Source organism: Agrobacterium larrymoorei, assembly GCF_037722385.1.
Classification (GTDB): Bacteria; Pseudomonadota; Alphaproteobacteria; order Rhizobiales; family Rhizobiaceae; genus Agrobacterium; species Agrobacterium larrymoorei_C.
In genome coordinates this window covers 497,403-552,984 of the sequence record NZ_JBBKAQ010000003.1, presented here as the reverse complement: position 1 = coordinate 552,984, position 55,582 = coordinate 497,403, and the positions used below count along the sequence as shown (strand labels likewise).

Genomic DNA, 55,582 nt, shown 5'->3' with positions numbered 1-55,582 from the left:
CTCGAAGCTTCCGGTCAAAATGCATGCGGTGAACGATCGCTTGCTGAAACAGCGCTAGTCCGCTTTGGCTAAAGAGGCCAATGTTGCTCCAGCGCAGTCCGCCGACGACGGCGCTACCTAGTGGGACGTTGATCTTACGGCACAGGATCGCAAACGCGTTCTCGAGCAGGCGGGTGTCAAGCGCTCCGAGAAGCTGACATGGGCCGGTATGACGCCCGGCATCCAGAAGAAGCTAACCGACGTGCGGGATGCGCAGCGCGCAGCGGCGGAAGACGTTGAGACGCTGGCAGGGCAGGGCGACGTTTCTGCCAAAATGCAGGCAATCGCAGATGAAATCGGTCAGGATGATGGAGCTGTCTATCCCGATCATGCAGAAGCGATGCAGGCTGACGCGGCGGCCAACATGGCGGCGACATCGCCGACCAACGATCGTCCCGAACCGATGGAAGCGTAAAAGGAAGCCGGAAACTATAAGGTCGGGCGCCTGAAGCTGGGCGGCCTCGATATCTCGATCGAGAACCCCGCTGGATCGATGCGGAAGGGTGTCTCCTCGTCGGGCAAGGGGTGGGCCGTCGAGATGAAGAGCCATTACGGCTACATCTGCGGAACCGTTGGTCTCGACAAGGACCATATCGACGTCTTCGTTCGTCCTGGTACCGAAGCACTCAACGATTTCTCGCCGATCTTTGTCGTTGATCAGAAAGACCCCGCGCGCGGTCGATTCGACGAGCATAAGGTGATGGCCGGCTTCGACAATGAAGCGCAAGCACGTGCCGCATATCTAGAAAACTATACGGCTGACTGGAAGGGGCTGGGCGATTTCAAGATGTGGCTGAAGTCCGGCAAGACGTCAGAGCCTTTTGCGCCGAAGTGGTTTGCGTCGCAGGAGAAGGCCGACGGTTACGTCGCCAAAAACAAGATGGGCGATACCCACGAGGTCGTGCAGTGAGGCAAGCGCTTCGGAAGCAGTCCAGGAGGGCGCTGGTTCACTTCTTGGCTCTGGCACAGCTGCTTGGGCGATGGGCCTGCCGTGGGGCTGGATTGCTGCCATCGTGACAATCATCGTGCTGGGCACTCTCATATACCGGAAGCGCGATGTCATTGGACGCCGCGTCAACACCCTGCTTGGCCGCGAGGTCTCGGTTTGACCTCTCGGCTGACGTTCTACCTCCTTGCAGCACTGGCCGTGGCGTCGTTCGTCGCCACGGGCATCATCGTCATCAGCCGCAACGCAACAGAGCGGGCTGAAATCAAAACAGAAAGACAGAACAATGCTGCAGGTGACGAAGCGGATGGCGCTCGTGGTCGTTTGACGGCTGCGCTGGCGGGGTGTGGGACTTCGGGTCCGGCGAGTGTCGCCAGGCTGCGCCGGGTGGTTGGAACTGACTGGATTGGCGCACGTGGCGCCACGCCAGCAGATCAGAGGCGCATCGACAGAACCGTTGTCGGGATCTGCGCCGGCAAGGTCTGGACACAGCGTGAATGTGCGAGACATGGAGACGTCTCTCGCGCTACCTCGAGCGCGGGAGCGGAATGATGTCATTCTGGGATTGGCTTAGCACCAGCGAGGGCAAGGTGGCTTTGGCTGGCATCGCAGGGTCTGCCGCCTCGGTAGCTATGGAGTGGATCGGAGCGGTATCGAGCATGCGCAAGCTGTTCGTCGGTGCCGTGACTGCCTATTACCTAAGCCCGATCGGAACCACGCTCTTTCAGTGGGCGTTCGGAACATTGAGCGTACCGGAAGAGCAATCTGCAAGCGTGGGCGGCTTCATTGTCGGAATCGGCGGTATTATCATCGTCGAGATCATCTTGAAGGCATTTCGCCTCCGCCACGCGGAGATCGGGAGAAGCCGACATGACCAGGCCTAGGGCGAGACACATCAGAGAAGCAGCCAAGCCGCAAGGCAGAGTGGTCGCCGTTGCGGCTATACTTCTTGTGGTCTGGCTCTCTGCATGCACGTTTAGGCGGCGGACCGCCCGCGCGCCATCTTTGGCACACCTTGGCCGGTCTCGATTTTTCTCAGGACCTTGATCGGTCCCATCAGCAGCTGGCTCGCAGTTGGCGCGCCTTTCAAAATCCAGTCGGCGTAGATCTGATATAGCTCACGCCTTCTGCGCATGTGCTCCGCTCGATCGTAAGCCGCCTTCACGGCATCCTTTGGCTTATGGGCGAGCATCAGCTCGATGATTTTATCGTCATGCGGGAACGCTTCGTTCATGATTGATGAAAAAGATGAGCGGAAGCCGTGCGGCACATGCCTCGAATGGTAGCCAGCTCTGTTGAGCAGATAGCCCATAGTGTTCTCTGACATAGGCTTCTGCGGCTTCCTGAGATTGGAAAATGCGAACTCAAACCGGCCCGTCACCCTCTTGAGCGCACTGATTACCTCGACCGCCTGTTCCGAGAGTGGGACGTGATGATCGTACGCTTCCGCGGTTTTCAGATGCAGCTTCAGTTTCATGCGATGGGCAGAGATGACCCAGATCGGATTTGATGGATTGATCGCGTCCAGCTCGGTCCACGGCGTCTCTGCGAGAACTCCTGGTCGGACCGCCGTTAGCGCCAGAAGACGGATTGCGAGCTTGGTGTAGCCGCGGCTGGGAGTGGATGAGACGTCGGCGAGGATCTGCCTGACGCCGTCCAGGGTGATGATCGCAGGCTGACGACCCTTCTTCAATGGAGCGAGAGCGCCTTTGACGATCGATGCGGGGTCAGCATCGCCGCGGCCGGAAGAAATGGCGTAGACGAATACGCTCGATATCCGCGCCGTAGCCGCTTCGCTGTTTCGATCGCGCCGCCTTCTCGACAATCTTCAGCACACCGAGAACTGTCCGCGCATCAATGCTTCGGATTGGCATGTCACCGATGAGCGGGAAGACGTCTCGTCTTAAAGTGTCCAACACGTCATGCGCATGGCGATCGGTCCATGTCGGCTTGGTCAGTTCGTGCCACTCTTCGGCGATGACTTGGAAGGTCTCCTCGGCTTGCTTCCTACCTATAACCTTCTCGAGCTTCTTCATTGCCGAGGGGTCTTTGCCGCCCTTGATGAGCGTCCTGGCATCGTCTCGAAGACGTCGCGCTTGAAGAGTGTGACCTCTAGATATTGTCCGAGACCGAGTAGCTTCTCTTTGCCGCCGAAGTAGTAGCGGTACCGCCATATTTTCATGCCGGTGGTAGCGACGAATAAGTGAAGGCCGTTGCTATCGGTAAGCTTGTAGGATTTCTCGTGCGCTTTGGCTTTTGTGATCGCTGTGTCTGTCAGCACGCTTGTTCTCACGATACCCGCTTTTGAAAATCAAAGTACCCGCATTTGTACCGCATTTTCACGAGATTGTATCGGAACGCATGGGAACGGGGCAGGAACAAAGAAACCCAAGATGGACTGCTGTGTAAGACAAAAACGGAACATATAGGAACGTATGAGAAACATTCGTGGCGGATGGGGTGGGATTCGAACCCACGGTACGGTCTCCCGCACGCCGGTTTTCAAGACCGGTTCCTTAAACCACTCGGACACCCATCCTTGCCTGTCGCGGGTTTATAAACATTTGCGACAGCACGTCAATTGCTTCAAAAGCCTTATTTTCCAGTCACTCCCGTCAGCCTGATTTTAACCATTACTTAACCACGTTGATTACAATTTTAGCTTTCCGGACCATATCGTTCGCATTTTCGCCATGTTGCGGGCAAGATTAGGCATCCGTTAAGTGCTTCGATGTGATGGGCGTGATCATCGAGGTGTGAGAGGGGCCGTGCAGAGGTGCGGTCTGAAGCAGCACGGGGCAGAAATTTGAAGTCTACCGTTACGAAGATTGGCGTCAGCGTCAAATGGGTCGGCATTGCCGTTCTATGCGCCGCAACCGCATCATGTTCGACGACGTCGGAAACAAAGACCAAGCCGAAGCGCAGCAAGGAATATTTCGCCGAGTCGGAATATGGCGTGAAGGCAAGTCCGCGGATCGCAGAAGGTGCCAACGTTCCCAAGGGCGGTGGCCGGTTCCTCGTCGGCAACGCCTATACGGTCAAGGGCCGTCGGTACTTCCCCAAGGAAGATCCAGGCTACGACAAGAGCGGTCTCGCATCCTGGTACGGCTCAGCCTTTCATGGCCGCATGACGGCCAACGGGGAGGCTTACGACAAGGAACATCTGTCCGCTGCCCACCCAACATTCCCGCTTCCGAGCTACGCCCGCGTTACCAATCTTGAAAACGGCTCGTCGGTCGTTGTGCGTGTCAACGATCGCGGTCCCTTTCATGAGGGTCGCCTTATCGACGTGTCCAGCAAGACGGCCGATCTTCTCGATATGAAGGGAACGGGCACCGCGAAGGTTCGCGTCCAATATGTCGGCCGTGCGCCGCTTGATGGTCACGATATGCCATTCCTGATGGCCTCCTATATCCCAAAGGGCTCGCGCGCTCCTGGCGTCAATCCTGAAGGGCAGATCGCAAGCGGCGTGATGGTCGCTTCCGCCTCTCAGCGCAATATTCCTGTTCCATCCAATCCAGCCTATGGCGGCTCGGCACAGATGGCATTGGTCGGCACGAAAAAGAACAATGCGCTTCAGGCCATGCCGTTGGTTGAAGGTGCGGCACCTGCTTCCTTCGGCGGCCAGGGTAATGTTCAGTTCATCGCTCTTCCGGAAATCGGTCCGTTCATCAATGAGCGTCCTGAAGGCAACTTCCTGCGCGTTCCCGGTCCGTCACCGCGTTACGCCTCTGCCTATTCCGAAGCCGCGCCGGCATCCAAGGCTGCTCACGTTTTCGATGCTGTGCTTGTCGAGCGTGGCGAGTTAACGGAACAGTCCATTCTCAATTATGTAAAGAACAAGAAGAACAAGGCCCGTTGAGCTTTGCCTCGGCGGCCTTGTGGCCCATAATCGCTGTGTCTGAGGACGATTCCAATTTACGGATTGTCCGGCGGGCGTGACGCAGTAAAACACACGGCGGGCCGGCGTTTCATGGTGACTTTGATACCGAAAATCTTCCGGCGTCTCAGCCTCGTTGCGCTGGCGCTTGCCTGCAGCGTGGGCACTGCTTCTGCCCAATCCGGTGGTCTCGCCGTCAAGGCACAGCAGGCTTACATGATCGACGCCGAGACCGGCACGGTTCTGCTATCGCTTAACGAGAACACGCCGTTTCCACCTGCGTCTCTTGCCAAGCTGATGACGGTGGAAACCGTTCTCGATGCGCTGAAGAATGGGCGTGTCACGCCAGAGACGACATATCCCGTTTCGGAATATGCCTGGCGAACGGGTGGAGCGCCATCGCGAACCTCCACCATGTTCGCTGCACTGAAATCGTCCGTCAGCATCAATGATCTTCTGACGGGGATTGTAGTTCAAAATGCCAATGATGGCTGCATCATTCTGGCGGAAGGCATGACCGGTTCCGACGTGGCATTCGCGAAGAGCATGACCGAGCGGGCAAAAGCGCTTGGGTTGACGGGAAGCACCTTCTCCAATTCCACCGGCCTTCCGGACCCGGCCAACAAGACCACCGCCAAAGACATGGTGACGCTGGCAAAGCACATTCGCGACTCTTATCCTGATCGCTACAGCCTTTTCACCAAGCCGTATTTCGAGTGGAACCGCATCTTCCAACGCAACAAAAATACGCTTCTTGCGCCCGACCTCGGCATTGATGGCCTGGGCCTTGGCTTTGCCGAGGGCCATGGCTATTCCGCCGTCATTTCCGCCGAGCGGGATGGTCGCCGGATCTACCTAACGCTTGCGGGAATGGAAGACGACAAGACCCGGCAGGAAGAGGCCCGGCGCGTCGTCGATTGGGGCCTGACGGCCTTTCAGAAGCGCGAGTTGTTTCAGAAGGACGAAACGGTTGGCAGCGTCAGCGTTTACGGCGGCGCGGCTTCGGCAATCGATCTAGCGGTGCACGAGACTGTCAGCGTGTTGGTGCCACTTAACAACCCAGATCGGCTGTCTGGTCGTATCATCTATAAGTGGCCGCTCAATGCGCCGCTGGAGCCAGGTTTCAATGCTGCAACCCTTCGCATCTACTCCGGTGAGCGATTGCTGCGGGAAGTGCCTCTGTATACGACTGCCGGCGTCGCGCCCGGTACGCTGAGCCAGAACGCGGCTGGGGCGTTGAAAGAACTGCTGTTTTTCTGGCTTTGAGATAGGTCGCGGTTTCGCGCGCCATTGATATCGTCTAATAAGAAAGCCGTAGTCGAGACCATCAGGAAGAGACATTGCCCCAAAAAGGACTGTTCATTAGCTTTGAAGGCGGCGAGGGCGCTGGCAAATCCACGCAGGTTCATATTCTTGCGGAAACGCTGCGCGGCCGTGGCCTTGAGGTGGTCGTGACACGAGAGCCTGGCGGATCGCCGGGTGCTGAAGCCATTCGTCACGTGCTGCTTTCCGGCGCTGCGGAAGCGTTTGGCGTTCGCATGGAAGCCATGCTGTTTGCCGCAGCACGCAACGACCATGTCGAAGAGGTAATCCGGCCGGCCCTTGAGAATGGTGCCGTGGTTCTTTGCGATCGCTTTCTTGATTCGTCGCGCGTTTATCAAGGCACAACCGGCAATCTGGAGCCCGACTTCATTGAGACACTGCAGCGTATCGCTGTTGACGGGACCATGCCTGATCTTACGCTGATCTTCGATATTCCCGCTGTGGATGGTCTGGCGCGGGCACGAAAGCGCGCCGACGATGGTGCGGCTCCCGATCGCTTCGAGAAGGAAGAGCTGGAAACGCATGAAAAGCGCCGCGAAGCCTATCTCGACATTGCGCTGAACGAGCCCCGGCGTTGCCGCATCGTGGATGCCAAGCAGCCGCAGGAGAGGGTGACGGAAGACGTTCTGGCAATGGTCGAGCCACTGCTTGAGCGCTTTAAAAATCTTGCCGGTGTAGCACAATGAGCGAGACGCCCGGCGTTCTCGATGGTGCGATTGCGCCTCAGGACAATACGCGCCTTTTTGGCCATGAAGAGGCAGAGCAGTTTCTGGCGCAGTCCTATCGCTCGGGCAAAGGGCACCATGCCATCCTGATCGAAGGGCCGGAGGGGATCGGCAAGGCGACGCTTGCCTTCCGCTTCGCCAATCATGTTCTGACTCATCCCGATCCGGCGCAGGCCCCCCACCACATTGCCGATCCTGAGCCGTCGTCCTTCGTCAGCCGCCAGATTTCATCCGGCGCATCGCACAATCTTTTGCACCTGACGCGGCCGGTCGACGAAAAGACGGGAAAGATCAAATCCGCAATCACAGTCGATGAGGTAAGGCGGGCAGGGCACTTCTTCTCGCAGACGTCGGGCACCGGCAATTGGCGGATCGTCATCATCGACCCGGCGGATGACCTCAACCGCAATGCTGCCAACGCCATCTTGAAAATCCTGGAAGAGCCGCCGAAGCGGGCAATGTTCCTGGTCTTGTCGCATGCGCCGGGCAAGCTCCTGCCCACCATACGGTCACGCTGCATGCCGCTGCGCCTGCTGCCTTTGGACGACAGCGCGATGAGCAGTGCACTCGACAATCTCGGGCTGTCGATTGCAGGGGAGAAGAGGGCGACGCTTCTACAAGCTTCCAAGGGAAGCGTCGCGCAGGCGCTCAAGCTCGTCAATTATGGCGGCTCGGATATCGTTGATGTCTTCAACGCGGTGATGAACGCTGAAGGGCCTTCGGCACGCAAGCAGATGCACAAGCTGGCCGATGTCCTCTCACAGAAGGACGGCGATATTGTTCTGGGCTTCTTCATGGAGCACGCGACCGAGGAACTGATGCACCGCGCCAAGGCCGCTGCTATTGCGGGTGATCTGAAAGGCGCCGAACGCCAGGCCCGACTGTCCTCCTCGCTGTCCGAACGGATCACCATTGCGCAGGCCTACAATCTCGACAAGAAACAGATGGTGCTCTCCATTCTCGAGGACATTCGCTCGGTTTGATCCTGACAAAATCGACGGCTTTTGCTTTCGCTTGTGCGAACAATAGGGTAAAGCGGTCTATCTCAAAAATCAGACCGTAAAGCCGATCGAGCGTCATGACAGATAAGACTCCATTCTACATTACCACCGCGATTTCCTACCCCAATGGCAAGCCCCATATCGGCCATGCCTACGAGTTGATCGCGACGGATGCCATGGCGCGGTTTCAGCGTCTGGACGGGCTGGATGTGTTCTTTCTGACGGGTACCGACGAGCACGGCCAGAAGATGCAGCAGACGGCGCGCGCGGAAGGCATATCGCCCGAAGAACTGGCGCAGCGCAACTCAGACCAGTTCCGCGAGATGGGCAAGCTTCTGAATGCCTCGAATGACGATTTTATTCGGACAACGGAAGAGCGTCATCATGAGACATCGCGCAACATCTGGAACCTGATGTCGAATGCCGGTGACATTTACAAGGATAGCTATGCGGGGTGGTACTCCGTCCGTGACGAGGCATATTACGCTGAAGATGAGACCGAAGTGCGTGGCGATGGCGTTCGCTATGGACCACAGGGCACGCCTGTGGAGTGGGTTGAGGAGGAAAGCTACTTCTTCAAGCTCTCCGAATATCAGGACAAGCTTCTGAAGCATTATGAAGAGAATCCCGATTTTATTGGCCCGGCGGAACGCCGCAATGAAATCATCTCCTTCGTCAAATCGGGTCTCAAGGATCTTTCCGTTTCGCGCACGACTTTCGATTGGGGCATCAAGGTGCCGAACGATCCGAAGCATGTGATGTATGTGTGGGTGGATGCGCTGACCAACTACATAACCGCGACAGGCTATATTGAAGACAAGAATGGCCCGCGGGCAAAATACTGGCCGGCTGATGTGCATATCATCGGCAAGGACATCATTCGCTTCCACGCCGTTTATTGGCCTGCCTTCCTCATGAGCGCCGGGCTGCCGCTGCCTAAGCGGGTCTATGCGCATGGCTTCTTGCTCAACAAGGGCGAGAAGATGTCGAAGTCGCTGGGCAACGTGGTCGATCCGGTCAATCTGGTGAACCATTTCGGCCTCGATCAGGTGCGCTATTTCTTCCTGCGCGAAGTCTCCTTTGGCCAGGATGGCAGCTACAGCGAGGAGGGGATTGCGACCCGCATCAATGCCGACCTCGCTAACGGCATTGGCAACCTCGCCAGCCGCTCGCTTTCGATGATTGTCAAGAATTGCGACGGGCAGATCCCGACGCCCGGCGCCTTTACAGAGGAAGACAAGGCCATGCTGGAAGCTGCGGACGCACTTCTGGCGACTTGCCGCGACGAGATGAACAAGCAGATGATCCACAAGGCGCTGGCCTCGATCATTGCCGTTGTTTCCGAGACGGATCGCTACTTCGCCGGTCAGGAGCCGTGGGCGCTGAAAAAGACCGATCCGGAGCGCATGGGCACCGTGCTCTACGTGACGGCGGAAGTCGTGCGCCAGATCGGCATTCTCTTGCAGCCCTTCATGCCAGCCTCTTGCGAAAAGCTGCTCGACCTCGTTGCAGCCCCTGCGGACAAGCGCGACTTCGCGGCGCTTGGCGAAGCTGGGCGTCTGGTCCCTGGCACGCCGCTTGAGGCTCCGAAACCGGTCTTCCCGCGTTACGTTGCGCCGGAGGCGTAAGGCTTGAGCATGCTGATCGACACCCATTGCCATCTGGACTTTGCCGATTTTGATGCCGAGCGCGACGACATCATCGCGCGCGCCCATGCATCCGGCGTCGCCCAAATGGTGACGATCTCGACACGCGTTCGGCGTCTGCCCGAATTATTGAAGATCGTTGAGGCATATCCGTCCGTTTTCTGCTCAGTGGGTACGCATCCAAACAATGCCGATGAGGAACTGGATATCTCGGCCGACGAGCTCGTGCGGCTTGCCAACAGCCACGACAAGATCGTGGCGATAGGTGAGGCGGGTCTGGATTATTTCTATGATACGCAGAAGCCGGATGATCAGAAAACCGGCCTGCGGCGCCACATCGAAGCAGCGCGCATCACCAAGCTTCCGCTCGTCATTCACAGCCGCAGCGCTGATGACGACATGATCGCGATCTTGCGCGAAGAAAGCGGGAAGGGGGCTTTCCCTTTCATCCTGCACTGCTTTTCCGCAGGTCCCGATCTTGCAAATGCCGGAGTTGAGCTTGGCGGTTACGTGTCATTCTCAGGCATTCTGACCTTTCCAAAATCACAGGATATCCGCGACATCGCAGCCACCGTCCCGCTCGATCGGCTTCTGGTGGAAACGGATGCGCCCTATCTTGCGCCGAAACGCTGGCGAGGAAAACGCAACGAGCCGTCCTACGTCGTCAACACGGCCGAGGTTTTGGCCGAGGTTCACGGCGTGTCCTACGAGAAAATGGCCGAGATCACCACGGACAATGCGTTCCGCTGCTTTTCGAAAATGACAAAGGTCTGATCCTTGGCATCATATCGGCGTCGCTTCACCATACTTGGCTGCTCCTCATCGCCCGGCGTTCCGCGCATCAATGGAGACTGGGGCGCCTGCGACCCGTCCAATCCGAAGAACAGACGCACCCGCGCGGCGTTCCTGATCGAGCAAATCGCGCCGGACGGCGGTGTGACGACGGTTGTCGTCGATACCGGTCCGGATTTTCGTGAGCAGATGATTGCGGCTGGCGTCAAGACGATCGATGCGGTGCTTTACACTCATCATCACGCGGATCATCTGCATGGCATCGATGACCTGCGTGGCTACTTCATCACCTCGGGAAGCCGGATACCGGTCTATGCCGAGCCGGACACGATGCAGCGCATTCGCGAAGGTTTTCCGTATTGTTTAGAGACGCCTGTCGGCAGCAATTATCCGCCGATCGTCAAAGCCAATCTAATAGAGGACCTGGATCAGGACATCGTTATCGAAGGCGAGGGTGGTCCGCTGCGTATTAGACCTCACCTGCAGCAACACGGCGATATCGTTTCTCTTGGGTTTCGCATCGGCGATGTCGCTTACTGCACCGATGTCAGTGATTTTCCACCACAATCCGTTGCGAAACTTCAAAATCTCGACACGATCGTCATCGACACGTTGCAGTATCGCTATCACCCTAGCCATCTTTCACTCGAACAGTCGCTTGCCTGGATCGAGAAGTTCGGCGCAAGACACGCCGTATTGACGCATATGCATACGCCTTTGGATTACGAGACGGTCTTGCGGGAGACGCCAGACCATGTCGAACCTGGCTACGATCAGATGCGTTTCGAGGTGGACCTGGCTAAAGAGCGCCTATAACTGCAACAGAGGAATGCAATGTCGACCAAGCCTTTCCGCGCCCCCAGCATGGCGAGCTTTTTCGACAATATTCGCAGTGGCCGTCTGCGCGCGCTGTTCCGTCGCGGCGAACTTGCACTTGTCATCCTTGCAATCCTCGTCGGTGCTGCCGCTGGTCTTTTGGTCGCGCTCATCGGCGCACTCAGCACCGCACTTCACGTTTTGGTCTTCGGAGTCGAGAGGCTCAGCAGCAGCGACCTTACAGGTTGGATCGTACTGGCAGGGCCGGTCCTCGGCGGCGTCGTTCTTGGTCTCATTCTCTTTATCCTGTCTCGAACCCGCAAAAAGCCTATGGTCGATCCGATCGAGGCCAATGCGCTGCATGGTGGCCGCCTGTCACTAACAGACAGCATCATCGTCTGCTTGCAGAATATCGTCTCCAACGGTTTTGGTGCCTCCGTCGGGCTCGAAGCCGGCTACACCCAGGTCGCCAGCGGCGTCGCATCGAAGCTCGGTCTTAATCTGAAGCTGAGGCGAGGGGACATGCGCATCCTCGTCGGATGCGGTGCTGCCGGCGCAATTGCCGCAGCCTTCAATGCGCCACTGACAGGTGCGTTCTATGCCATCGAACTGATTATCGGTACCTACACGATCGTCACACTCGCGCCGCTGATCGTGTCAGCACTGGTGGCAAACATCGTGGCAGGTCTTGTTTCCCATCACGGCATCAATATCGATGTTGTAGGCTCCAGTACGGTAACGCCGACGGATTATGTACCAGCTATCTTCCTGGGCGTCGTATGCGCAGGCATCGGCATCGTTCTGATGCAGGCCGTGTCCTTCATCGAAGAGACTGCGCGCAAGAGCGCTATACCGCTTTGGCTTCGTCCCACCCTCGGCGGTCTTGTCGTCGGCGCGCTGGCTTTGATTTCACCACAGGTGCTTTCCAGCGGCCATGGCGCGCTGCATCTCAATCTCGATGCCAACATCACACTGTTTGGCCTTGTTGGGCTGTTCATGCTGAAGGCGACAGCGAGTGCGGTTTCCATCGGATCGAGTTTCCGTGGCGGCTTGTTTTTCGCGTCTCTGTTCATGGGCTCGCTACTGGGCAAGATTTTTGCGATCTGCGCTCCATATGTCGGCTATGGCGCCACGCAGCCCGTCGTCTACGCCGTTATCGGTATGAGCGCCTTTGCCGCGGCAATCATCGGCGGTCCTTTGACCATGACGTTTCTTGCCCTTGAATTAACGGGTGACTTTCAAATCACCGCGCTAGTGCTGGCTGCTGTCATCACAACATCGCTCGTCGTGCGCACCACCTTCGGCTATTCCTTCGCCACATGGCGTTTTCACTTGCGTGGAGAGAGCATCCGCAGCGCGCATGACATCGGCTGGATCCGCGATCTGACCGTCGGCAAGATGATGCGTGCCGACATCCGTAAAGCCAATCTCAGTATGGGTCTGGAAGATTTCAAAGAGAAATTCCCGCTTGGCTCAACCCAACGCGTCATCATGACCGACGACGACGGCCGTTACGCCGGCATCATTCTCGTACCAGAAATCTATGCCGATCCGATGGAGCGCGACGCTTCGAGGATCGGCCTGGAAACGTATCTTCATTACAAGAACAACGTGCTACTGCCCACCATGAACGCCCGCCAAGCGGCCGCAGCTTTCGATGATACCGAAAGCGAAGCGCTCGCGGTCGTCAACGACAAGGTGGAGAACCGGCCTGTAGGACTTTTGACCGAGAGCCATACGTTGCGCCGTTACAGCGAAGAACTGGAGATGCGCCGCCGTGAGGCTTCGGGCGAGATTTGAGAAGCAATTTCGTCAAACGGGCAACCTCGCGCTTGCCAGCCCATCATACCAAATAAGTTCCATAATCTATATTATGCGATCTTTGGATGTGGCTGTGGCTTGTTGGGGTGGCCGTCTTCAGCATCTCTCTCCCCCGCGATCTGAAATGCGGCACAGCACGGATGTTACGGGCCTAACACATGTCAAGGCTGGTGGCCAGCTAATATCGTCAGGCCGTTTGTACGGCGGGCTAAAGATTGACGCAGGCGCAAACGCAATTGTTTCCGGCGTGGTTGGCCGTGACATTCACAATGATGGAAACCTCGTTTTGAACGGCAAAGTTCTTGGCAAACTCTTGGGGTCCGGCTTAGTGGTCAAAGGTGATGGGGCAAGCGTGGCTGGGGAAGATCGGTCGATAGACTTGTAAGATAGGCGGCTGCGTACGCACAGGTGTAAAGAGGCCGCTGCGGGGCGTAGATCTAGTTGGTTTCAATTTCCGTTGTGGTCTCAGCCCCTCGCCTCGCCCTGGCGCTCGATGGTGTCTCGCCGAAAGCCAGCTTGAACGACTTCGTGAAGTGCGACGGATTGACGTATCCGACGTCGAAGGCCACCTCGGTTATCTCGCGATCCGTGTTCGTCAAAAGCTCAAAGGCGCGTTCGAGGCGCAGTTGGCGGTATGCTGCGGCCGGTGGCATGCCGATCGTTATTTCGAAGAGGCGCTCCAACTGCCTGCGGGAAAGGCCAACGGACTTTGCGAGCTTCTCGGTCGTGATATCGCCGGACAGGTGCTGCTCCATTGTGATCAGCGATGCCAAGACGCGCGGCTCCTTGACTTGCATCTTCAAAGGCTGCCGGGACTGGGGCGCGTTTGAGCTTCGCACTCGTTCCATCTGGAGAACTTCCAGGGCGTTACGGGCAGCGTCTCGGCCGATGTGACGCTCAACGATAACGTTTGCCAGATCTGCGGAACTGCTGCCGCCGGCGCAAGACCCTCGCCGCCCCTCCAAGTGAAACAGACGGTCTGGCCGCACAACGAGATGCGGGAAGCGCTCTTGGAACGCCTGGTAGTGAAGCCAACTCACGCAGACCTCATGGCCATCAAGCAGGCCGGCTTCGGCAAGGATGAAGGAGCCGGTGCAAACACCGATCATCCGTACGCCCTTGCCTGCTGCGGATTTGAGGAAGGTCATGGTGGCGTGATCGACGGGTTCCGGCACGCGCAGCAGGCCGCCGACGACGACGATGTAATCGAAGTTGGACGGGTCGATGAAGTCGCTGGTTGGCGCGATTTGGACACCGCAGCTTGAGGTGATGAGGTGCCTGGTGCTGCCTAGAACATGCCAGTCAGCAAAGACTCGGCCTGAATGATCAGTCTCGTCACTCGCCAGCCTGAGCGTATCGATGAACAACGCAAATGGTGACAACGTGAAGGATTTTGCCAGAACAAATCCGACCTTCAACCGCTTCACTGGCGCATTATCTTGACGATTTCGGAGGTGTTTCATGTCTGGCCCTCCGGAGTCTTGTCACACGACCCTAGAGGCCGACGCAAGCAAATAGTGTTCTCGTGCAGGCAGGACAGCGGCATCTACGAAGGTATTCTGGCACCGTAGGCTCATGGGCAGGTGCCAGAACAAGGTCGTTATTCAGCGATCTTTACCAACAGCTTGCCGAAGTTGCCGCCAGAGAGCATCGCTGTGAATGCTTCAGGTGCCTTCTCAAGGCCATCGACGATGTCTTCGCGATAATGGATTTCGCCGGCAGCCAGACGAGGGCCGATCTCTGCTAGGAACTCATCAAAATGGTCTTTGGCAAATTCGATCTGGATGAAGCCACGGACAAGGATGCTCTGGCGAAGGATCGTCGACATCGTGGCGGGTAGCCGATCCTCGTCGCCAGTGCCAGCGCCATTGTAATGTGCGACCAGCCCGCAGACGGGTACGCGTGCGAACTGGTTGAGAAGCGGCAGTACGCCGTCCCAGACACGACCGCCCACATTCTCGAAATAGACGTCAATGCCATCGGGGCACGCAGCTTTCAGATCCGATGCGAAGCTTTCCGAGCGGTGATCGACGACGGCGTCGAAGCCAAGCTCGTTCTTCACGAACGCGCATTTTTCCTTGCCACCAGCAACACCGACGACGCGAGCGCCGGCAAGCTTTGCCAACTGTCCGACCATCGAGCCCACAGGTCCCGACGCTGCGGCAACAGCAACCGTTTCGCCTGCTTTCGGCTGACCAATGAACTTCAGGCCCGCCCATGCGGTAAATCCCGGCATACCAAGTGCGCCAAGCGACGTCGTTATCGGCGCGCCATGCGTTTCGACTCGACGGAGTTGGTCGCCTTTAATAACGGCATGACTGCTCCAGCCTGTCCGGCCACGCACGATATCCCCAGGTGAAAAGTCATTATGTCTGGATTTGACGACCTCGGAGATCGCCTCACCCTCCATGACACCGCCGATCGGCACAGGTGCCGCATAGGATTTCGCGTCGCTCATGCGGCCGCGCATGTAAGGGTCGAGCGAGAGATAAAGAGCCCTGACGGTGACATCCCCCTCGCCTGCTTCTGGGAGTTCAAACTCCTCCGTGCGAAAATTGTCAGGTCCTGGTTGCCCGGTCGGCCTGCTTGCGAGAGTAATACGGCGTGCAGACGTCATCTGATGCTCCTCTTTTTCAGCATCCGACTTATCTAGGAAGCCTCTTGGCATTTCCAAGGCGGGGATATAGCCCGTCTGTCGCAGTTACTCAAGATCGGCGCCGCGCCCGCCAGATGGTTCTGCATAACGGCACCGTCAAGAAGAGGCCTGTCGTCGCCATGCCCCCTGCTAAGACCATTGCGAACTTTGCGTCATGACAGTCACTCCCATCTGGACACTGAGATTGTGCCGCTGAATAGGCGGCAAGACCAACAAAGCCAAATAAGCATAGCAACAACAATCCCGCCAACGCTCCAATAATCGCAATCAAATTTGGCATATGATTCCTACAGGACAAGAATATCCGTACTGCACAGACATTCTTATCGTGTCTCTTGAAGTGAACCTTGGCCGACGGCTTCGACCGTATTGAGGTTATACTGTGACAGCTATATCCGCTACTGCGGAAACATCAGGACGATCTTACCGCGACTGCGTCCGGCTTCCGATAGCGCAAGTGCCTCCCGAACGTCTGGAAATGGCACAATGGCCTCGACATGTGGCGTGACTTTTCCTGCCTCAACTAGGTCTGAGATTTTGTTCAAGCTTTCCGCACTTGGTACTGTGAAGGATCGCTTGGCGGTCACGCCGTATTGCTCGGCTTCATCCTGGGGAAATGCGACGATGGTGATCATCTTGCCGCCCTTCTTCAAAGTCTGAAAAGCCCGCTGATAGACCTCGCCGCCCATCGTATCCAGCACGACATCCATATCGGTGGCGACCTCTTCGAAAGCCTGACGTGTATAGTCGATAAAGTGGTCGGCGCCCAAGCCGCGGACAAAGTGCTCATTACGACCAGATGCAACAGCAGTGACACGTGCGCCTTGCGCCTTGGCGAATTGAACAGCCAAAGAGCCAACGCCGCCCGAGCTGTTGGTTATCAGCAGCCTCTGTCCCTCAGAAAGTCCTGCCTCTTCGAAGAGTGCCTGCCAAGCTGTTGTCCCGGCGAGCGGCAGTGCTGCGGCCTCGACGAAAGACAAGTTCTTCGGTTTGTGAACCGCGTGATCTGCCTTGATGATCGCGTATTCAGAAAAACCGCCGGATGGCACCATGCCGAATACGGCATCGCCCTCATGGAATTTGCTGGCGCCTGCGCCACATATTTCGATCGTGCCGACGATCTCGCTGCCAAGCCTAATCGGTAGTGTCAGTCCCATACGCTGGCCAGCGCCGCCTCGAATTCTCCAGTCGATCGGATTCACACCTGCGGCGTGGACCTTGGCCAATATTTCGCCAGCCTGTGGTTCGGGCCGCGAGACATCTTCGACCTCCACGACGTCGTTGTTACCGTACTCTCGGATCAGAACTGTTTTCATTTTCATGCGCCCTAAGCCCCATGTTGATTGTCTGTGATCCTCATGCTAGCCGAAGGCTTCTTCGATATGGCGCCAATTGGCATCGCGCAAAGGCCAAACGGATATGCGGCAACTTTTTACGATTCATCGTGTTTCGAAGCCTCGGGGTGCGGCGTTGCCGCTTCATACCCATGACGAAGCGCAGTTGATCTTCGCAGCGTCTGGAATGGTTCAGGTGCATACCGAGCGCGGGGTGTGGTTGGTACCACCCCAACTCGTTGGCTGGATCCCTGGCGGCGTCTCGCACCGGCTTGACATCATCAGCGACGCGGAGCTTTGGATGCTGCTGTTGCAAAAGCAGGCGCTCGAAGAGTGGGCGCCCTCATCCCTGCCCGATCGCGCATTTGTTTCGCGGGTCTCCATCTTGCTTCGCGCTTTGTTTGATGAGGCCGCTGCGATCGATCCGGCGTCGGATAAGGCTGCGCTTATCGTCAGGCTGATATTGCACGAGTTGACCGAAGTGCACGATGCACCGACGTTTTTACCTCTTCCACGGAGTCCACTGGGACGAAGACTTGCTGACATCGCGATTGCAGATCATCGAAGCGCTCTTGATCTTAGTGAGCTTGCATCGCGCGCTGCGACATCGGTTCGTTCTGCAAGCCGGCTATTTCCCGCAGAAACCGGGATGACGCTGAAGGCATGGCGACAGCGAGTCCGGATTGTACGGGCGATGGAGCAGTTGTCTCGTGGTGAGCCGATAGCGCGCGTGGCAATCCAGGCTGGCTTTGCAAGTACTGCGGCATTCTCAGCCGCCTTCAGGCAAGTCACAGCGATGACGCCCACGGCCTTCATCGGAGACCCAAAACTCCTTTCTTGACGGGGCATGCCAAAGTTTTGCGGCTCTTTGCTGGTCGTCGCTTGCGATCACCGGGAGCCTTGGCTGGATAGAGACGTTGCTCTGCTGGGCAGGGCCGCTATGGTGCCCTCTTATCCCCTTATGAAACTCTGCTAGATCCAATGTCATTCCGCAGCCGCCTGATCCTCTATGCCTTGCTGACATCCCTTACCTCGCTCAGTATCGACGCTTTGCTACCTGGGCTAAGGGAGATCGGATTGGAGCTCGGCGTTGCGCCACCGCTCTCCACGCATCACGTAATCTCGCTGTTCATATTCGGCATGGCCTTCGGCGAACTCGTCATCGGCCCGCTCTCGGATGCCTTCGGGCGCAAGCCAGCACTCCTTGGTGGGCTCAGCATTTATGTATTGGGAACGGTGGTCGCGCTATTCGCCCAGTCTTTGGAGATGGTCCTGATCGGCCGCTTCCTGCAGGGCGTCGGCGTCTCCGGTCCTAAGATTGCGACCCGCGCCATGATACGCGATCAGTTCGACGGCGATGCGATGGCGCGCGTCATGTCCTTCATGTTCACGCTGTTTGTCCTTGTGCCAATGGTGGCTCCCGCTCTTGCGCAGGGGCTCATCACCATAGCCGGCTGGCGCAGCGTCTTCATGGCTTATCTCGTCCTTGCCGTTGCGCTCGGCGCTTCGCTTGCGGCCCGGCATCCGGAAACGCTGCCTGCGGCACGGCGTCTTCCACTTCGTCCGCGTCTGCTATTGCTGAACGGCTTGCGCATTCTCTCCAGCCTGCGGGTGACGTTACTGATCATCGCCACCGGGCTGGTGTTCGGGGCGCAACTTCTCTATCTGAGCACGGCTGCCGATCTTTTCTTCGAGGCTTACGGCGTGGCAGAAACCTTCCCTCTCTATTTCGCGGCTCTCGCCGTCGCGATGGGACTTGCGTCTTTCATGAACGCAAAGCTGGTCCAACGGCTTGGAAGCCTGACCATGGCTCGTGCTGGTTTCATTGGTTTTACTACCGTTTCACTGTTGATGGTGATCACGTCTCTGGGTGCGAGCGGCACCCTGCCCTTCGCGGCGTTCCTGTCTATGCTGTTCCTCGCATTCTTCGCGATCGGCATATTGTTTGGCAATCTCAATGCCATGGCAATGCAGACGCTTGGAAATGTTGCGGGCTTGGGCGCGTCCTTGATAGCGTCTGGATCGAGCCTCGTCGCCACCCTGTTTGCGGTTGGCTTCGGCGGCTTCTATAGCGCAAACACGACGTATCTTGCCGTGGGCTTCTTTGCAGCTGGATTGTCGTCACTCGCTCTGGCCGAAATCGCCATCAGAAGAAACGATGCGGAGATCTTAGGCGTCGGCCGATGACGCCCTACCAAAACTGCACTAGCGGGTTCCAGGAAAGAGCGCCGTGGCGAGCGTCGACGGCGCTGCTTTGTTCAGCTTGAACTCGGAGATGACGCGTTCGGCGACGCCGAAGGCCAGATCCCGATCAATCAAGGAGCCATCAAGGGCGACTGCGGTTACGGTAAACTTTGCTTCCGCGATGACTTCGCCCGTCTGCACCGCCGCCGCGCGCACGGTGGCCTTTACCGAACCACGTTGGCCGAGGAACAGCGAACCTCTCGCATAGGCGTCGAGACGGATCGTCAGCACGACGCGCGGGCGCGCACGTACTCTCACCGTGTCATTGATGGCGTTGGAAACCTGGTAGTGGATCGACTGCATAAGCTCTGGAGAAATATCTGGCCGAGCTGCGACAAAGGCACCACGCACATCGTAGATCAGCCGGTCTCCTTCGCGCGCCTCAGGCCCAATCCTGAAGGACATCAGCGCAAGAGACGCCAGCAACACCATGGCGAAACGCTTCAGTAGCCGATACAAGAAAGATGCCCCCCTAAGGTAACCCTCAAGGTGCATCTTCATCCATCGTGGTTAAGAATGCTCTAAGTCCTGCTCGTGACCTTTACCGCGCTGCAGCAAGAACGCGGGAGGCCGCGCGCATGTCGGTGAACCGCACGGCGCGGCGCTGCTGAGCTTCTTCGTCTTCGCCCCACTGCTCGGCCGTCCAGTCTTCATCGAGATGAGCGAGTGCCCAAACCTCTTCGAGAGACTTCTGCCCCTCGGCCAGTGCGAGCGCGAGAAGCGCCGATCCGGTGAGCGTGGTCATGGTGTGGAGAGCAGCAAGCTCAATCGGCGTGTCGTACTTTCGCAGAGTGACGGCAAAAGCCGCAACAGCCTCGCGTGGTTGTTCCTGGTGCATTACGCCTTCAATCAGGATGAAGCGCGCTCCAAGCGTGTTTGCGGCCCAGTCGATGATCGGGTCCCATTGTTCGCTCTGGCGTTCGACGAGTGCTTCCGGCTCGCCCGCCCGATAGCACAGGAGATCGCTCGAAGAGAAGCGAAGGATATCTTCGAACACGGCCTGCGGATCATTCGCGACACCATCGATTGCCGTATTGATATGGCGGGAAATCGGCATGGTCGACGGGTCAATGAGGTCGGCTTGCGAATCCCACTCATCACGCATCAAAACGGCAAGAGCTCTCGTCGGCACAGACAGCGCGTTTTTTGCAGGCGTGCGCAAGGTCTTGCCATCGAGATGGATCGTAAACGTTCCGTTCTCCATCTCTTCAACGGTGACATCCTTGTAGAAGCGCTTGGGCAGCGGTTTCTGCATTTGGATCTGCGCCCGGCGGATCGGGTCTGGATGGCTCAAGCCCTCCGAAAGATCGTTCAGCAAGTCACGCATCTTCTGTCCTTATCAGTCCGGAATATGGCCGGGAATTTCGCTTGGATGGTTGACGATCGCATCGGCGCCTGCAGCCCAGAGCGCGTCGACGGAGGCATAGCCCCAAGCAACGCCGATTGCCTTCGCACCGGCAGCCTTCGCCATCTGCATATCGTAGATTGCGTCGCCAATGACGACAGTATCAGCCGGAACCATGCCGGTTTCGTGGCAACATTCGCTGACCATGGCCGGATGAGGTTTTGAGGGGCAGTCATCGGCCGTGCGCGAGACGATGAAATGCTTGCGAAAACCATGCGTGTCCATAACCAGATTCAGGCCACGGCGTGATTTACCGGTGACGGCCCCCATCAAGAGGTCCTCACGCTCGGCAAGCGTTTCGATCATCGGCATGATGCCTTCGAAGACCGGCTCCTGAAAGCCAGCCTCGGCGCGCGTCTCGGCAAAGATCGCCTTGTAATGCGCCATCATGGCTGTCGCCTCGTCATCCACATGCGTCTTGCCTTGCATGCGCGCAATGGCGATATCGAGCGTCAGGCCGATGATAGACTTCGTCAGGGAGACCTCAGGACGCGGATATCCGAAATGCACGAAGGTTCGCGCCATGACTTCATGGATGAGGCCAACGCTGTCGACCAGCGTGCCATCACAATCGAAAAGAACAAGCTTCATTGATCGTCCCTATCACCATCGGCAACATCGAGGCCGAGCAAATTCCACGTCTGCACCATATGCGGCGGCAAAGGTGCGCTGACACGGAGGCGTCCGCCCGACGGATGGGGAATGTCGATGTGGCGCGCGTGCAGATGCAGGCGCTTCTGGATGCCGCCTGGGAAATCCCAGTTCGGATCGTCGATATAATATTTGGGGTCGCCGATAATGGGATGGCCCATATGCAGCGCATGGACGCGCAGCTGGTGGGTGCGGCCGGTATAGGGCTCCATCTCCAGCCAGGCGAGGTTCTGCGCAGCGGTGTCGATCACACGGTAATAGGAAATGGCGTGGTCGGCACCCTCTTCGCCATGTTTGGCGATACGCATGCGGTCGCCATCTGGCGTCTGTTCCTTGACCAGCCAGCTGGAAATCTTGTCCTGATGCTTGCGGGGCACGCCTTTGACTAGAGACCAGTAGGTTTTCTTGGTATCGCGCTCCCGGAAGGCCGCAGTCAGTTTTTGCGCTGCACCGCGCGTGCGGGCGACAACGAGCACTCCCGACGTATCGCGGTCGAGGCGATGCACGAGGCGAGGCTTTTCACCCTTCTGGTTCGTCCAGGCTTCCAGCAGGCCATCGATGTGGCGGTTTACACCCGAGCCGCCCTGTACCGCGATGCCGGCCGGCTTATTGAAGACGAAGACCTTGTCGTCTTCATGCAGCAACATGCGCTTGAGGAGATCACCGTCTTCCGAGTGCTTCAGATCCTTGGAGCCGATCGGGCCGCTCTTCACCTTGGCATCGACGTCGAGCGGCGGCACGCGGACCATCTGCCCCGGTTGAACGCGGGCATCCGTCTTTACCCGTCCGCCATCCACACGAACCTGGCCGGATCGCATCAGCTTCTGCAACTGGCCGAAGCCGAGGCCGGGGTAGTGGATCTTGAACCAGCGGTCGAGGCGCATTCCGGCCTCTTCGGCCTCTACCTTGATGTGCTCGATACCTGCCATGGCAATTCCAGTCTTTCTTTTCTGATCTGCCGCCTCGTTCCTGTGCGGCCTTTGCCTTGCCTTTAAAACAAAGCGCGTCCCAAGGCCAGCCCGGCGAAGATCGCAGCAAAAGAAACCAGCAGACTGGCGAGAAGATACAAGGCTGACAAGCCGATTTCGCCACGCTCGAACAACACCATCGTGTCCAGGGTAAAGGATGACCATGTGGTGAAGCCTCCGAGAATGCCGGTGACGATGAAGGCTCTCATTTCAGTGGACGCATCGAAACGGCGTGCAACCATTTCGACGAGAAGGCCGATCGCAAACGCGCCGACGACGTTTACTGTAAGCGTTCCCCAGGGAAAGTGAGGCCCTGCAAGGCGCGTGGCCCAAAGCCCGACCAAGTACCGGGCGACTGAGCCGATTGCGCCGCCGACTGCGACGAGAAGAATATTCGACATGTGAGAGGCTCCGGCCTTATCGATAGATGCTGATCACGTTTTTGAGCTTTAGGCCATGGCGACGGATTAAGAAATACTGACTGCCGAGCAGTGATCGGAGATGTTTAAAATACAGATCAAATTCAACCTATCAGTTTAGCGCGATATCAATCTCGTCCTGCTACGTTATTGCCCATTATCGCTATCGAGGTCTGGCAATGTGGCAGGTGTGGTCGGTTTCCGCGAATATTGCGGCTTATGCAGCCGAAGGAGCAAAAGCTTCACAGCGCGCTCCGCGCAAAACGGAGATCGAAAAGGCTGCCAAGGAGTTGAAACAGATCACGCGTGCTGATGGCTCAGAACATAGCTTGACGAACCTGACAGCCGCAGCCCCCTCCCTCTCGCTTCTTACCTCCGGACGTAAAAACCCACAGGCGACCTTGGAGCAGGCTCGACATGCCTATGAGGAAGATTGGGATACGTCGGAGTAATTCGCCTCGTCGTCGCAGCGTTCAGATTCCTGTCAGCCAAATCACCCAGCCTCTTTTTCGCAAAGACTGAAACAGAGGTTCATCATGAAGACGCTTGCAAAACTGACGATCGCAGCAGTCGCTGCTTTTACGTTCGCAGCTCCGGCATTTGCCGCAACTGCCATCACGGTTCATGAAGGCGGTGAAGGCGGGCAGCCCATGACGCTGACGCTTGATAAAACCAGAGTCAAAGCTGGCGAAGCCGTTTTCATGGTTCACAACGACGCCGTCTCGGAAGAGCATGAGATGGTTCTCGTCAAGCTTAAGTCACCTGACGAGATGATCCCCCTTAACACGGCAAAGCATCGTGTCGATGAAAAGAAGCTCAAAAGCCTCGGCGAAGTCGCGGATCTGAAACCCGGCAAAGAGGGTCAGTTGAAAGCCAAGCTGACGCCCGGCACCTATCTGCTCTTCTGCAATATCAAGGGCCATTATGAGGCTGGAATGCAGGCGAAGCTGACGGTGACGAAATAACACCGATTTGAACGTCAATGGCCGTCGAGATGCACGTGCTTCCCGGCGGCCGACTTTTTAGACTCAGTTATGATTGTGCTTGCCCTCGCCCGCATTGGCGGGACCAACCGGAAGCTCAATCGAAACCTGACCGGCTTTTTCAAAAGTGAGCGTGACCGGCACCTTATCGCCTTCGGCGAACGGCTTCTTGACGTTGAAGAACATGAAATGGAGACCGCCTGGCGAAAGCTCCACCGTCTGACCGGCCGGCACGGCGATACCATCATTCAGCTTGCGCATTTTCATGACGTCATTAGCCATGACCATCTCGTGGATTTCGGCGCGACCTGCCAAAGGCGACGACACGGAAACAAGCCGATCGTCGGAACTTCCGGTGTTGCGGATGGTGACGAAGCCGCCACCAACCGGTTGTCCGGGCAGCATGGCTTTCGTGGATGCGGCCGATAATTCCAGATCTCCTGCTTTGACCACAGCGGCTGATCCACCGGCTTCTGCCATGGCACCATGATCATGGTGCGCGTGTCCCTCACCGTCTGCATTCTGCTTGGCCGTGATGCGGATGACTGGTGCGGGATTGTCCAGTGAGTGAGGGTCCTGGCCCTCTGCCGCAATCTGATCCCAGCTTGCGGTGCCCTTGTCGCCGCAAAGCTGCTTTACCTTGAAGGAAAGCGTCGTGCCTGGCGCAACACCTGCAATCTTACCCTGGATGTTGAAGGTGTCGTAGAAATCGTCCGGCAGGTTGCCACCCTTCCAGCGAATCTCGACTGGCCCGCTCTTCACGTCTTTTCCATGGTTCTTGTAGGTCTTCTGGTAGTCGCCCTTAATGATCTCCAATTCCCAACCTGCCTTTGGCTGCGGTTTAGCGGAAATGAAGCCTTCAGGCAGAACGACCTGCACCTCTGTCGTCGCAAGACCGCCGTCGCAGCCATGAGGCACCTGAAGGGCCGCGACGATGGTGCTGTCCTCCTCCGCCGTACCGTTAACGAAGCTCGTATGAGCGAAGGCTGAGGTAGTCGAGAGGGTGGCCGCGAAAGCTGCGAATGCGGCGTGCTTGATGGTTGTCATCTTTCGATCCTTACGGCTGCTTGATCTGGCAGTCCGCTTTTTTAGAAGTGCCGCACTGCGGCGTTGTTTGCGACGGGATCAGAAAGATGAGGATGGCGGCCCGCGCGCGCGGTTGGTGCGCAGGTCTGAAAGCGTGACCGAAACTTGCGGCTGCAGAAGCGCATTTTCGAGCGACACCGGATTGAGATTGAGGCACTCATCTCCAAGTGGCGTTGGGAGAAGGATAGAGGATGCCAGCAGGCAAGCCTCGCAGAAGAGGATTGCACCGCCCTCATGCTTGCCGTGCTGAGAACGATTCTGCGGCAGATGCTCAGAGCAGATCTCGGCAAAGGTGCCATCCGGCAACCGGTAGGCCTCATCAAGTGCAGCAACTGGAGCAGCCAGAACCGGCTTATGCGCGAAGCCGAGGGACAGCATCAGCACGGCGCAGACCATGCGCAGCACAGACTCAACTGTCTTTGTCTTTTTGCTTTCGAACACCCTCATGGTCACTCCGATACCGCGCTTTGATCCAAAATCAAAGAGCAACCAGCGTGTCGCGGAACACCTCTCTGCGGTCGACGTTTGCCCACGCAGGACTTAACACTTCAGCGAGGAGTCGAAACAATGCCGGCAAAATCCAAAGCACAGCAAAAAGCCGCAGGTGCGGCGCTTGCCGCAAAGCGCGGCGACATGCCGAAATCCCGTTTACAAGGCGCTTCAAAAAGCATGGCTAAGTCCATGACAGAGAAAGAACTTGACGATATGGCATCCACCAAACGCAAGAAGCTTCCGGAGAAGAAGGATAGCTGAGTTCCAGCCAACTTCGCGGGACGGCGTTACCAATCGAACGACAGGCTGATGACGCAGGTTGAACAAAAAACTGTTCACCTGCGTCATTTGGTCCTTGCCAATCTGAGAGCTTCACAGATAATGAGCTTCCATATCGTTGGGAGAAACCGCTTCAATGCGGTGCCGAAGGAGCAACCGCCCCGGAAACTCTCAGGCAAAAGGACCAACGGTCGAACGGAACTCTGGAGAGAAGCCTCCTTGCACTTATAAGGGCAGGCTCGCCGAAGGGATAACAATCTCAGGCGACAAGGACAGAGGGGGCTCTTGAACCCGACGCTCGCAGAGTGTCACGAACATGAGCCCGCGCGAACGCGCTACCCCGGAGGCATCCTTGGCCGATACAGCCGAGCTGAAAGTCACCCCACTCCATTCCCTGCATGTGTCGCTTGGTGCCCGCATGGTGCCCTTTGCGGGCTACGACATGCCTGTGCAGTATCCTGCAGGCGTTATGAAGGAGCATCTTCACACCCGTGCTTCCGCTGGGCTCTTCGATGTCTCCCACATGGGCCAGGTCATCGTGAAGGCGAAGTCCGGCAGGCTAGAAGATGCCGCCCTTGCTTTGGAAAAGCTGGTCCCTGTCGATATCCTCAGCCTCAAGGCTGGCCGCCAGCGCTACGGCTTTTTCACCGATGACAACGGTTGCATCCTTGACGACCTGATGATCACCAATCTTGGCGACCATCTGTTCGTTGTCGTCAACGCTTCCTGCAAGGATGCCGATCTTGCACATATGAAGGCGCATCTTTCCGACAACTGCGAGATCACGTTGCTTGACGATCGGGCGCTGATCGCGCTTCAGGGTCCGCGCGCGGAAGCCGTTCTCGCGGAACTCTGGGCGGGCGTCTCCGACATGAAGTTCATGGATGTGCGCGAAATTCCGCTGCATGACGTTCCCTGCATCGTGTCGCGCTCCGGTTATTCTGGAGAGGACGGTTTCGAAATCTCCGTTCCGGCCGACAAGGCTGAGGAGATCGCAAAGGCCCTGCTCGAACATCCCGATTGCGAAGCCATCGGCCTTGGTGCGCGCGACAGTCTTCGGCTCGAAGCCGGTCTTTGCCTCTATGGCAACGATATCGACACCACAACGTCACCGATCGAAGCATCGTTGGAATGGGCCATCCAGAAGGCGCGTCGTGCCGGCGGTGACCGCGAAGGCGGCTTTCCGGGTGCGGATCGCATTCTCGGTGAACTTGGCAACGGCAGGAGCCGTCGCCGCGTCGGTCTGAAGCCCGAAGGCAAGGCGCCGGTGCGCGGTCATTCCAAGCTGTTTGCCGATGCCGAAGGCAAGACCGAGATCGGTGAGGTTACCTCTGGCGGCTTTGGCCCCACTGTGGAAGGTCCCGTTGCCATGGGTTACGTGCCCACCGACTACACGACACCCGGCACGGCGATCTTTGCCGAGGTGCGCGGCAAGTACCTGCCAGTCACCGTCGCCGCCCTGCCCTTCATCACGCCAACCTACAAGCGCTAATCTGCGGAGAAACCCATGCTGAAATTTACCCAGGAACACGAGTGGCTGAAGATCGAAGGCGATGTCGCCACCGTCGGGATCACCACGCACGCCGCAGAACAACTCGGCGATCTGGTTTTCGTTGAACTGCCGGACGTCGGAGCGACCTTCTCCAAGAACGGCGAAGCCGCAACCGTTGAAAGCGTCAAGGCTGCGTCTGACGTCTATTGTCCGCTGGACGGCGAGATCGTCGAGATCAACCAGGCGATCGTTGACGACCCTTCGCTGGTCAACTCCGATCCGCAGGGTGCCGGCTGGTTCTTCAAGCTGAAGCTTTCCAACACAGCCGATGCCGATGCGCTGCTCGATGAAGCCGCCTATAAGGAGCTGGTCGCGTAATGAACACGCCCACTGAATTTCATTTCACCGACTACCAGCCCTATGACTTCGCCAATCGTCGTCATATCGGTCCGTCGCCGGCGGAAATGGAGGAGATGCTCAAGGTCATTGGCTATAAGAGCCTCGACGCGCTCATTGACGCAACCGTGCCCTCCTCCATCCGTCAGAAGGACCCGCTTGCCTGGGGTGCAGCGTTGACCGAACGCGAAGCACTCGACCGCATGCGCGAGACGGCGAATAAGAACAAGGTTCTGACCTCGCTGATCGGCCAGGGCTACTACGGCACGATCACACCGCCGGTGATCCAGCGCAACATTCTGGAAAACCCCGCTTGGTACACGGCCTACACGCCCTACCAGCCGGAAATCTCGCAGGGCCGTCTTGAAGCGCTTCTCAACTTCCAGACGATGATCTGCGACCTGACCGGCCTCGACGTTGCCAACGCCTCGCTTCTCGATGAAGCAACGGCTGCGGCCGAAGCCATGTCCATGTGCCAGCGCGTGGCGAAGTCCAAGGCGAACGCTTTCTTCGTCGATGCCAATTGCCATCCGCAGACTATCGCGCTGATCGAAACGCGCGCCGCGCCGCTTGGCTGGAAAGTCGTCATCGGCAATCCCTTCACCGATCTCGATCCCGTCGATGTCTTCGGCGCGATTTTCCAGTATCCCGGTACGCATGGCCATGTGAGCAATTTCTCGGGCCTGATCTCCCGCCTTCACCAGACAGGTGCGATCGCCGCCGTTGCCTGCGACCTGCTGGCGCTGACGCTGCTCAAGTCTCCGGGTGAGATGGGCGCGGATATTGCGATCGGTTCTTCGCAGCGGTTTGGCGTTCCGGTTGGTTACGGTGGCCCGCATGCAGCCTTCATGGCGGTCAAGGATGCCCACAAGCGTTCAATGCCGGGTCGTCTTGTCGGCGTGTCTGTCGACGCCCGAGGCAACCGTGCCTATCGCCTATCGCTGCAAACCCGCGAGCAGCATATCCGCCGTGAGAAGGCGACCTCCAACATCTGTACCGCGCAGGTTTTGCTTGCCGTCATGGCGTCCATGTATGGCGTCTTCCACGGCCCGCAGGGCATCAAGGCAGTCGCTCAGCAGACGCACCAGAAGGCAGTGCTGATGGCCAAGGGTCTGGAGAAGCTTGGCTACAAGATTGAGCCTGAGACCTTTTTCGACACGATCACCGTCGAGGTCGGCCACATGCAGGCGCTGATCCTGCGGGCGGCGGTTGCCGAAGGTGTGAACCTTCGAAAGGTGGGCTCCACCAAGATCGGCATGAGCCTTGATGAGCGCACCCGCCCGGCAACGCTTGAAGCGGTCTGGCGCGCCTTTGGCGGCAACTTCTCGATTTCCGACTTTGAGCCGGATTATCGACTGCCAAAAGATCTCTTGCGTACAAGTGCTTACATGACGCATCCGATCTTCCACATGAACCGCGCCGAAAGCGAAATGACGCGCTATATCCGCCGTCTTTCGGACCGCGACCTAGCACTCGACCGGGCGATGATCCCGCTCGGTTCGTGCACCATGAAGCTAAACGCAACCGCGGAAATGCTGCCGATCACCTGGCCGGAATTCTCCGACATCCATCCTTTCGTCCCTGCCGATCAGGCTTTGGGCTACAAGGAAATGATCGACGATCTCTCCGCCAAGCTTTGCGCTGTCACAGGTTACGATGCCTTCTCCATGCAGCCAAACTCCGGCGCGCAGGGCGAGTATGCGGGCCTGCTGACGATCCGCAACTACCATCTGGCTCGTGGAGACGCGCATCGCGATGTCTGCCTTATCCCAACGTCGGCCCATGGCACCAACCCTGCCTCTGCACAAATGGTTGGTATGAAGGTCGTTCCGGTCAAGGCTAAGGAAAACGGCGATGTCGACATCGATGATTTCCGAGCAAAAGCAGAGCAGTATGCGGAGAACCTCTCATGCTGCATGATCACCTATCCGTCCACCCACGGCGTGTTTGAAGAGACGGTTCGCGAAATCTGCGACATCGTGCACAAGCATGGCGGACAGGTCTATCTGGATGGCGCCAACATGAACGCCATGGTTGGCCTCTCCCGTCCTGGTGACATCGGTTCCGACGTCAGCCACCTCAATCTGCACAAGACCTTCTGCATTCCGCATGGCGGTGGCGGCCCCGGTATGGGCCCGATCGGCGTCAAGGCGCACCTTGCCCCCTACCTTCCCGGTCACCCGGCAAGCGACGGTCGCTCTGGTGCCGTCTCCGCAGCTCCGTTCGGCTCTCCATCCATCCTGCCGATCTCCTGGAGCTACTGCCTGATGATGGGCGGTGAAGGCCTGACGCAGGCGACCAAGGTAGCGATCCTCAACGCCAACTACATCGCAGCGCGGCTTAAGGGCGCCTATGACGTGCTCTACAAGTCAGAGGCTGGTCGTGTGGCGCATGAATGCATCATCGACACGCGCCCGCTGAACGACAGCTGCGGTGTGACCGTGGATGATGTGGCAAAGCGCCTGATCGATTGCGGCTTCCACGCGCCGACCATGAGCTGGCCGGTGGCCGGCACGCTGATGATCGAACCGACGGAATCCGAGACGAAAGCGGAAATCGACCGCTTCTGCGATGCGATGCTGACAATCCGTCAGGAGGCCCGCGATATCGAGGAAGGCCGTGCGGACAAGCTCAACAACCCGTTGAAGAACGCTCCGCACACCGTCGAAGACCTCGTCGGCGAATGGGACCGCCCCTACAGCCGCGAACAGGGTTGCTTCCCGCCCGGCTCCTTCCGGGTCGACAAGTACTGGTCGCCGGTCAACCGCATCGACAATGTCTATGGCGACCGAAATCTTATCTGCACCTGCCCGCCGATGAGCGAGTACCAGGAAGCAGCAGAGTAAGACGATCAACGAAGCCCGGAGCGATCCGGGCTTCTTCGTTTTAGCCAAACCGAATTCATGATTTGATAGCCGTGGTGGCAACATGTCCGGTCGACCCACTGTGCTGCGAAGGCCTGAAGCCGTATAGAAGCAGTCGATATCCGTTGCTCAAGAAATTTGGCTATGCTTTCTCCCATCGCGACATCGCTCAGCATCGTCTTCGTCAGCCTGTTTTTCGGTACTGCCCTGCTTGCTGCATGGCGGCGTTTCGGTGTGCAGTTCCACGCGGTGTTCTGGGCGCTGTCCTTCATCTTTTCGGCCGCAGGCCATGGGGTGCGGGTCCTCGGCGTGATCTGGCCAGACTACCAGAGCGTGATGGCGATGCTCGCTTGTCAGGCCTCCGTCGGCAGCTTCGCGCTGCTGGCCATCGGTTTCCGTGCGCGTGCGCATCTCGACCATCGTGTGGTCGCTGTTCTGTGGGCACTCTTTGCTGCTACGATTGTGGTAGTCTGGAGCGCGCAGCCTTTAGAATGGCGTATGGCAGCCCGAATTGCCACATCGTCCGCCGATGCGCTCTTCGTTGCGATGATCGTCTTCCTGCCCAGTCACGCGAAGGGCTTATCCTCGCCGGTCCGTATCGCATTGACCTTCTTTGGGCTTTACATTCTGTCGGTCGGTATCGCTGCTTGGATGGCAAGACCGAACGGTGAAATAGCCGAGGCGTCCTTCGTCATCCTCCTATCGCTCGGGACACCAACGGGCATGATGGCGACCGGTATCTTGACGCTCTTCATCTTGGCAGCGGATCTTGCCGGCGAGTTGCAGAAGCAGGCGCAATATGATTACCTCTCAAAGCTGCTGAATCGCCGTGGTTTTGAAGAGCTGCTTGCGGCACGACGGACAGTGTCTAAAGGCGCTGGCTTCATTGTTGCGACCGACCTCGATCGCTTCAAGTCCGTCAATGACAGGCTGGGGCATGCAGTGGGCGACGAGGTCATCCGTCGGTTTGCTCGCCATCTGCAGGATACCGCAGGTCCTGATGACCTGGTCGGCAGAATGGGTGGCGAGGAGTTTGCAGTCTTCATCGCGTCTAGCGACGGGCGAGATGTGCTGGAGCGCGTTGAACGCCTGCGGATAGGTGTACCGGCCCTTTACCCGGACATCGATCTAGAGACGCCTGTGACTGCGAGCTTCGGAGTAGTCCGCTTGAAGACTGGCGAAAGCCTCCAACAGGCCTACGGTCGCGCGGACACGGCTCTCTACGCATCGAAGGATGCCGGCAGAAACAACACGGTGGCGGATCTCGGCGAGGCTGCCTGATGCTGTTGCTCTTCGGCCGACGACTAACACGCTACCTCAGCGCGTGAGCCGGATATCGGCAGTTACCACTGTTGGCCCATTGGCGCCGTCCTTATCGGTCGTGCGCAATCGCAAGCCGTTGGGTCCGAGCTTGCTGATGGTCATACCCGCAACGCGATCACCGTTGATGTCACGGTTCCAGCGCACTGTCAGGTTGATGTTATCGCCTCTCCGGCTGCCGCTGAGGGCGGAGGGTCGACCGGAAGGACCAACATAATTTCCGCTGTAGCGCGTGCCCCGCGCGGTCAAGTCCGCCGAGATTGATCGGCGCACGACGACAAAACCACGGCATGTGCCGTTCATCCGCAATGATGGTCCAGACGCGGTTGTCTGAAAAGTGCAGTTGACGTTGACCGGTCTGGAACCGATCCGCGTTGTTACCGTGCCGCTGCCTTTCCAGCTTCCACCGAGCGAGGATAGAAAGGCAGTTTCATCCGCCGCCGCGGGCGCAGAGATAAGTGCCGCCAAGGCGAAAAGGAACGCTGTCTTCAGTTTCATGATGATTGCTCCCTATCAAGGGACGCCAACGGCGAAGACATAGATAGAGTTCCTCATTTAGATCGTTATGGGCTATAGCAACCAATAACGTTTTCGTGCGTTTTTCGCTCGCTTCACTCCTATGCGGAAACACGCCGATGACATCCATCATCTCGCCTGCCCCCGGCCAAGGCTCTTTTCAACGGTCGAGCGGCATCAGCGATCGCACACTATTTGCTCTCGCGGTCCTAAATTTCTTCCTGGCGGATGCACGCGACGGGCTCGGTCCCTTTCTTGACGCGTTTCTGGCCACCAATGGCTGGTCCCCCATGCAGTTGGGGATCATCGCAACGGTGGGCGGCCTCGTTGGTCTCGCCGCCACGCCGCTTTGTGGTGCTCTGGTCGACGGAACGACATGGAAGCGCGCGCTTATTGCAGTGCCAGTCATTCTCGTTACAACGGGTGCGCTTCTGACTTTGATCTTCCCAACAGAAACTGTCGTCTGGGGCGGTCAGATCATGACGGCAGTCGTTGGCGCAACCGTGGGCCCAGCGCTTGCAGGACTGACGCTCGGCCTCGTTGGCGAAAAGTTGTTTTCCAAGCAGATATCGCGCAACGAGTTCTGGAACCATGGCGGCAATTTCGCCTCGTTGTTCGCGACCTATGTTGCCGTCTCTTACTTCGGCATTTCCGGTGTCATCGGCCTGATGGTCATCACCGCGATCGGAACACTGATTGCGATCACGGCGATCGATCCCAACCGGATCGACCACAAGGTGGCGCGTGGGCTCGGTCATGATGAGGGCGAACCCGGGCCTTCAGGCTTCGGCGTGCTGTGGCACGAGCGCGGGCTCATCCTGCTCGCCATCATTCTGCTGATCTTCCATTTCGGCAACGCGCCGATGGGCAGACTGATCGCACAGGATTTCGCAGTCGAACTCAACTCGCCTTTCAAAACGACGGCGATCATCACCGGTGTCGCGCAGTTCGCCATGATCTTCGTAGCAGCTCTTGCTCCCTGGCTTATTCGCCGCTTCGGGCTATCTGCAGTTTTCCTGATTGCACTGGCGGCCTTGCCTGTGCGCGGATTGTTGGCAGCATCCTTCGAACAGTTCTGGGTCGTCTATCCCGTTCAGCTTCTGGATGGCATCGGTGCCGGTCTTCTCGGCATCGCGACGCCAGTTGCGGTCGAGCGCATTTTGAAGGGTACCGGGCGCTTCAATGTAGGACTTGCAAGCGTGATGACCGTTCAGGGTATCGGTGCATCCCTCAGCAACGGTGTTGCTGGCTGGCTGACTACGGAAGGCGGCTTCGCGCTCTCGCATCTGGTTGGCGGTGGTGTCGCGGCGATTGCAATCTTGCTCTTCATTCTCTTCAGGCGGGATATTGTTCCCAAAGACGAGCCAGAGGCCGCCTAACGCCAAACATCGACGAAAAATGAAAAAGGAGACGCGGGGCCTCCTTTTTCTCAAGACTTCACGATCGCCTCAGCCTACGAAGGCGCGCTCGATAACGAATTCAGCAGGCTTGTTATTGGCGCCTTCGGTCAGACCGGCCTGCTCCAGCAATTCCTTTGTGTCCTTCAGCATCGCGGAAGAGCCGCAGATCATGCCACGGTCGATTGCAGGATCGAGCGCCGGAACACCGAGATCGGCAAACATCTTGCCGTTGGCGATCAGATCGGTAATGCGGCCCTTGAACGGGTATTCCTCACGCGTCACCGTCGCATAGTGCTTCAGCTTGTCGCCGGCAATCTCGCTCAGGAACTCATGATTCTTGATCTCTTCCACAAGGTCGAAGCCGTATTTCAGCTCGGCAACATCCCGGCAGGTGTGAGTTAGGATCACTTCCTCGAACTTCTCGTATGTCTCAGGGTCGCGAATGAGGCTTGCAAAGGGCGCAATCCCTGTACCCGTGGAGAACATATAGAGGCGTTTGCCGGGTGTAAGAGCATCCAGTACCAGCGTTCCTGTCGGCTTCTTGCGCATCAGCACCGTATCACCCGGCTTGATCGCCTGCAGGTGAGAGGTCAACGGTCCATCCGGCACCTTGATGGAGAAGAACTCGAGTTCTTCATCCCAGGCGGGGCTTGCAATGGAATAGGCGCGATAGATCGGCTTGTCGCCGACCATCAGGCCAATCATTGCGAACTCGCCGGAGCGGAAGCGGAAGCCAGCCGGACGCGTCATGCGGAAGCGGAACAGGTGGTCGGTGTAATGCTCGACCGAAAGAACCGTCTCAGCGTAAACGCCGTCAGGGATCTTCACTGCAAATTCTTCCGTTTTGGCAGGAGCGTTCATTCTTCTTCCGTCCATTTCACAAAAAGCCAGACATTCTCTAGGCGGGGAAATACACCATCCGCACCGCCTTTTGAAGGTACAGGAACGTCATTGGAGCTATGCGCTTAGAAATATGTATCAATAACTCATATTTCTGCGCACTCGTTCAAACTGCCGCGCGGCGACGCCAGCTGTAGGTCTCGCCCTCCGTGGCAGGTTTTGCCGTCGGTTGGTAATAGACATTGATGCCGGGCAGGCGGTTTTCCGACAGACGACGGATCGCCGTGTCGTTCGTCACTGCGAAGCTGGTGAAACCAGTGCGCAACATCAACGGTACCTGGTCGATCAATACGTCACCCACAGCCCGCAACTCGCCCTGGTAGTTCAAGCGCGTGCGCAAAAGAGAGGCGTGGCTGAAGCCGCGGCCGTCGTTGAAGGCCGGGAAGCTGACGGCGATAAGCGCGACGCGATCGATGAAGGGTGCCAGTTTCGTCACGTCATCAGCCGGTGTGATCAGAACGCCGAGACCGACATCATTGCTCTCAGCGGCTCGCGTCAAAAAGGACTCCAGCGACAGGACCGCATTCTGCCCCTCGCCCGCTTTAACGTCGTCGTTTTCGATGACCCACGGGTCGTTCTCGACGAAGCCTTCTTCGTTCCAGATTTTCGACATTTCGTATTCCTCAAGCAGCTTCTGCGGCTGCAGGATAAAGGGCATCCTTGAAAGGCTGCGGTCCGACACGGCGATAGGCTTCCAGGAAGGTTTCTTCCCTCGACAGCCGCAGGCCGAGATAGGTGTCGACAATTGTCTCCACCGCATCCGTCACCTTCTCCGGCTCGAAGCCACGACCGATGATTTCGCCGATCGACGAATTCTCATCGCCCGAGCCACCCAGCGTGATCTGATAGAGTTCGGCACCCTTCTTCTCGACACCGAGCAGGCCGATATGGCCGACATGGTGGTGGCCGCAGGCGTTGATGCAGCCGGAAATCTTGATCTTCAGCTCACCAATTTCAGCCTGACGCTCCGGCGCGCCGAACCGTCTGGAAATCTCCTGCGAAACAGGGATGGAGCGCGCATTGGCGAGCGCGCAATAGTCCAGGCCGGGACAGGCGATAATGTCAGTGATCAGACCGGCATTGGCGGTAGCAAGCCCCGCGCCTTGCAGCGCTCGATAGACTGGCTCAAGATCGGCAAGTGCCACATGCGGCAGGATGATATTCTGCTCGTGGCTGATGCGGATTTCATCGAAAGCATATTCTGCGGCAATATCAGCCACCACTTCCATCTGCTCGTCCGAAGCATCACCCGGAATACCGCCGATCGGCTTCAGCGAGATCGTCACCATGCCGTAGTCAGGATGCTTGTGCGGCTGGACGTTCTGATCCACCCAGCGCGCGAAATCCCCGTCCGCCTTCTTCCAGCGCGCAAGGCTTTCCCAGCTTTCCGGACGGTCCTTCAACTGCGGCGGCGCGAAGTAGGTGGTGATCGCGGCTATATCAGCGTCGGGAAGTTTCAGTTCGCCGTTCTTCAGGTGGACGAATTCCGCCTCAACCTGACGCGCCAGCTCTTCCGCACCCGTTTCATGCACGAGGATTTTGATGCGCGCCTTGTACTTGTTGTCACGACGGCCATGCAGGTTGTACACGCGCATGATCGCGGTGGTGTAGGAGAGGAGGTCTTCCTCGGGAAGGAAATCGCGAATCTTCTTGGCGATCATCGGGGTTCTGCCCTGCCCGCCACCGACATAAACGGCAAAGCCGATTTCACCCTTGTCGTTCTTCTTAAGGTGCAGACCGATGTCGTGAACCTGAATGGCGGCGCGATCGCGCTCCGCACCGGTCACAGCAATCTTGAACTTGCGTGGCAGGAAGGAAAACTCCGGATGCACGGAAGACCACTGGCGCAGGATTTCCGCATAGGGGCGCGGATCGGCTACTTCATCGGCCGCAGCACCGGCGAAGTGATCGGCGGTGACATTGCGAATGCAGTTGCCGGAGGTCTGCAGCGCATGCATTTCGACGCTTGCGAGCTCTTCCAGAATGGCAGGCGTATCGGCCAGGCGCGGCCAGTTGTACTGGATGTTCTGACGGGTGGTGAAGTGGCCGTAACCACGATCATACTTGCGAGCGATATGCGCCAGCATCCTCATCTGCTTCGAGTTCAGCGTTCCATAGGGGATCGCGACGCGCAGCATATAGGCATGCAATTGAAGATAAACGCCGTTCATCAGACGTAGGGGCTTGAACGCATCCTCGGCCAGTTCACCGGACAGGCGGCGTTCCACCTGATCGCGAAACTGCTCCACGCGACCTTTTACGAAAGCGTGGTCGAACTCGTCATAACGGTACATGATATTCCTCAGACTGCGATAAATGCTGCGTCAGCAGGCTTGTAGCCCGTGGCGTATTCAATTGTGGGACCCGCTGCGCGGATGCGTTCGCGCAGGCGCGTCGGCCAGAGGCGGCCGTCTTCTTCGGCCACGTCAACAATATTGACGTCTACGACCTTATTGGCCGAGAAGTCACGCTTACCAATTTCTTCCAGGGACGCGACAGCCTCCGCATGGCGCGCGACGAGCGAAGACTGCAGATCCTCATTCCATTCGCCATTCGCGTCCAGCCACACGGCGATGCCATCGCTGAGGCGGTTCGCAGTCAGTACCTTATCAACCATTTGCATACTCCTGTCCGAGATTTGCGCTCAAAGGCGAGACCGCCAGCGCTTCGGACCTTTCAAAATTTGCACCGGCAACCGCATCGCCGATGATTACCATGACCGGACCGGTCAACTCGTCGCGATGCTCAAGGTCCGGCAAATCCTTCAACGTGCCGTGCATCAAACGGCGATAGCTTCGGCTGGCATTTTCGATCACAGCGACCGTCGTGTCCGCATTAAGGCCTGCGTTCATCAGCCTAGTCGCGACCGATGCCGCGACGCTGCGCCCCATATAAACGGCGATCGTGGCGCCTGAGACGGCGAGCCGTGCCCAGTCCGGCAGGATATCGCCCGCGAGATCGTGACCGGTGGTGAAGATCAGCGACGAGGCGACGCCTCGCAATGTCAACGGCAATTCGAAGTCAGCCGCAGCAGCAAAGGCCGAAGTTATGCCGGGGACGATTTCGTATCCGATGCCGGCTTCGCGCAATGCCGCCATTTCTTCGGCCGCGCGTCCGTAGACCAGTGGGTCGCCTGATTTCAGACGAACGACCCGTTTGCCTTCCTGGCCAAGAGACACCAACAGCTTGTTGATGTCTTCCTGCGACTTGGAATGACAGCCCTTGCGCTTGCCGACCGACAGGCGCTCGGCGTCCCGGCGGCCCATATTGACGATCTCCTGCGGCACCAGCGCATCGTAGACGATGACGTCCGCCTGCATGAGGACGCGCTGCGCACGAAGCGTCAGCAGATCTTCGGCACCCGGCCCTGCCCCTACCAACCAGACATAGCCCTCAGGACTCTCTGGCGAGAGGAGAAGCTTCGCGGCTGCCGAATGGGCGGCATCGACATCGTTCTGGGCGACGGCATCCGCGACGCTCCCAGAGAAGAACCGGCGCCAGAAGTTTCGGCGAAGAGCGCCTTTTGGAATGCTGGCCTCCGCTGCGTCGCGGTACTCAACTGCAAGCCGGGCAAGACGACCAAGGGATGGTGCTAGCATCTGGTCAATGCGGGCACGAACGATTTGGCCCAGTACCGGCCCTGCTCCTTCGGTACAGATGGCAACCGCGAGAGGCGCACGCGCCACAAGACCGGGCGTATAGAAATCGCAATAGCCAGGCTGGTCGACGGCATTGGCGGGAATGGACTTCGCACGCGCCGCATCCACGATCTCACGGTCCAGCGCCTCGTCGCCCGTGGCGGCAAAGACCAACGTCATGCCGTCTACCTGATCCACAGCGAAGGGTTGTGCGACAACCTTGATCTGCTCTTTTTCCAAGAAGGCCGCGTAGTCGGTCTGCGGATTGTCCGAGAAGGCAACGATCAGAGCATTGGTGTTTGAAAGAAGACGCGCCTTGGCGTAAGCCTCATCTCCGTTCCCGAACACAGCAACGTACTTACCCTCCACCTTGAAGAAGGCGGGAAAGGTCATCAAGCGGTCCTCGGTGCGGGAAGCAGTGGTCTCGAACATGGTCGCAATATCGCCGATCGGTTAAAAAGGTTGAAGGCACGAAAATTCCTACATCATAATGCCGTAGATTATTATTTCTCGGCAAGCGGCGTTTTTGAGGAAAAGCGACCGAAGCGACCGCGGCGCAACACTGCTTCCCAAGGATGGTATTTCTATAAAAATTCTATATTTCTTTGCTGTTTCTGACCGAAACCAACCGTGAATTTACCTTCTACAGAACAAGGGCGCATATCTTGACAGAGCAATCCTTGGCCTCGCGCCTCCTCGACGTGATCGAGCATGACATCCTACCCCTGACAACCCGTGGCGTCGCGCTCGGCAACAAGGTGTTCGGCGCAGCGATATTGCGTAAATCCGATCTATCGCTGGTGATTGCCGAAACCAATAACGAGCTCGAGAACCCTCTGTGGCACGGCGAGGTTCACACGCTAAAGCGTTTCTACGAACTCGGCGAAAAGCCAGACACGAAGGACCTGATCTTCCTCTCAACCCACGAACCCTGCACCATGTGCATGTCGGCAATAACCTGGGCTGGCTTCGACAATTTCTACTCCTTCTTCAGCCATGAAGACTCTCGTGACGCCTTCGCGATTCCGCATGACCTGAAGATCCTGAAGGAAGTCTTCGGACTGGAGCCCGGCGGCTATCGGCGCAGCAACGCCTTCTGGAATTCCTACTTCATCGCGGATCTGGTCGAAGCAGAGGATGAACCGTTGAGAACGAAGCTGCGGGAGCAGACGGCGCGGATCAAAACGGTCTATAACGACCTCTCCAACAGCTACCAGTCCTCCAAATCTGATAACAATATTCCCTTGAACTGACAGTCCGGAAAGCAAAGCCATGGAAGCCTCGAAAGATATCTCCCGTCTCATCGAGATCATGGAGGCGTTGCGTCAACCTGAAACAGGCTGCCCTTGGGATATCGTCCAGACATTCGAGACGATCAAACCCTATACGATCGAGGAAGCCTATGAGGTAGCGGATGCGATCGAGCGCAACGATACGGACGATCTTTGCGAAGAGCTTGGGGATCTCCTTCTGCAGGTGGTGTTTCATTCTCGGATTGCGGAGGAGATGGGCGCATTCTCCTTCGGCGATGTCGTCCATGCCGTCACGTCAAAGATGATCCGCCGTCATCCGCATGTTTTTGCGGCTTCTGAGGCAGACACGCCGGAGTCGGTGAAGCTGCAATGGGATGAGATCAAGGCCGCCGAGAAGCGGGAGCGGCTGGAAAGACGTGCTTCTCGTGGTGTCAGCGAAGATCCGAAGGCAGGCTTTCTAGGATCTGTTCAGCGCAGCCAACCTGCGCTGACGGAGGCTTTGAAGCTTCAGGAGCAGGCCGCCCGTGTGGGTTTCGACTGGTCAGCGGCGGAGCCCATCCTCGATAAGATCGAGGAAGAGATTGGCGAGTTGAGACACGCGCTTTCCGAAGGCAAGTCGGAGAGCATCAGTGACGAATTGGGCGATATGATCTTTGCCATGGTGAACATCGGTCGTCACGTCAAAGTCGACGCAGAAAACGCACTGCGCGGTACCAATACCAAATTTCGCCGCCGCTTCCGCCATATCGAAACCTCGCTAGCTGCTCGCGGAGAAACGCTTGAGGCTGCAAGTCTCGAGAGGATGGAAGAGCTATGGCAGGCAGCAAAGGCGATCGAGCGACAACTCGGATAAGCGTCAGCCTGCGCTTAAATGTAGTTGATTCTCTGCTGAAATTGCTCATCGACGAAGTTTTCCGCACGATATAGCGTCAGACGATTTCGGCCAGATGCTTTCGATGCATAAAGTGCCATGTCCGCCTTTTTGAGCAACGACCTCGCGGTGCTGGTCTTTTCCTCGCAAACAGCGATGCCCATGCTCAACGTTGCGACCACGGTTTGATCGTCCATCACGTGTGTGATCGAACTCACGACTTTCTGAAGCGTATCGGAAAATGCCACAGCCTCGTCCTTGCCGATATCGGGCTGATACAGAATGAATTCCTCGCCACCAAAGCGAGCGAAGCTATCCACCGGGCGAATCCGGGTGAAGAGTTCTCGTGCAACACGCGCCAGGATTTCATCACCAGCAAGGTGTCCAAACGTGTCATTGATCCGCTTGAAATGATCGATATCAATCATCACGATCGCATCGCCATTGCGAACGATCTCCGGAAGCCTTGAACTGAAGGAGTGCCGGTTCGGCACACCAGTCAGTACATCGAGCCCGACCAGGCCTCTCAAGCGCTCCTCAGTCCGTTCCTTGACAAGCGCCATGACGAAGAAGGCGATGGCGAAATGGCAGATGATGGAGGCAAAAAATGCGTTTCTTGCGATGTTCATCGCCTTCACAGGAAATGCGATTCCGACCGCTACGAGCAGCGTTAAAACAGCGGCGATGAGGATCGACATCGCCAAAGGTTTTCTGACGGGTAGCGGCTCCGTGAGATTGTCGGCACGAACCGTTAATGCAGACGCAAAAAGCAGGGCTGCAGCCGTCGTCTGGAACGCGATCGTTCTGCTAGACGGCAAATCATAAAGGCCTGCAGCGATCAGCAACAGGCAGATGACGACCGGCAGAGCCAAGACCAGCCATTCGCGATTTCTTTTCCTCTGTCTGCTGATGCGGCACATGCCAAGCCAGAAGACCGCATATCCGACAAGGCCGGCAAACATTCCAGCCATCGCGAATACATATTCGCGCCCCGGCGCAAGATGTCCAACGCCAACCAGAATGGATGCCATGGCAACGAGAAAGAAACCGATTGCCAGAAGACCAAGGCCAACGCTTTCACGGGACTGAGAGCGAACATAGATGAAGCAGAGACCGGCGACGACGAATGAAAGTTTGTGAAGAATAAGGACGGTTGGAAGATCTAGTTCTGGCAACATCAATATCAGCTCACATCATATCCGTCACACGATTATCATCTAAGGGACATCTCAACTCTATGATCTCGCAGAATGCGACACAGTCGAGGACATAGCTGATATGCGATGCTTCTATAGTTTCTGAAGCGTGTCGCGATCTTTCATATTCACGGCCATGCTTCAAGTTCTTGTTTCGTCTTGCTGCGTCTCAGTAGAACGGGGCAACGCTTTACGAGACGAGCTTCGGCCAGAGGCCGCCGTTAACGCTCCCAGTCTTCTGACTGCGGCTTGGCGCCGAGACCAAGCTTTCGCTCAAGCGCCGCCCCCTGCTCTCCGGAAAGCCGGATGTCGAGCGCAACCGAACCGTCTTCGCGGTCTTCGCGTCCATTGACGATGGCATTGTCGTAAACCCAAGACAAAAGCGGCAGCTGATCGACGCTCAGAACGATCGTGGTCTCCGTCAAGACGCCTGAGAGACGAACAGAAACATCGTCCATCAGCGCCTCGACACCCTCGCCCGTCAGCGCCGAGACGGCACGGACATTCGCCCGACCTTCTGCCTTCTGCATGATGGCGTCATGAGCTTCCGGCTCCAACCGGTCGACCTTGTTCCAGACCTCGATGATCCGTTCTTCAGCAACCTTCTCGTCGATACCGAGATCGCCCAAGATACGCATGACATCGCCTGCCTGAGCGGCATTGTCGGGGTCCGACATGTCGCGCACATGCAAGACGAGATCGGCTTCCAGCACCTCTTCCAGCGTTGCGCGGAAGGCGGCCACGAGATGGGTCGGCAGATCGGAGATGAAGCCAACCGTGTCCGACAGGATAACGGTGCGCCCATGCGGCAGCTTCATACGGCGGAGCGTCGGATCGAGCGTGGCAAACAGCATGTCTTCGGCCAGGACACCCGCGCCCGTGATGCGGTTGAACAGCGTCGACTTTCCGGCATTGGTGTATCCGACCAGCGCCACAATCGGATGTGGCACCTTGCGGCGCTTTGCGCGATGGAGCTGGCGGGTACGCACGACCTGCTCGAGTTCCCGCTCCAGACGCACGATGCGCTCTTGGAGAAGACGCCTGTCCGCTTCGATCTGCGTTTCGCCCGGACCACCCATGAAGCCCGCACCACCGCGCTGGCGCTCAAGGTGGGTCCAGCTTCTGACGAGACGGCCTTTCTGATAATTGAGATGCGCAAGATCGACCTGCAGCGTGCCTTCCTTGGTGGAGGCGCGGCGTCCGAAAATTTCAAGGATGAGACCGGTCCGGTCGATGACCTTGGAGTTCCACTGCTTTTCCAGATTGCGTTGCTGGACCGGCGTCAGCGGGTGATCGACGATCACAAGACCCGCATCCGTCTCATCCAGCAGATGACCGATTTCTTCGATCTTCCCGGTGCCGAACAGCGTCGCTGGGCGCGGCTGGCTGACGGGAACGATCAACCCTTGTGTGACGGTCAGATCAATGGCGAGTGCTAGACCTTTGGCTTCTTCGAGCTTTGCTTCCATCGACCGCAGAGGAGCCGTCGCTGTCGCTTCTCGATGCTCGCGCTGCTGCTTCAGTTGCGGGACAAGGACAACAGCGCGCATATCATCGCGGCGCTTTTCAAGCTCGGGGATAATGGATTCGTTCGACGTATCACGTGTAGAAATGTGCTGGCCCTTTCAGTTGCTGGTGCCAGTTAGAAATATAGGCGGCTACACGAGAAAAACAACGGAGCTCAACCGAGAGTTCCGTTGTCCATCGCTGCAGGACGAGAGATCGGGTACGTCTCAGAGACGGTGAATCAGGCCGCGCCTTCTTCGGTCTCAAACATCTGCATAGGCTGGCCGGGCATGATGGTGGAGATCGCATGCTTATAGACGAGCTGCGAATGACCATCGCGGCGCAGAAGCACGCAGAAATTGTCAAATGACGTGACAACACCGGTGAGCTTGACGCCGTTGATGAGGAAAATCGTCAACGAAATCTTCTGCTTACGCACAGTGTTGAGGAAAAGGTCTTGCAGGTTTTGAGAACGTTCCGCCATGGCGCCGCTTCTTTCTTTTTTGCCCGGATGGGAGACCGGGAAATCAAACAATCAATAATGCAATCCCGCTGGCCGTGCCCCCTGCCATTGGGTGAAACTCTGGTATCAAATCACGCTCTGTTCCGCAATGTCGAAAAACTCACTCCATTTTTCGGCGGCTATCCAAGGGTCGTGCATTTCTCGATAGATTAGAAATATTGCAGCGAGACCCTGAAGAGCTGCTCCACATCGCGCACGGAATCTGCCGATGCAAAGAGAATGACACGGTCTTTCGCCTTGATCTTCATGTTGCCGTCCGGGCGTAAAACCATCTTGTCGCGATAGACCGCACCGATGCGGATGCCTTCGGGAAGATCGATCTCGCGAAGCGCCTGGCCGACGAGCGGCGATGTCTCCAGCGCCTCGGCCTCGATGATTTCGCCATTGCCGCGCTGCACCGCATAGACGGACCGGATACGCCCCTTACGGACGTGCTGTAGCACGCGTGAAATCGTCACCGCCCGCGGATTGATATAGGCGTCCAGCGCCAACGACTTCGCTGCGTCGTGGAAGGACGTGGCGTTCAGCAGTGCAAGGTTCGATTTGCAGCCCATCTGCCTTGCCATGACTGCGCCGAGAATATTGGTCTGGTCGTTATTCGTGAGCGTGACCATTAAATCGGCGTCCTGAATATCCGCCTGGTGAAGGATCTTCTGGTCCAGCACCGAGCCGTTTAGAACAATTGTGGAATTCAGGTTTTCCGATGCCGCAATCGCCTTGTCGCGATCGAACTCGATGATCTTGACGCGCGTCTTCGGCTGCAGTTCCTCGATGGAACGTGCAACGTATTGACCAATATTGCCACCGCCGGCGATCACGATCCGGCTCGCCTCTTTCTCCACATGGCCGAAAAGGCCGAGCGTGCGTCGCGCATGCTGGCGTTGGCAGATGACGTAGGCGAGATCCCCCGTGCGCAATTGCTCGGACGAGTCGACCGACTTTAGATGACCGTTTCGGAATACGCCCACGACAGTCGCCACCAGATCCGGAAAGAGCTGGCTCAACTGCTGCAGCGGCGTGTTGACGACCGGGCAGTCCTCCATGCATTCGATCGCCAACATCGACACATTGTCATCGGCAAATCGGACCACATCGGTGGCACCTGGAAAAGCGATGCGGCGCAGCACCATCTTGCCAACTTCAATCTCTGGCGAGATCGTCACGTCGATGGACATGTTCTCACGGCTGAACAGATCGCCGTATTCTGGTGCCAGATAGCTTTGGTCGCGGATGCGGGCGATCTTGGTCGGCACGCTGAACAGCGCATGCGCGACTTCGCAGGCGACAATATTGATCTCGTCATAGAGCGTGACGGCGATGATCATATCCGCCTGATCTGCACCCGCTTTTGCCAGCACATCCGGGTGAGAACCATGCCCAACATAGCCGCGCACGTCGAGCGTTTCTGTGATCGCGGAAATAAGGGCGGCAGAGGTATCGATCACCGAAACCTCATTGTCTTCACGCGACAGTTGTTCGGCGATGCCGTAACCCACCTGCCCCGCGCCGCAAATGATGACCTTCATGCGCCCTCTCCGAGCCGATTTCCAAACCCTGTCGAGCGCATGTCTATCAAACGCCAAGAGACTTGAGTTTGCGGTGCAGGGCAGAGCGTTCCATGCCGACAAATTCAGCCGTACGGGAGATGTTGCCGCCGAAGCGATTGATCTGGGCTACAAGATAATCGCGTTCGAACATTTCGCGCGCCTCACGAAGCGGAAGCGTCATGATGTGCTGATCACCCTGTGCGGCGATCTTTGGAAGCATATCGCCAATATCAGAGGGCAGCATGTCGGCAGTGATTGCCGTATCGCCGCCTTCTGGACGCGCAAGGATCATCAGGCGTTCGATATTGTTGCGAAGCTGGCGGATATTTCCCGGCCAGTCATGTGTCTGGAGAACGGCCATGGCGTCGTCACCGATTTTACGCGGACGAATGCCAGCCTGTTCCGAGATCTGGCGGATGAACATATCTACCAGGAACGGTATATCTTCGCGACGTTCCGACAGGGCCGGAACCTTGACCGGCACGACGGCGAGGCGATGATAGAGATCCTCGCGGAACAGCCCCTCTGAAATCAGGTTCTCGAGATTGAGTGCCGTTGACGAAATGATGCGGACATCGACCTTGACCCGCTTGCCGCCGCCGACACGTTCGAACTGCTGATCGACCAGCACGCGCAGAATCTTGTTCTGCGTCTCGCGTGGCATCTCGCCGACTTCATCGAGATAAAGAACGCCGCGATGCGCCTCTTCCAGCGCGCCGACCTTGCGCGGCTGCCCCGGCAAGCCTTCGGTGCCAAAAAGCGCGATTTCCATGCGTTCAGGCGTAATCGTGGCTGCGTTCAGCGCCACGAATGGTCCCGTCGCACGTGACGACTTCTTGTGGATCATGCGCGCCACGAGCTCCTTGCCGGAGCCGGACGGGCCAAGGATCATGATGCGGCTATTGGTGGGTGAGACGCGATCGATCGTCTGACGCAACTGCGAAACGGCCAAGGACGCGCCGATCAGTTCGACGGCGTCTCCGGTGCGCTTCTTCAGTTCCTGAACCTCGCGCTTCAGCTTGGAGTTTTCCAGCGCACGCTCGGCAATCAGGATCAGGCGGTCGGCCTTGAAAGGCTTTTCGATAAAGTCAAAAGCACCGCGCTTGATGGCGTTGACCGCGGTCTCGATATTGCCGTGACCCGAAATCATCACGACCGGCAGGTCTGGGTGACGGTTCTTGATTTCATCGAGAAGCGCCAGACCGTCCAGCTTGCTACCCTGCATCCAGATATCGAGGAAGATCAGGCGCGGAACGCGCTCCGAAATGGCAGCCAAAGCGCTATCGCTGTCATGCGCCATGCGGGTTTCGTGACCCTCATCAGACAGAATGCCCGCAACGATCTCACGGATGTCGGCCTCGTCGTCGACGACCAGAATATCAGATGCCATATGCAACTTCCTTATCAGTTTCGCTGCCAATCGCTTCAACGCGCGGGAGCAGCACTCTGATCATGGCACCGTGGCCATGATCGAAATCGGCGGGCGCATCGTGCAACTCGAGATGACCGCCGTGTTCTTCAATGATCTTCTTGACGATGGCGAGACCGAGCCCGGTGCCCTTGTCGCGCATCGTCATGTAGGGCTCGAGGATACGGTGACGGTTTTCGACAGGCAGACCTCTGCCATTGTCGATGACGTCCACCACGAACCGGTTGTTTGCGTCGTCGAAATCGGCGCGCACCAGGATGCGGCCGTTGCGCTTTTCGGCAGGATCGACAGACTCTATTGCCTCGGTGGCATTCTTGATGAGGTTGCCAAAGGCCTGGCCAAGCATGCGGGAATCGAACATGCCCTCCAGCGGTGTCTCGCCCAGTTCCGTCTCGAAGCTCACATGGCTCGCGCCCATCTCTCTGAGGAACGTCGCATCCTTCAGCACGGCGCGCAGGTCCGAGCGCTCCTTGGTTGGCTTCGGCATGCGGGCAAAGGCGGAGAACTCATCCACCATACGGCCGATATCGCCGACCTGACGAACGATCGTGTCGGTACATTGATCGAACACAGCGCGGTCGCTGTCATCGATTTGTTTGCCAAAGCGGCGCTTGATGCGCTCGGCCGACAGCTGAATCGGCGTCAGCGGGTTCTTGATCTCGTGGGCGATGCGTCGGGCGACATCCGACCAAGCGGTAGAGCGCTGGGCAATGACGAGATCGGTAATATCGTCCAGAGTAATGACATGGGACTCGCGGCCGTCGCGGGCGTCCTCGCGCGTGACCTGAACGCTCAAGGTCCGTTCCTTGCCGCGGCGCATGATGTTGATCTGTTGACGGAAATCTGCACGACCGGAGGCCGATGCTTCCGCCAGAACATGTTCGATTTCCGGCGCCGCAACGGAGAGCGGTGCACCGACCAGTTCGGATGAGGGAAGAGCGAGAAACTCTTCGGCCGATGGATTGACGATGGTAATCACCCGGTTCTCATCGACGCCAATCACGGCTGCCGTGACGCCGGAAAGAACCGCTTCGATAAAGCGACGGCGATCGTCGATGTCATCTTTCGCCTCGATGATCTCTTCCTGCTGGCTGCGGATCTCCGAGATCATCTTGTTGAAGGTTCGAGACAAGCGGCCGACGTCGCCGTCGATGGCGCGCACCGGAACCAGGACATGCAGGTTGCCGGTTGCCACGCTGTCGGCGGCACTGATGAGCAGTCGGATCGGACGGACGATGCGGTCGGCGACTGCGATTGCGGTCCAGATGGCGGCAAGAAGGACGATCAGCGCAAAGCCGAGATAGAGAATGGCGAAGGCGATCTGCAACGGCGCGCGGCCGGATTCCATCGCTTTATATTCGGCGCGGTTTTCCTCCATCAGGCGCATGGCCGACATGACCTTCGGGTCGACGGCGCGAACGGTGTAGAGAAACGTTCCGCCAATGCCTTCAAGCTTGATTATGGCGCCCACGAGATTGGTCACGCCCGGCGGAATAAGCGTTGGCTGGCCAGCCGCGGCCTTTTGAAGCGCGTCGGCCGGGATCGCCGGCAATGGCCGTTCTGTGGAGATATCGGCCTGCACCACCGCATCTCCATCCGCCTGCACGAGAAATGCACCGAGCATGCCGCGGCCTTTGGCCTGGCGCGTCATCAAATCGACGAAGCCTGTGCGGTCGAGATAGAAGAGCGCGCGGTTGCGGTCGAGATCGGTTGCCATGGAGAGCGTCTGGCCCTGAAGATAACCGGCATTCTCCAGCATGTAGGCCTGAGCGATATTGCTGGAGGAATCAACGATTGCCTGCGTGCGCAATGCGAACCAGCGGTCTAGCCCGACATTTAGCGTCAGACTGGCGAAAATTGCCACGAGGACGGCCGGCGTGATCGCGACGATCGAGAACAGCACGACGATGCGTACGTGCAGACGAGCCGCAGCCCTGCCCTTGCGGCGAGCCTTCAACAGCCGGCTGATCTCCCGGCCGATAAGATACATCAGGCCGATGACGAAGATGGAGTTGATGATGACCGAGGCGATGACGACATTGGAAGTCGGTGCGATCGGTGTCAGCCCAAGCAACACGATCAATGTCACGATCGCGCAGATTAGCGCCACGCCGGCGAGAACGAGACCCGGAAGCGCAAACGACATCCGGCGATCGGCAATCACCATGCCAGCCGCTTGCTCGTCGGCTCTTCCTTCGGCGACAGGTTTACGCATTGATCATCAATCCCAAGCCGCCAAGATCGGCAGCAACGCCACAGCCCAACATCATTTCCGCGGATCGCGCGAATCTATGATGTCACAGTGTTTTTCAAGCAACAGTTTGTGGCGAAAATGCAACGACGATCGTCGTATTGTCAATATGCTCAGGTGGTGCGCGAGCTGCGATACACGGAAACGCCGAGTTCCCGGATCTTTTTCCGAAGTGTATTGCGATTGAGACCAAGTAGATCTGCCGCCTTGATCTGGTTTCCACGCGTCGCGGTCAATGCTGCGAGGATCAGCGGATACTCCATCTCGTGCAGCACGCGGTCGTAGAGACCGGGTGGTGGGAGGTTCTCACCGAAGCTCGAGAAATACTCGCGCATGTTCTCTTCGACAGCTTGCGAGATCGTCAGGTTGCCGCTGCGAACGGTCGTCCGGTCGATCGGGCTATCCGGAACGTCAGACTGAAGCTCCTGCTCGATAATCTCGCGGGTGATGACTTCCTGCGGATAAAGCGCCATCAGGCGGCGGATCAAGTTTTCAAGTTCGCGGACGTTGCCAGGCCACGCGTAAGCCTTCATCAGCTCCAGCGCCTCACCTTCAAAGCGCTTGCCTTCAAGACCTTCCTTCTCGCCGGTCTGGATAAAGTGACGGACAAGATCGGGAATATCCTCGGCGCGGTCGCGAAGCGGCGGCAAGCGCAGCGGAACGACGTTCAGACGGTAATAGAGGTCTTCGCGGAAAAGACCCTGGTTGATCGACTGCTTCAGATCCTTGTTCGTCGCGGCCACAATACGCACATCGGTGCGGATCGGCGTACGTCCACCAACGGTCGTGTACTCGCCCTGCTGCAAGACACGCAGCAATCGGGTCTGTGCATCCATCGGCATGTCACCGATTTCATCGAGAAACAGCGTGCCGCCCTCAGCCTGCTCGAAACGACCGGTCGAGCGGTTCTGCGCGCCGGTGAAGGCGCCCTTCTCGTGACCAAAAAGTTCGGATTCGATCAGGTCACGGGGAATAGCCGCCATGTTGATGGCAACGAATGGACCGTTGCGGCGCTTGCCGTAATCATGCAGCGCCCGGGCTACCAATTCTTTTCCGGTACCCGACTCGCCGGTAATCATCAGCGTCAAGTCCGTCTGCATCAGGCGCGCGAGTACGCGGTAGATTTCCTGCATGGCAGCGGAGCGGCCGACGAGCGGCATGCCATCCTGCATGTCATCATCAAGCTTGGCAGGCTTACGCTTCGGCTCTGAGAGAGCGCGACCGATGATGGCGATCAATTCCGTCAGGTCGAAGGGCTTGGGCAGATAATCGTAGGCGCCCTTCTCCGATGCCTTGATGGCTGTCATGAAGGTGTTCTGCGCGCTCATGACGAGGACGGGAAGTTCCGGTCGTGCTTTCTTGATGCGCGGCAGAAGATCGAACGCGTTCTCATCAGGCATCACCACATCGGTAATGACAAGGTCGCCCTCACCCGCCGAGACCCAGCGCCAAAGCGTTGCGGCATTGGACGTGATGCGCACATCGTAACCGGCGCGGCTCAGCGCCTGGTTCAGAACGGTGCGGATAGCCGCATCATCATCGGCCACGAGAATCATTGCTGTCATGGATTGGACCCTGTCGTGTTCGGTATAATGCTGTCGTCCGGCGCAACTTCAGGCGAAACCGGCATCAGGACGCGAAATGTCGTGCGATGATTCTGGCTGTCGCATTCAACAATGCCGCCATGCGCGCCGATCAGTTTAGCCACCAGTGCCAGCCCCAGGCCAGAACCATTGGTCTTGGTGGTGATAAAGGGATCGAAGAGATGCGGCAGAAGATCGGATGGGACACCCGGCCCATTGTCATGGACGCAGAATTCGAGCGGCAGAGAAATGCGCTCCCGGCTGCCGGCGACTGACAAGCGGATGCCAGGGCGATAGGCGGTGGTTAGAATGATCTCGCCGTCCTGCTGGTTGGCGACAGCTTCGGCGGCGTTCTTCACCAGATTAAGAAAGACCTGCACGAGTTGATCGCGGTTCGCATAGACGGGCGGCAGGGACGGATCGTAGTTTTCGGTGATTTTGACGTTGCGGGCAAAACCGGCCTTGGCCACCGCTTTGACATGATCGAGCACCGAGTGGATATTGACCGGCACGCGGTCCACGGGACGCTCGTCGGAGAAAATCTCCATGCGGTCGACCAGCGACACGATGCGATCGGTCTCGTCGCAGATCAGCCGGGTCAGAGCTCTGTCCTCATCCGGAACCGAGGATTCGAGGAGCTGTGCAGCCCCTCTGATGCCGGAAAGGGGATTCTTAATTTCGTGTGCCAGCATCGACGCCAAACCGGTCACCGAACGCGCAGCAGCACGGTGGGTCAGCTGACGGTCAATCTTGTCCGCCATCGACCGTTCCTGGAACACCACGACAACCGAGCCTGGCTCGCTGACGACGGGAGCAACGTAAAGATCGACAAGCTTGTCCTGGCCAAGTCGCGGTGACGATAGATCCACACGGTATTCGTTGACAGGAGCGCGACGTTCGCGGACCTGATCAATCAACGCCAAAAGCGGGCTGCCGAAGGGGATGAAAGTTGAAATCCGATAGCGCGCCATATGGGCGGCGCTTGCGCCGAAGAAGGCTTCCGCCTCCCAATTGGCGAAGGCAACAAAACCTTCGGCATCGACAAGAATGACCGGGTTCTGGACGGCATTCAAAACGGCCATTGCCAAGGCGTTGCCGCCCGGCGCAGAGGAGTTTCCAGCGCTCATGCGGCTTTCCTCGTAGCATCGGCTTCTGCGCCACGTTCCAGCGCGCCGCGCAGCACGGCGATGACCTCACGCGTGTTCTTCGATGTCATAATCTGCACCTTGTCCTGCGCCGTGATTGAAGGCGCGAAGCGATCGAGATACCACCCAAGATGTTTGCGTGCGTGGCGAAGACCAGCTTCCAGCCCATAGAACTCGAGCATCATCTCGTAGTGCTCAACAGCGAGGTCAGCGATTTCTTGTCGTGCAGGTGCATCATGGCCTGCAAGAACGGCGGGTAACCAGGGCTGGCCCTGCGCGCCGCGCCCCACCATTACCGCGTCGGCGCCCGACAGGCGCAGTATTTCGGCCACATCGCTTTGCGTTTCCACGTCGCCGTTTGCGATCAGTGGCAGGGAAATCGCGTCACGGATGGCACGGATCGCACTCCAATCTGCCTTGCCTTCGTAAAACTGCATGCGGGTGCGGCCATGTATGGTGATGAGCTTCACACCTCCAGCTTCGGCCCGAGCAGCGATTACCGGAGCATTCAGGGAGTTTTCGTCCCACCCCAACCGCATCTTTACCGTTACTGGAACATCGACCGCCTTTACGGTTGCCTCAATCAGCGTCAGCGCATGATCAGGATCGCGCATCAATGCCGAGCCGGAATAGCCGCCGGTCACCTTTTTGGCGGGGCAGCCCATATTGATATCGATGATATCGGCGCCATTATCGGCCGCGATTTTTGCCGCTTCGGCCATCCAATGAGCTTCGCGTCCGGCAAGCTGAACCATATGTGGGGTCATGCCCGCATTCTTGAGACGAGCCCAGGATTCGCCCTTGTTTGCGACGAGTTCGCGGCTTGCGACCATTTCGGTCACCACAAGGCCTGCACCGAAGCGCCAGGCCAACTGACGAAAAGGAAGATCAGTGACCCCAGACATGGGCGCGAGAACTGCGCGGTTACGGACAGCCACGCCACCAATCTGAAATGAGTCTGACAGCGCCGGGAGATGCAATTGGCGATCTTTCATGCAGCTAGAAATTTTGCATTATTTTTAGACAGCGATTTCGCACTTGCCAAGCACCCGCGCTGTTTTTTTGCGTGTTTTTTGATGAATATAGGCCAGCGGAATGACAAGGGATGCGTAATGACGAAGCGATAGGTGGATATCAGCCTCTAGGAGATGCCGATCACGGCTGGTCATTCGGCTTTTGAAACGTTAGATCACCGGTGTCAATCGGGCATGGCTGCAGAAACGGCATGGGTGGAATGCGGAACTCCAAGATGAAAATCGGTGTCGTCATTGTTGCAGCGGGCCGTGGCGAGCGTGCCGGGTCGCCGGAAGAAGGTCCGAAACAATATCGGCTGATCGGTGGCAGACCGGTGATTGAGCGCACGCTGAGGACTTTCCTGGCCTGGCCGGACGCCGCCAAGATTGCCGTCGTCATTCACCGCGACGACGTTGCGCTTTACGAGCCGATCGCAGCACGGCTTGCTGATCCCGATCGGATGCTCGCTATTATCGGCGGAGCGACGCGCCAGCAATCGGTTCTAGCGGGTCTCCAAGCGCTTGAAGCTGAGGGTATCACGCACGTGATGATCCATGATGCCGTACGGCCGTTCATCGATAATGCTCTTTTGGAGCGGGTAGCGGCATGTCTTGAAAGTGGAGCCGAAGCCGTCCTCCCTGCCCTTGCGGTCACCGACACGTTAAAGCGCGGCGAAGCATCGCTCGTAAAGGAAACCGTATCGCGCAACGGGCTGTTCGCTGCGCAGACGCCGCAGGCATTTCGCTACAGCGCGATCTCCGCTGCGCACCGTGATGCTGCCTCCTCGGGTCGCGACGACTTTACAGACGATGCGTCGATTGCGGAATGGTCCGGCATTCCGGTTACCCTAGTCGACGGCGCCGTCGACAACGTGAAACTCACATTGAAGCGAGATATAGCCATGGCTGACGAAAAGCTCTCTGCAGCACTTCCGGATGTGCGAACCGGCAACGGGTATGATGTCCATCAGCTGGAAGACGGCGATGGCGTGACGCTTTGCGGGATTCTCATCGCCCATGATCAAAAGCTCAAGGGTCATTCGGATGCGGATGTGGCGCTTCATGCGCTGACCGACGCACTTCTCGCCACCTGCGGTGCCGGCGATATTGGCGATCATTTCCCGCCGTCGGATCCTCAATGGAAGGGTGCCGCCTCGCGGATTTTCCTTGAACACGCGGCCAATGTCGTGCGCGGCAATGGCGGCACGATCATGAACGCGGATGTCTCGCTGATTGCAGAGGCCCCGCGCATCGGCCCGCATCGCCAGGCCATGCGCGAGAACCTCGCCGATATTCTCGGCATCTCGCTGGACCGATGCTCGGTCAAGGCAACCACCAACGAGATGATCGGCTTTGTCGGACGCCGTGAAGGTATCGCAGCGATTGCGACAGCAACGGTGGTTTACCAGCAGAGGCCGGTATGAGCATCTTTCCGAACGATATCGAAGAACAGGCTCGCCAGATCATCGCGAGCTTTTCACATGCAGGCCATATGGTGTCGACGGCGGAGAGTTGCACTGGCGGATTGATCGCAGGTGCGCTGACGGAGATTTCAGGCTCTTCCGCTGTGGTCGACCGCGGCTTCGTGACCTATACGAACGAAGCGAAGATGGACATGCTGGGCGTCGCAGACGCTACGCTTAAAGCCTATGGAGCGGTCTCCAAGGAAACGGCGCTGCAGATGGCGCACGGTGCCCTGTATCGCTCTCGTGCATCTGTTTCGGTCGCCGTCACGGGTATCGCTGGCCCCGGTGGCGGCTCTCTTGAAAAGCCGGTCGGTCTCGTGCATTTGGCGGCTAAAAGCCGCGATGGCAGGCTCATCCACAGGGAAATGCGCTACGGCGATACTGGGCGCGATGAGGTCCGCTTGGCCACCGTCAGGACAGCACTGGAAATGATTACGGAGCTATCTCACTCGGCGTAGATGCGGTCGGCGCGCGCCTCGAAGGCTTCCGCGAACATGCGGAAAGCACGATCGAACATCGAGCCCATCAACGCCCCGAGAAGACGGTTCTTGAATTCGTAGTCGATGAAGAAATAGACCGAGCACCCGCCGTCATCAGTGGGCTCAAAGCGCCAGCGATTGTCGAGATAGCGGAATGGACCGTCGAGATATTTGACGTCGATGGCGCGCTCTTCCGGCTTCAGTAAAACCTGTGTTGTGAACGTCTCGCGAATGGCCTTGTAGCCAACCGTCATATCCGCCACCAACAGCGTCTTGCCGTCACGCTCTTTCTTGGAGCGTACGGTCAGCCCATCACAGAGGGGCAAAAATTCCGGATATTTCTCCACATCGGCGACGAGATCGTACATCCGGTCGGGAGAATGGTTGACAAGACGGCGGGTTTCAAATTGCGGCATGAGCCGGAATTAAGGTGCGCTCTTGATAAGATCAAGGAGGCGGTTCGTTTCGCGGCGCGATTTCACCTGAAATATGGGAACGTCAGGACCGTAAAGATCGAAATTGCGCTCAAAGAGAGGGGCGTGACGTTTCTCAAACATCCAGATGTAGGTCAGGAAATCACGATCAGGTAAAGGTTCCGGGCAGCCTTCCGCCATGTCCGGGCGGACTCTCCCATAATTTTGCATGACACGTCGCCCAATCCCCGCCAGACATGTCCAGCGAGGTAAGCGCATCCAGAGCACTATATCTGTCCTGGGTAAGCGAACGTCGAAGGTGGAGGGATTACTTCCATCGAGTACCCAGCGATCACGAGCGATGATGTCCATGATGATGCTGTGCTGCTCGGCGCGATCGCGTTGGGTCCAGTTGGGCAGCCAACGCACATCTCGGTCGATCGAGAAGTATTCGGCCTGAATGTGCTGCGCGACTTGCCGCGAAAGCGTCGTCTTTCCCCCACCTGATGACCCTACGACCATCACGCGAGACGCATTTCTCAAAGAGCGCACGGCGTCTTCGATGTTTCCGATGTACCTAGGCATACCTTTTCTCGCTCTATCGCAATGGATCTCTGCCAATCGCCAGGTCGAGATCGCTCAGCATTCGATTGGTCTCGCGGTAGCTTTTGAGAATGATAACGGGCAACTCCGTCCGCGCCGCCTCGAGATGTTGCGTAATCTCAGGTGACTCGGCCTTTTCGAAATTCCAGATGTAGGAGAGAAATTTCACATCGATCTTTTCCGGGCAGCCCTCGGCCATTTCCGGTCGCACTTGGCCGCGGTATAGAAGCCAGCGCTGCAAGACGCTTGTCAAAGAAACCCAGCGGGGAAAG

The 55,582-nt window shown here is 57.7% G+C and carries 57 protein-coding genes, 1 tRNA gene, 1 pseudogene and 1 riboswitch (2 of these 60 only partly in view); of the genes and pseudogenes, 27 read left to right on the top strand and 32 right to left on the bottom strand.

Annotated features, from left to right (window positions below; all coding sequences use genetic code 11):
- The 5 genes and pseudogenes from WKI41_RS08055 to WKI41_RS08035 form a co-directional block, all read left to right on the top strand.
- Window positions 1–58, top strand: partial view of a hypothetical protein gene (locus WKI41_RS08055; protein ID WP_340192960.1) — the end only. Its footprint begins 791 nt before the window's first position; the window shows 58 of its 849 coding nt (coding positions 792–849); its start codon lies off the left edge, out of view; it ends in the stop codon at window positions 56–58.
- 150 nt (window positions 59–208) lie between these two features.
- Window positions 209–454: a hypothetical protein gene (locus WKI41_RS08050; protein ID WP_340192959.1), complete on the top strand. Its 246-nt coding sequence runs from the start codon at window positions 209–211 to the stop codon at window positions 452–454.
- A 12-nt stretch (window positions 455–466) separates the two neighbouring features.
- Window positions 467–949 (top strand): annotated as a pseudogene (locus tag WKI41_RS08045) (hypothetical protein); the annotation flags it as partial.
- Between the two features lie 360 nt (window positions 950–1,309).
- On the top strand, window positions 1,310–1,537 hold the full coding sequence (locus WKI41_RS08040; RefSeq protein ID WP_340192987.1) for a hypothetical protein: 228 nt from the start codon (window positions 1,310–1,312) through the stop codon (window positions 1,535–1,537).
- The gene (locus WKI41_RS08035; protein WP_340192958.1) at window positions 1,537–1,869 is read left to right on the top strand and encodes a hypothetical protein; all 333 of its coding nucleotides are present in this window, start codon (window positions 1,537–1,539) and stop codon (window positions 1,867–1,869) included. Before WKI41_RS08040 ends, WKI41_RS08035 begins: the two co-directional genes overlap by 1 nt.
- Before the next feature lie 92 nt (window positions 1,870–1,961).
- Here WKI41_RS08035 and WKI41_RS08030 read toward each other — a convergent pair whose 3' ends face one another.
- From WKI41_RS08030 to WKI41_RS08015, 4 genes are all read right to left on the bottom strand, one after another.
- On the bottom strand, window positions 1,962–2,678 hold the full coding sequence (locus WKI41_RS08030; RefSeq protein ID WP_340192957.1) for a tyrosine-type recombinase/integrase: 717 nt from the start codon (window positions 2,676–2,678) through the stop codon (window positions 1,962–1,964).
- Window positions 2,679–2,712: 34 nt separating this feature from the next.
- Window positions 2,713–3,021, bottom strand: coding sequence for a phage integrase central domain-containing protein (locus tag WKI41_RS08025; RefSeq protein WP_340192956.1), 309 nt, complete (start codon window positions 3,019–3,021; stop codon window positions 2,713–2,715).
- The gene (locus WKI41_RS08020; RefSeq protein WP_340192955.1) at window positions 3,018–3,266 is read right to left on the bottom strand and encodes an Arm DNA-binding domain-containing protein; all 249 of its coding nucleotides are present in this window, start codon (window positions 3,264–3,266) and stop codon (window positions 3,018–3,020) included. Before WKI41_RS08020 ends, WKI41_RS08025 begins: the two co-directional genes overlap by 4 nt.
- A 168-nt stretch (window positions 3,267–3,434) precedes the next feature.
- A tRNA-Ser gene (locus WKI41_RS08015) sits at window positions 3,435–3,524 on the bottom strand.
- A gap of 267 nt (window positions 3,525–3,791) precedes the next feature.
- On the opposite strand from WKI41_RS08015, the gene WKI41_RS08010 reads away from it, so the two are divergent.
- The 8 genes from WKI41_RS08010 to WKI41_RS07975 all read left to right on the top strand — a co-directional run bounded on the left by WKI41_RS08010 (window position 3,792) and on the right by WKI41_RS07975 (window position 12,968).
- Window positions 3,792–4,847 (top strand): septal ring lytic transglycosylase RlpA family protein, encoded by a 1,056-nt coding sequence (locus WKI41_RS08010; RefSeq protein WP_340192954.1) that lies wholly within the window; start codon window positions 3,792–3,794, stop codon window positions 4,845–4,847.
- A gap of 111 nt (window positions 4,848–4,958) precedes the next feature.
- Complete coding sequence (locus WKI41_RS08005; protein WP_340192953.1) at window positions 4,959–6,131, top strand: D-alanyl-D-alanine carboxypeptidase family protein; 1,173 nt, start codon at window positions 4,959–4,961, stop codon at window positions 6,129–6,131.
- Window positions 6,132–6,205: 74 nt separating this feature from the next.
- Window positions 6,206–6,874: a dTMP kinase gene (gene tmk / locus WKI41_RS08000; RefSeq protein ID WP_340192952.1), complete on the top strand. Its 669-nt coding sequence runs from the start codon at window positions 6,206–6,208 to the stop codon at window positions 6,872–6,874.
- Window positions 6,871–7,896: a DNA polymerase III subunit delta' gene (locus WKI41_RS07995; RefSeq protein ID WP_340192951.1), complete on the top strand. Its 1,026-nt coding sequence runs from the start codon at window positions 6,871–6,873 to the stop codon at window positions 7,894–7,896. The genes tmk and WKI41_RS07995 overlap by 4 nt, the downstream gene beginning before the upstream one ends.
- Window positions 7,897–7,991: 95 nt before the next feature.
- Entirely contained in the window at window positions 7,992–9,542 is a 1,551-nt protein-coding gene (metG, locus tag WKI41_RS07990) for a methionine--tRNA ligase (protein WP_340192950.1), read from the top strand.
- A gap of 9 nt (window positions 9,543–9,551) precedes the next feature.
- On the top strand, window positions 9,552–10,334 hold the full coding sequence (locus tag WKI41_RS07985; protein ID WP_340192986.1) for a TatD family hydrolase: 783 nt from the start codon (window positions 9,552–9,554) through the stop codon (window positions 10,332–10,334).
- Between the two features lie 3 nt (window positions 10,335–10,337).
- Window positions 10,338–11,168, top strand: coding sequence for an MBL fold metallo-hydrolase (locus WKI41_RS07980; RefSeq protein ID WP_340192949.1), 831 nt, complete (start codon window positions 10,338–10,340; stop codon window positions 11,166–11,168).
- 18 nt (window positions 11,169–11,186) lie between these two features.
- On the top strand, window positions 11,187–12,968 hold the full coding sequence (locus WKI41_RS07975) for a chloride channel protein (protein WP_340192948.1): 1,782 nt from the start codon (window positions 11,187–11,189) through the stop codon (window positions 12,966–12,968).
- A 458-nt stretch (window positions 12,969–13,426) separates the two neighbouring features.
- Here the strand turns inward: WKI41_RS07975 and WKI41_RS07970 are convergent, their stop codons facing one another.
- The 3 genes from WKI41_RS07970 to WKI41_RS07960 all read right to left on the bottom strand — a co-directional run bounded on the left by WKI41_RS07970 (window position 13,427) and on the right by WKI41_RS07960 (window position 16,967).
- On the bottom strand, window positions 13,427–14,452 hold the full coding sequence (locus WKI41_RS07970) for a GlxA family transcriptional regulator (RefSeq protein WP_340192947.1): 1,026 nt from the start codon (window positions 14,450–14,452) through the stop codon (window positions 13,427–13,429).
- A gap of 137 nt (window positions 14,453–14,589) precedes the next feature.
- On the bottom strand, window positions 14,590–15,606 hold the full coding sequence (locus WKI41_RS07965; RefSeq protein WP_340192946.1) for an NADP-dependent oxidoreductase: 1,017 nt from the start codon (window positions 15,604–15,606) through the stop codon (window positions 14,590–14,592).
- A gap of 437 nt (window positions 15,607–16,043) precedes the next feature.
- Entirely contained in the window at window positions 16,044–16,967 is a 924-nt protein-coding gene (locus tag WKI41_RS07960) for an NADP-dependent oxidoreductase (RefSeq protein ID WP_340192945.1), read from the bottom strand.
- Between the two features lie 148 nt (window positions 16,968–17,115).
- Here WKI41_RS07960 and WKI41_RS07955 point away from each other — a divergent pair, with 148 nt between their 5' ends.
- Window positions 17,116–17,820 (top strand): helix-turn-helix domain-containing protein, encoded by a 705-nt coding sequence (locus WKI41_RS07955; protein ID WP_340192944.1) that lies wholly within the window; start codon window positions 17,116–17,118, stop codon window positions 17,818–17,820.
- Between the two features lie 140 nt (window positions 17,821–17,960).
- Window positions 17,961–19,166: an MFS transporter gene (locus tag WKI41_RS07950; RefSeq protein ID WP_340192943.1), complete on the top strand. Its 1,206-nt coding sequence runs from the start codon at window positions 17,961–17,963 to the stop codon at window positions 19,164–19,166.
- Window positions 19,167–19,184: 18 nt separating this feature from the next.
- Here the strand turns inward: WKI41_RS07950 and WKI41_RS07945 are convergent, their stop codons facing one another.
- The 5 genes from WKI41_RS07945 to crcB all read right to left on the bottom strand — a co-directional run bounded on the left by WKI41_RS07945 (window position 19,185) and on the right by crcB (window position 22,648).
- A complete protein-coding gene (locus WKI41_RS07945; protein ID WP_340192942.1) occupies window positions 19,185–19,682 on the bottom strand; it encodes a hypothetical protein in 498 nt (165 codons plus the stop codon).
- Between the two features lie 82 nt (window positions 19,683–19,764).
- A complete protein-coding gene (locus tag WKI41_RS07940; RefSeq protein ID WP_340192941.1) occupies window positions 19,765–20,550 on the bottom strand; it encodes an ATP12 family chaperone protein in 786 nt (261 codons plus the stop codon).
- A gap of 12 nt (window positions 20,551–20,562) precedes the next feature.
- On the bottom strand, window positions 20,563–21,219 hold the full coding sequence (locus tag WKI41_RS07935; protein WP_340192940.1) for an HAD-IA family hydrolase: 657 nt from the start codon (window positions 21,217–21,219) through the stop codon (window positions 20,563–20,565).
- The gene (locus tag WKI41_RS07930; RefSeq protein ID WP_340192939.1) at window positions 21,216–22,208 is read right to left on the bottom strand and encodes an RluA family pseudouridine synthase; all 993 of its coding nucleotides are present in this window, start codon (window positions 22,206–22,208) and stop codon (window positions 21,216–21,218) included. Before WKI41_RS07930 ends, WKI41_RS07935 begins: the two co-directional genes overlap by 4 nt.
- A 62-nt stretch (window positions 22,209–22,270) precedes the next feature.
- Window positions 22,271–22,648: a fluoride efflux transporter CrcB gene (crcB, locus tag WKI41_RS07925; RefSeq protein ID WP_340192938.1), complete on the bottom strand. Its 378-nt coding sequence runs from the start codon at window positions 22,646–22,648 to the stop codon at window positions 22,271–22,273.
- Between the two features lie 197 nt (window positions 22,649–22,845).
- Here crcB and WKI41_RS07920 point away from each other — a divergent pair, with 197 nt between their 5' ends.
- Both WKI41_RS07920 and WKI41_RS07915 read left to right on the top strand, forming a co-directional pair.
- Complete coding sequence (locus WKI41_RS07920; protein ID WP_340192937.1) at window positions 22,846–23,118, top strand: hypothetical protein; 273 nt, start codon at window positions 22,846–22,848, stop codon at window positions 23,116–23,118.
- An 84-nt stretch (window positions 23,119–23,202) separates the two neighbouring features.
- A complete protein-coding gene (locus tag WKI41_RS07915; RefSeq protein ID WP_340192936.1) occupies window positions 23,203–23,631 on the top strand; it encodes a plastocyanin/azurin family copper-binding protein in 429 nt (142 codons plus the stop codon).
- A gap of 63 nt (window positions 23,632–23,694) precedes the next feature.
- On the opposite strand, the gene WKI41_RS07910 is transcribed toward WKI41_RS07915, so the two are convergent.
- Together WKI41_RS07910 and WKI41_RS07905 are read right to left on the bottom strand one after the other, a co-directional pair.
- Complete coding sequence (locus WKI41_RS07910; RefSeq protein WP_340192935.1) at window positions 23,695–24,696, bottom strand: copper chaperone PCu(A)C; 1,002 nt, start codon at window positions 24,694–24,696, stop codon at window positions 23,695–23,697.
- A 78-nt stretch (window positions 24,697–24,774) separates the two neighbouring features.
- Window positions 24,775–25,182 (bottom strand): hypothetical protein, encoded by a 408-nt coding sequence (locus tag WKI41_RS07905; protein WP_340192934.1) that lies wholly within the window; start codon window positions 25,180–25,182, stop codon window positions 24,775–24,777.
- Window positions 25,183–25,302: 120 nt separating this feature from the next.
- Between WKI41_RS07905 and WKI41_RS07900 the strand changes: the two genes are divergently transcribed.
- The 5 genes from WKI41_RS07900 to WKI41_RS07880 all read left to right on the top strand — a co-directional run bounded on the left by WKI41_RS07900 (window position 25,303) and on the right by WKI41_RS07880 (window position 31,539).
- Window positions 25,303–25,488, top strand: coding sequence for a DUF3008 family protein (locus tag WKI41_RS07900; protein ID WP_340192985.1), 186 nt, complete (start codon window positions 25,303–25,305; stop codon window positions 25,486–25,488).
- Between the two features lie 127 nt (window positions 25,489–25,615).
- A riboswitch (glycine riboswitch) is annotated at window positions 25,616–25,703 on the top strand.
- Between the two features lie 155 nt (window positions 25,704–25,858).
- A complete protein-coding gene (gcvT, locus tag WKI41_RS07895; protein WP_340192933.1) occupies window positions 25,859–26,998 on the top strand; it encodes a glycine cleavage system aminomethyltransferase GcvT in 1,140 nt (379 codons plus the stop codon).
- Window positions 26,999–27,013: 15 nt separating this feature from the next.
- Window positions 27,014–27,376 (top strand): glycine cleavage system protein GcvH, encoded by a 363-nt coding sequence (gene gcvH / locus WKI41_RS07890; RefSeq protein WP_111850655.1) that lies wholly within the window; start codon window positions 27,014–27,016, stop codon window positions 27,374–27,376.
- Entirely contained in the window at window positions 27,376–30,240 is a 2,865-nt protein-coding gene (gene gcvP / locus WKI41_RS07885; protein WP_340192932.1) for an aminomethyl-transferring glycine dehydrogenase, read from the top strand. Before gcvH ends, gcvP begins: the two co-directional genes overlap by 1 nt.
- 162 nt (window positions 30,241–30,402) lie before the next feature.
- A complete protein-coding gene (locus tag WKI41_RS07880; RefSeq protein WP_340192931.1) occupies window positions 30,403–31,539 on the top strand; it encodes a GGDEF domain-containing protein in 1,137 nt (378 codons plus the stop codon).
- Between the two features lie 36 nt (window positions 31,540–31,575).
- Here the strand turns inward: WKI41_RS07880 and WKI41_RS07875 are convergent, their stop codons facing one another.
- Complete coding sequence (locus WKI41_RS07875; RefSeq protein ID WP_340192930.1) at window positions 31,576–32,076, bottom strand: hypothetical protein; 501 nt, start codon at window positions 32,074–32,076, stop codon at window positions 31,576–31,578.
- Between the two features lie 137 nt (window positions 32,077–32,213).
- Here WKI41_RS07875 and WKI41_RS07870 point away from each other — a divergent pair, with 137 nt between their 5' ends.
- Window positions 32,214–33,473 (top strand): MFS transporter, encoded by a 1,260-nt coding sequence (locus WKI41_RS07870; protein WP_340192929.1) that lies wholly within the window; start codon window positions 32,214–32,216, stop codon window positions 33,471–33,473.
- A gap of 69 nt (window positions 33,474–33,542) precedes the next feature.
- On the opposite strand, the gene WKI41_RS07865 is transcribed toward WKI41_RS07870, so the two are convergent.
- The 5 genes from WKI41_RS07865 to cysG all read right to left on the bottom strand — a co-directional run bounded on the left by WKI41_RS07865 (window position 33,543) and on the right by cysG (window position 38,464).
- The gene (locus WKI41_RS07865) at window positions 33,543–34,355 is read right to left on the bottom strand and encodes a ferredoxin--NADP reductase (protein ID WP_340192928.1); all 813 of its coding nucleotides are present in this window, start codon (window positions 34,353–34,355) and stop codon (window positions 33,543–33,545) included.
- Window positions 34,356–34,500: 145 nt separating this feature from the next.
- Complete coding sequence (locus WKI41_RS07860; protein WP_340192927.1) at window positions 34,501–35,007, bottom strand: DUF934 domain-containing protein; 507 nt, start codon at window positions 35,005–35,007, stop codon at window positions 34,501–34,503.
- A 10-nt stretch (window positions 35,008–35,017) separates the two neighbouring features.
- Complete coding sequence (locus WKI41_RS07855) at window positions 35,018–36,688, bottom strand: nitrite/sulfite reductase (protein WP_340192926.1); 1,671 nt, start codon at window positions 36,686–36,688, stop codon at window positions 35,018–35,020.
- Between the two features lie 8 nt (window positions 36,689–36,696).
- Window positions 36,697–37,011: a DUF2849 domain-containing protein gene (locus WKI41_RS07850; RefSeq protein ID WP_340192925.1), complete on the bottom strand. Its 315-nt coding sequence runs from the start codon at window positions 37,009–37,011 to the stop codon at window positions 36,697–36,699.
- Window positions 37,004–38,464, bottom strand: coding sequence for a siroheme synthase CysG (cysG, locus tag WKI41_RS07845; RefSeq protein WP_340192924.1), 1,461 nt, complete (start codon window positions 38,462–38,464; stop codon window positions 37,004–37,006). Before cysG ends, WKI41_RS07850 begins: the two co-directional genes overlap by 8 nt.
- Before the next feature lie 233 nt (window positions 38,465–38,697).
- Here cysG and WKI41_RS07840 point away from each other — a divergent pair, with 233 nt between their 5' ends.
- Both WKI41_RS07840 and mazG read left to right on the top strand, forming a co-directional pair.
- The gene (locus tag WKI41_RS07840; RefSeq protein ID WP_340192923.1) at window positions 38,698–39,285 is read left to right on the top strand and encodes a deaminase; all 588 of its coding nucleotides are present in this window, start codon (window positions 38,698–38,700) and stop codon (window positions 39,283–39,285) included.
- 19 nt (window positions 39,286–39,304) lie between these two features.
- A complete protein-coding gene (gene mazG / locus WKI41_RS07835) occupies window positions 39,305–40,138 on the top strand; it encodes a nucleoside triphosphate pyrophosphohydrolase (RefSeq protein ID WP_340192922.1) in 834 nt (277 codons plus the stop codon).
- Window positions 40,139–40,152: 14 nt separating this feature from the next.
- Here mazG and WKI41_RS07830 read toward each other — a convergent pair whose 3' ends face one another.
- From WKI41_RS07830 to dusB, 9 genes are all read right to left on the bottom strand, one after another.
- Window positions 40,153–41,334 (bottom strand): diguanylate cyclase, encoded by a 1,182-nt coding sequence (locus tag WKI41_RS07830; RefSeq protein WP_340192921.1) that lies wholly within the window; start codon window positions 41,332–41,334, stop codon window positions 40,153–40,155.
- Window positions 41,335–41,573: 239 nt separating this feature from the next.
- Window positions 41,574–42,902, bottom strand: a complete 1,329-nt coding sequence (hflX, locus tag WKI41_RS07825; RefSeq protein ID WP_340192920.1) for a GTPase HflX — start codon at window positions 42,900–42,902, stop codon at window positions 41,574–41,576.
- A 197-nt stretch (window positions 42,903–43,099) separates the two neighbouring features.
- A complete protein-coding gene (hfq, locus tag WKI41_RS07820) occupies window positions 43,100–43,342 on the bottom strand; it encodes an RNA chaperone Hfq (protein WP_027673217.1) in 243 nt (80 codons plus the stop codon).
- Window positions 43,343–43,530: 188 nt separating this feature from the next.
- Window positions 43,531–44,907, bottom strand: coding sequence for a Trk system potassium transporter TrkA (gene trkA, locus WKI41_RS07815; RefSeq protein WP_340192919.1), 1,377 nt, complete (start codon window positions 44,905–44,907; stop codon window positions 43,531–43,533).
- 46 nt (window positions 44,908–44,953) lie between these two features.
- A complete protein-coding gene (locus WKI41_RS07810; protein WP_340192918.1) occupies window positions 44,954–46,318 on the bottom strand; it encodes a sigma-54-dependent transcriptional regulator in 1,365 nt (454 codons plus the stop codon).
- Window positions 46,308–48,572, bottom strand: a complete 2,265-nt coding sequence (locus WKI41_RS07805) for a sensor histidine kinase NtrY-like (RefSeq protein WP_340192917.1) — start codon at window positions 48,570–48,572, stop codon at window positions 46,308–46,310. The genes WKI41_RS07810 and WKI41_RS07805 overlap by 11 nt, the downstream gene beginning before the upstream one ends.
- 149 nt (window positions 48,573–48,721) lie before the next feature.
- Complete coding sequence (ntrC, locus tag WKI41_RS07800) at window positions 48,722–50,173, bottom strand: nitrogen regulation protein NR(I) (RefSeq protein ID WP_340192916.1); 1,452 nt, start codon at window positions 50,171–50,173, stop codon at window positions 48,722–48,724.
- Window positions 50,170–51,318 carry a two-component system sensor histidine kinase NtrB gene (locus WKI41_RS07795; RefSeq protein ID WP_340192915.1) on the bottom strand — a complete coding sequence of 383 codons (1,149 nt, stop codon included), beginning with the start codon at window positions 51,316–51,318 and terminating at the stop codon, window positions 50,170–50,172. Before WKI41_RS07795 ends, ntrC begins: the two co-directional genes overlap by 4 nt.
- Window positions 51,315–52,331, bottom strand: coding sequence for a tRNA dihydrouridine synthase DusB (gene dusB / locus WKI41_RS07790; RefSeq protein WP_340192914.1), 1,017 nt, complete (start codon window positions 52,329–52,331; stop codon window positions 51,315–51,317). The genes WKI41_RS07795 and dusB overlap by 4 nt, the downstream gene beginning before the upstream one ends.
- 254 nt (window positions 52,332–52,585) lie before the next feature.
- On the opposite strand from dusB, the gene WKI41_RS07785 reads away from it, so the two are divergent.
- Together WKI41_RS07785 and WKI41_RS07780 are read left to right on the top strand one after the other, a co-directional pair.
- Window positions 52,586–53,773, top strand: coding sequence for a bifunctional 2-C-methyl-D-erythritol 4-phosphate cytidylyltransferase/2-C-methyl-D-erythritol 2,4-cyclodiphosphate synthase (locus WKI41_RS07785; protein ID WP_340192913.1), 1,188 nt, complete (start codon window positions 52,586–52,588; stop codon window positions 53,771–53,773).
- Window positions 53,770–54,273, top strand: a complete 504-nt coding sequence (locus WKI41_RS07780; protein WP_340192912.1) for a nicotinamide-nucleotide amidohydrolase family protein — start codon at window positions 53,770–53,772, stop codon at window positions 54,271–54,273. The genes WKI41_RS07785 and WKI41_RS07780 overlap by 4 nt, the downstream gene beginning before the upstream one ends.
- On the opposite strand, the gene WKI41_RS07775 is transcribed toward WKI41_RS07780, so the two are convergent.
- The 3 genes in view from WKI41_RS07775 to WKI41_RS07765 are tightly spaced (at most 13 nt apart) and all read right to left on the bottom strand, a layout consistent with a single transcriptional unit that may run on beyond the window.
- Window positions 54,261–54,710 (bottom strand): type II toxin-antitoxin system RatA family toxin, encoded by a 450-nt coding sequence (locus tag WKI41_RS07775; RefSeq protein WP_340192911.1) that lies wholly within the window; start codon window positions 54,708–54,710, stop codon window positions 54,261–54,263. The two genes, WKI41_RS07780 and WKI41_RS07775, sit on opposite strands and share 13 nt — an antisense overlap.
- 9 nt (window positions 54,711–54,719) lie before the next feature.
- Window positions 54,720–55,292 carry an AAA family ATPase gene (locus WKI41_RS07770; protein ID WP_340192910.1) on the bottom strand — a complete coding sequence of 191 codons (573 nt, stop codon included), beginning with the start codon at window positions 55,290–55,292 and terminating at the stop codon, window positions 54,720–54,722.
- Window positions 55,293–55,305: 13 nt separating this feature from the next.
- Window positions 55,306–55,582 carry the 3' portion of an AAA family ATPase gene (locus WKI41_RS07765; RefSeq protein ID WP_340192909.1) on the bottom strand. Its footprint extends 308 nt past the window's final position, so only the last 277 of its 585 coding nucleotides appear in the window; its start codon lies beyond the right edge, outside the window; it ends in the stop codon at window positions 55,306–55,308.

Excerpts from the sequence above, each read along its gene's own strand:
- WKI41_RS07770 (WP_340192910.1), bottom strand. The coding sequence starts at position 55,292 with ATGCCTAGGTACATCGGAAACATCGAAGACGCCGTGCGCTCTTTGAGA.
- WKI41_RS07785 (WP_340192913.1), top strand. The coding sequence starts at position 52,586 with ATGAAAATCGGTGTCGTCATTGTTGCAGCGGGCCGTGGCGAGCGTGCC.
- WKI41_RS07920 (WP_340192937.1), top strand. The coding sequence starts at position 22,846 with ATGTGGCAGGTGTGGTCGGTTTCCGCGAATATTGCGGCTTATGCAGCC.
- WKI41_RS07870 (WP_340192929.1), top strand. The coding sequence starts at position 32,214 with ATGACATCCATCATCTCGCCTGCCCCCGGCCAAGGCTCTTTTCAACGG.
- WKI41_RS07970 (WP_340192947.1), bottom strand. The coding sequence starts at position 14,452 with ATGAAACACCTCCGAAATCGTCAAGATAATGCGCCAGTGAAGCGGTTG.
- trkA (WP_340192919.1), bottom strand. The coding sequence starts at position 44,907 with ATGAAGGTCATCATTTGCGGCGCGGGGCAGGTGGGTTACGGCATCGCC.
- WKI41_RS07875 (WP_340192930.1), bottom strand. The coding sequence starts at position 32,076 with ATGAAACTGAAGACAGCGTTCCTTTTCGCCTTGGCGGCACTTATCTCT.
- WKI41_RS07915 (WP_340192936.1), top strand. The coding sequence starts at position 23,203 with ATGAAGACGCTTGCAAAACTGACGATCGCAGCAGTCGCTGCTTTTACG.
- WKI41_RS07985 (WP_340192986.1), top strand. The coding sequence starts at position 9,552 with ATGCTGATCGACACCCATTGCCATCTGGACTTTGCCGATTTTGATGCC.
- WKI41_RS07950 (WP_340192943.1), top strand. The coding sequence starts at position 17,961 with ATGTCATTCCGCAGCCGCCTGATCCTCTATGCCTTGCTGACATCCCTT.
- WKI41_RS07865 (WP_340192928.1), bottom strand. The coding sequence starts at position 34,355 with ATGAACGCTCCTGCCAAAACGGAAGAATTTGCAGTGAAGATCCCTGAC.
- WKI41_RS07940 (WP_340192941.1), bottom strand. The coding sequence starts at position 20,550 with ATGCGTGACTTGCTGAACGATCTTTCGGAGGGCTTGAGCCATCCAGAC.
- WKI41_RS07855 (WP_340192926.1), bottom strand. The coding sequence starts at position 36,688 with ATGTACCGTTATGACGAGTTCGACCACGCTTTCGTAAAAGGTCGCGTG.
- WKI41_RS07880 (WP_340192931.1), top strand. The coding sequence starts at position 30,403 with ATGCTTTCTCCCATCGCGACATCGCTCAGCATCGTCTTCGTCAGCCTG.
- mazG (WP_340192922.1), top strand. The coding sequence starts at position 39,305 with ATGGAAGCCTCGAAAGATATCTCCCGTCTCATCGAGATCATGGAGGCG.
- WKI41_RS07810 (WP_340192918.1), bottom strand. The coding sequence starts at position 46,318 with ATGGCATCTGATATTCTGGTCGTCGACGACGAGGCCGACATCCGTGAG.
- hflX (WP_340192920.1), bottom strand. The coding sequence starts at position 42,902 with ATGCGCGCTGTTGTCCTTGTCCCGCAACTGAAGCAGCAGCGCGAGCAT.
- ntrC (WP_340192916.1), bottom strand. The coding sequence starts at position 50,173 with ATGACAGCAATGATTCTCGTGGCCGATGATGATGCGGCTATCCGCACC.
- WKI41_RS08050 (WP_340192959.1), top strand. The coding sequence starts at position 209 with ATGACGCCCGGCATCCAGAAGAAGCTAACCGACGTGCGGGATGCGCAG.
- WKI41_RS07965 (WP_340192946.1), bottom strand. The coding sequence starts at position 15,606 with ATGACGTCTGCACGCCGTATTACTCTCGCAAGCAGGCCGACCGGGCAA.
- WKI41_RS07850 (WP_340192925.1), bottom strand. The coding sequence starts at position 37,011 with ATGGTTGATAAGGTACTGACTGCGAACCGCCTCAGCGATGGCATCGCC.
- gcvP (WP_340192932.1), top strand. The coding sequence starts at position 27,376 with ATGAACACGCCCACTGAATTTCATTTCACCGACTACCAGCCCTATGAC.
- WKI41_RS07775 (WP_340192911.1), bottom strand. The coding sequence starts at position 54,710 with ATGCCGCAATTTGAAACCCGCCGTCTTGTCAACCATTCTCCCGACCGG.
- WKI41_RS07805 (WP_340192917.1), bottom strand. The coding sequence starts at position 48,572 with ATGCGTAAACCTGTCGCCGAAGGAAGAGCCGACGAGCAAGCGGCTGGC.
- cysG (WP_340192924.1), bottom strand. The coding sequence starts at position 38,464 with ATGTTCGAGACCACTGCTTCCCGCACCGAGGACCGCTTGATGACCTTT.
- metG (WP_340192950.1), top strand. The coding sequence starts at position 7,992 with ATGACAGATAAGACTCCATTCTACATTACCACCGCGATTTCCTACCCC.
- WKI41_RS07910 (WP_340192935.1), bottom strand. The coding sequence starts at position 24,696 with ATGACAACCATCAAGCACGCCGCATTCGCAGCTTTCGCGGCCACCCTC.
- WKI41_RS07975 (WP_340192948.1), top strand. The coding sequence starts at position 11,187 with ATGTCGACCAAGCCTTTCCGCGCCCCCAGCATGGCGAGCTTTTTCGAC.
- WKI41_RS08025 (WP_340192956.1), bottom strand. The coding sequence starts at position 3,021 with ATGAAGAAGCTCGAGAAGGTTATAGGTAGGAAGCAAGCCGAGGAGACC.
- WKI41_RS08005 (WP_340192953.1), top strand. The coding sequence starts at position 4,959 with ATGGTGACTTTGATACCGAAAATCTTCCGGCGTCTCAGCCTCGTTGCG.
- WKI41_RS07960 (WP_340192945.1), bottom strand. The coding sequence starts at position 16,967 with ATGAAAATGAAAACAGTTCTGATCCGAGAGTACGGTAACAACGACGTC.
- gcvH (WP_111850655.1), top strand. The coding sequence starts at position 27,014 with ATGCTGAAATTTACCCAGGAACACGAGTGGCTGAAGATCGAAGGCGAT.
- WKI41_RS07935 (WP_340192940.1), bottom strand. The coding sequence starts at position 21,219 with ATGAAGCTTGTTCTTTTCGATTGTGATGGCACGCTGGTCGACAGCGTT.
- WKI41_RS07900 (WP_340192985.1), top strand. The coding sequence starts at position 25,303 with ATGCCGGCAAAATCCAAAGCACAGCAAAAAGCCGCAGGTGCGGCGCTT.
- WKI41_RS07905 (WP_340192934.1), bottom strand. The coding sequence starts at position 25,182 with ATGAGGGTGTTCGAAAGCAAAAAGACAAAGACAGTTGAGTCTGTGCTG.
- WKI41_RS07830 (WP_340192921.1), bottom strand. The coding sequence starts at position 41,334 with ATGTTGCCAGAACTAGATCTTCCAACCGTCCTTATTCTTCACAAACTT.
- dusB (WP_340192914.1), bottom strand. The coding sequence starts at position 52,331 with ATGAAAGATCGCCAATTGCATCTCCCGGCGCTGTCAGACTCATTTCAG.
- WKI41_RS07860 (WP_340192927.1), bottom strand. The coding sequence starts at position 35,007 with ATGTCGAAAATCTGGAACGAAGAAGGCTTCGTCGAGAACGACCCGTGG.
- WKI41_RS07930 (WP_340192939.1), bottom strand. The coding sequence starts at position 22,208 with ATGGCAGGTATCGAGCACATCAAGGTAGAGGCCGAAGAGGCCGGAATG.
- crcB (WP_340192938.1), bottom strand. The coding sequence starts at position 22,648 with ATGTCGAATATTCTTCTCGTCGCAGTCGGCGGCGCAATCGGCTCAGTC.
- WKI41_RS07795 (WP_340192915.1), bottom strand. The coding sequence starts at position 51,318 with ATGAGCGCTGGAAACTCCTCTGCGCCGGGCGGCAACGCCTTGGCAATG.
- WKI41_RS07780 (WP_340192912.1), top strand. The coding sequence starts at position 53,770 with ATGAGCATCTTTCCGAACGATATCGAAGAACAGGCTCGCCAGATCATC.
- WKI41_RS07995 (WP_340192951.1), top strand. The coding sequence starts at position 6,871 with ATGAGCGAGACGCCCGGCGTTCTCGATGGTGCGATTGCGCCTCAGGAC.
- WKI41_RS08035 (WP_340192958.1), top strand. The coding sequence starts at position 1,537 with ATGTCATTCTGGGATTGGCTTAGCACCAGCGAGGGCAAGGTGGCTTTG.
- hfq (WP_027673217.1), bottom strand. The coding sequence starts at position 43,342 with ATGGCGGAACGTTCTCAAAACCTGCAAGACCTTTTCCTCAACACTGTG.